Origin of the sequence: Paenibacillus gallinarum (assembly GCF_014836635.1) — a bacterium.
Taxonomy (GTDB): Bacteria; Bacillota; Bacilli; order Paenibacillales; family Paenibacillaceae; genus Paenibacillus; species Paenibacillus gallinarum.
Window position 1 is genome coordinate 57,672 of the sequence record NZ_JACSQL010000010.1, and the last position, 57,671, is coordinate 115,342.

Here is a 57,671-nt window from a genome sequence, read left to right on the forward strand (position 1 = left end):
GTGATCAGCCCGAATATTATCCGACCATTCCCGGCAAAAGAAATCCGCGAAGCACTGACAGGTGTCAAAGCGATGCTTGTGGGTGAACGTGCCGATTCTTATGGTGCGAACGGCGCCAATCTGACGCATGAGGTCAAATCGGCCTTACAGGATCTACGCGGACCACAGCCGATTGTGCTTTCCCGCATATTTGGCCTTGGTGGGAAAGATTATTACGCGGATGATGCGGAAGCTTTCTTTGCCTTGACGATCGAGGCAATGGAGATGGACTGTGCAAAGGTTCCGTTTGATTATTACGGCCAAACACCGGGAGATGAGGCGAAAAAGCTGCAGCCGGTTATTGCGCCGATGAACGGGGACAGCTTTAAATCCGGTCTGATCACCGTAAAGGTGGATGAGGCGACAAATAAGCTGGCTGTTAGAGTACCGCCGATGCGGGCGCTTGCCGCCAAACCGAAACGCTTTGCTTCGGGTCACGGAGCCTGCCCGGGCTGCGGTATTTTCCCGGCACTGGAGCTCTTTTTCAAAGGGATTGAAGGCAATGTCGTTACTTTATTCCATACCGGCTGCGCTTATATCACCACAACGGGTTATCCGTATAACTCGCATAAACAGAGCTTTATTCATAACTTATTCCAGAACGGACCGGCTACTTTATCCGGTACAGTAGAGGCGTTCCTGGAGAAGAAACGCCGGGGAGAAATCGAAGTTCCCGAGGATTTCACGTTTGTCATGGTAACCGGAGACGGCGGCATGGATATTGGAATGGGTTCAGCAATCGGTACGGCACTTCGGGGCCATAACCTGATTATTTTGGAATACGATAATGAAGGTTACATGAATACGGGAGCACAGCTTTCATATTCCACTCCTTTAGGACACATGACCAGTACGTCCGGTGTAGGCAAACAGCAGCAGGGTAAACCATTCCATCACAAAGATACGGTGCAAATGATGGCAGCTGCGCATATTCCGTATGTATTTACAGGGACGGAAGCATTCCCTCAGGATCTTGTGAAAAAGGCGGCAAAAGCACAGTGGTATGCCCAGAATGTAGGAACCGTCTACGGAAAGCTGCTAATCACATGCCCGCTGAACTGGAAATCGAGCGACAAGGATGGGGAAAACATCGTTCGTGCGGCCGTGAATTCATGCTTCTTCCCGCTGTATGAAGTGGAGCAGGGAGAAACGAATATCACGTATGATCCTGATGCGAAGAAGAAACGGATTCCGCTCGCCGACTGGCTGAAATATATGGGCAAATCAAAACACCTGCTTAAGGATGAAAATAAAGAAATGCTTGGCCAATTTGAGAAAGAAGTGGAGCGGCGCTGGTCGATTCTGAAAGCGAAACACGAGAACCCGCTGCTTTAATGGCGGAAGAACATTCGTTGGAGTACCAACGGTGATTGTCTAAAGTACTGGTTAAATCAGAGGCTGAAGCACTGGCAAGGTGCACTAGGGTAAGTAAATTAGCTTTATTACTAATCTGTGCCCTCTTATGAAAAATGAGCCTGTACTAAAATCGCCTCAAGATGGTTAACTATCTTGAGGCGATTTTTTTTATAATATTGGATAGGAGGAATAACGTAAGAGATTTAGAACGACCGGATGTATTTGGAGTAGTATTCTTGAGAGCTTGGATTCATGTTAACATTTTGAATAGTGAATTAAACAGGAGAGGTATGAAGGCATCTATGAAACCAATTACAGAAGTTGCAGCAAGGCTAGGGCTGGAAATGGATCAGCTTGAACTTTACGGAAAGTGGAAAGCAAAATTATCCGAGGATGTATGGGAATCCATCTCACATCGGCCAGACGGAAAGCTTATTCTTGTTACCGCGATGAATCCAACGCCAGCAGGGGAGGGCAAGACGCTCACAACGATTGGACTCACGCAAGGATTGAATCGGATTGGACGGAAAGCTGCCGCCGCACTGCGTGAGCCATCGCTCGGACCATGCATGGGAATGAAAGGCGGAGCGACAGGCAGTGGAAAAGCACAGATTGTGCCTGCTGAGGACATTAATCTCCACTTTACGGGCGATATCCATGCGATAACATCAGCACATAATCTGCTCGCGGCACTCATAGATAACCACATTTTCCAAGGAAACGATTTGCGTCTTGACCCGGCTCGCATTGTATGGAAACGGGCGCTTGATATGAATGATCGACCGTTGCGTCAGATCGTCATTGGTATTGGTGATAACAACGGCACTGTGCGCGAAGATGGCTTCCTTATTTCGACGGCTTCGGAAGTAATGGCGGTGCTATGTTTAGCTGAAAATATGGATGATCTAAGGGAGCGACTCAGCCGAATCGTCGTGGCATACGACATGGACAAGCGGCCAGTGACGGCGGGTGAGCTTCGGGCGGTGGACGCAATGTGTGCCCTGCTTAAAGATGCAATTCATCCGAACCTGGTACAGACGATTGAAGGCGACCCGGTGTTCGTTCACGGCGGGCCGTTTGCGAATATCGCCCACGGATGCAGCAGCATACGGGCCACCCGTCATGCTCTCAAGCTGGCGGATTACGTCGTGACAGAAGCAGGATTCGGTGCAGATCTGGGCGCGGAAAAATTCATGGATATTAAGTGTCGTATGGGGAATCTGCATCCCGCAGCTGCAGTCATTGTCGCGACCGTACGTGCGTTAAAATACAATGGCGGCGTACCGAAGCAGGAACTCCTGACGGAGAATGCCGAAGCGATACATACCGGATTCAGTAACTTACGTCGTCATGTGGAGAACATGCGTACCTTCGGTGTACCGGTAATCGTTGCGATTAACCGCTTTGCGGCAGATACAGAGGCAGAGCTGGCGCAGGTTATGGGTCTCTGTGCAGAGCTTGGTGTGAAGGCGATTGTCTCCGATGCCTGGGAGCTTGGCGGCGAAGGCTGCCGCGAGTTGGCGCAGGAAGTGGCGGAGCTGGCTGACGGATCAGCAGAGGATACGTTCCAGCTGCTTTACCCTGATGACATGCCAATTACGGAGAAGATTGAGACGATCGTTACGCGAATTTACCGCGGAGCGGGTGTGAAATATCGTCCCGCTGCAAGGCGGGCACTGCAGGAATTAGAGCGGCTAGGCGTGCGTGACCTTCCTGTCTGCATGGCGAAGACACCATACTCGTTTACAGATCGTCCTGCTGAACTTGGAGCGCCAGAACAGTTCACAATTGAGGTGCAGGATGTCCGATGGTCTGCAGGTGCGGGGTTTGTTGTTGTCCTGACCGGTAAGGTGGTTACAATGCCAGGGTTGCCTGAAGAGCCGGCGGCATGGCGCATAAAGCTGAATGAGGCGGGACATATCGAAGGCTTGAGCTGATATACCGGAGAAGGACAGATGACCTTCGCAAGTAATGATTTTAAATAAACGATTCTGGTAAGACACTTTAAAAATGTTCTGCACGCATTGTATATAAAATTAGTGTTGCATAGCAAAATGGGGAAGGATGAATGGAAATGGGATAAGCCCAGATGCATTCATTTCTTCCCCTATTTTTATATCAATATATGACTTCAGCACACCCTCGTTTATCTATTTGCCGCGAATAAATTATTCCGTTAGCTGCTTGGCTTTTGGCTATTCTTCTAGCTACTTTAGGTTTATTTCCCCATTATCTAAAAAAATCAACAATATTTATTGATGTGTTGAGTAATCAACGAATTGCGCTAAATTAACCATTGAACGCTATTTTAATCCATTTATAATTTTAGACAGATGTTGATTAATCAATGAGTATTGATTAGTTAGGTGAATTTAGCTTAGCACCTTCGATAAGAAAGGGGAAAAAGTATGTTTAACGAAACTTACAAATTATCAAATGGTATAGAAATTCCAAAATTAGGACTTGGCACATGGCTGCTTGACGATGCACAGACAGCACAGGCAGTTCGTGATGCGGTATCGATCGGATATCGTCATATTGATACTGCTCAGGCTTATATGAATGAAACTGGTGTAGGCGAAGGAATTCGTTCCTGTGGTGTCGCAAGAGAAGAACTTTTTATTACGACAAAGGTTGCTGCAGAAGCAAAGACCTATGATGCAGTTACACAGTCCATTGATGAGTCTTTAGCAAAGATGGGACTGGATTACATTGACCTTCTGATTATCCACAGTCCACAGCCTTGGAAGGAGTTCCGTGAGGAAAACCGTTACTTCGAGGAAAACAAAGAAGTATGGACAGCAATGGAGGATGCTTATAAGGCAGGCAAGGCAAAGGCAATTGGTCTTTCTAACTTCCTTCAAGATGATATAGAAAATATTCTTTCAAGTTGTGAAATCAAGCCCATGGTAAATCAAATATTGGCACATGTGAGCAATACTCCTTTCGAGTTAATTGAATTCTGCCAGAAGAATGACATTCTGGTAGAAGCCTATTCACCAATTGCTCACGGTGCAGTCCTTGATCATGCTGAGGCGAAAGTAATAGCTGATAAGTATGGGGTATCTGTTGCCCAGCTTTGCCTGCGTTATGACATTCAGCTTGGTCTTGTAGTCATTCCTAAGACGGCAAACCCGGATCACATGAGAAACAATGCAGAGCTTGATTTTGTGATCAGCGATGCAGATATGGAGACTTTGAAAAATGTGGAGCACATCGAGAATTATGGTGAGCATAGCTTCTTCCCGGTATTTGGCGGGAAAATAAAATAAACAGGGTGTTTACGAGGAGGCATTTTTATGACAACAATGAAAGATAAAGTGGTAATTGTAACGGGAGCAAAAGGCGGTATGGGGCTGGCAACAGCCCAATTATTTGCTAAAGAAGGTGCAAGTGTAGCTTTAGTTGATAGGAATGAACCTAAACAAGAAGCACAAGACTTGGTAGACGCGGGCTATCAAGCGATATCCATCCAATGTGATGTTTCAGATGAGGAAGCTGTTAAAGCTATGGTAGAGAAAACAGTGGATGCATTTGGAAAATTAGATTATGCATATAATAATGCCGGTATTCAAAACGCCATGACAGATACGGTTGATTTAAAGGAAGAAGTTTACGATGAAGTGATGAATGTGAATACGAAGGGTATTTGGCTTTGTATGAAGTATGAGCTGCTTCAATTAAGAAAGCAAGGGACAGAAGGGGCAATCGTTAATTGTTCTTCAATGGGAGGATTAATGGGTGGTCCCGGACGTTCTGTATACCATGCTTCTAAACATGGTGTACTCGGATTAACGAAAAGCGTTGCTTTAGAGTATGCTTCAAAAGGAATTCGTATTAATGCAGTATGTCCAGGAATCGTCGAAACGCCAATGGTTGAAAATATGTTAGCTACAGAAAGTGATGCAATGGACGAATTAATAAAACAAGTCCCAATTGGCCGTCTAGCTAAAGCAGAGGAAGTTGCTTCTGTTGTACTTTGGTTATGCTCTCCTTCCGCAAGCTATATAGTTGGTCAAGCGATATCCGTAGATGGTGGATTCACGGCCTAATCATATGACGCAGTAAATGGAGGTGAAAGCTATGCAAACCCATTGGAGCCAAGAACAAATGGATGCTTTTTCAAAGGCGGATGATATGTATATATCACCCTTTTACAGTGACGGTAAAACTCCGGGAACACCAACTTGGATTTGGTCTGTTGTTGTAGATAATAATCTATATGTCAGAGCCTATAACGGTCAGAATTCAAGATGGTATAAATCTGCTGTAAGGCAAAAAGCGGGAAAGATAAAGTTAAATGGTGAAGAGTATAAGGTAACATTCCAGCCTGTGGATACGGATGCTGCATTAACTGAAAAAATTGATAAAGCTTACAAAGATAAATACGGTAACAGTATGTATCTTTCACCTATGTTAAGCAAAGGACCTGTAAGTGCAACCGTAAAAATCTTACCTCGTGAGGAATAATATTATTTATCCTGAATTATTCAAAAGAGGTTCTCTATTTTCCTGAAGGAAAACAGAGGACCTCTTTTTTTGATAAGAACGATTGATAGCTTGTGGTTAAATGCATTCCCCATGTTCGGATACTTATAGATTTCTGTCTATCAAAATCCCTAGTTGTACTGCTATCACACGAGGCGGATAAGGCATCCCTTCTTTGATCCACCATTCTACAATGCCTACAAAAGATGTAACTATAAATTGAAGTATAACCTCTTCATTCAATTCTCGATTGATCGCTTTTGTTGTGTCAATATCGTTTTTCATTTCTTCGATAAGAAGCGCTTGGAACCGAGTACGAAAAGAAGATGCTTTAGTACTTGCTAATAACGTTGAAAAGAAAGTATAGTTGCTCTCAAAGTATTCGAACCAGCCTACATTCGATTCTACAAAGTCTAATTCCATTTCAGCTGCTGATTCGCACATTACCCTTAGTTTATTAATATGTTCTTCAATGATTTTATCCAGCAGATCATACTTGTCCGAGTAATGAAGATAAATGGTTCCTCGGTTCACATTTGCCCGGTCAGCAATATCCTGAATAGTAATATCATCAAAATTTTTATCAGACATCAGTTCGATCACAGCTTTTTTGATCGCTTCTTGGCTTTTGCTTATTCTTCTATCCACTTTAGTCATTGTTAGGTCACCAATCTTTTCTAAAGATAATCAGCAGTTTTGTCTTTTTATAATTATAAACAGGTGTTGATTAATCAATCAATATTCATTTTTTAAGTTCTATCATTTTTGAAAAGTTTTAACCATTCTTTTTTAAGTAGGGCATACTGGAAGGTATTTTCGTATTTAGGTGTTCCATCTTCGTATTTGGTGAACGAAATGAATTCTAAGAAACAGCCCTCTTTTCGCATACCTAATCTCTCACATAACTTCTGGGATTTAAAGTTGTCGTCTTCCACGTAAGCATACACTCTTCTCGCTCCTTGTTGTTCGAAGAGATATTGCAATAAGGCTTTCGCACTTTCACTTGCATACCCTTTACCCTCATATTTATGATTAAAATTCCATCCTACATTATAGGTGTCTGGTTCTTCTTTCATAGTGAATAACTCCCCGATCAGATTACTGGTATCCTTCAGGCAGACAGCAATATAGGAGTCGTCTTTACTCTTTTTACTAGCATTAGAGATGGCTTCTTCCAATGTTGAAATTTTATCATCAAGGAAACAGTTCACTCTGGGATTTGATAAATACTCCAACATGCTCTCAGCATCTTTCTCAGAAAAACTTCTTAATAACAGTCGGTCGGTTTCTATATTTTGCATAAGTAATGCTCCTTTTCATGTTAAATATATAAAATATAATACTACTATTGGCCGAATTCCGATGCCCGTACTATTTACTCCTGTGAGTGTGTTTTTATATGATTTTCGATATGGATAAATAACATGCGGTCTTTAACATAAATAATTAATTTTGAATCCCTTGGACTTATCGGCATGCTTGGTAATATTGGATGGAAAACCTCCGTTACATACCTGAAGAGAAGTAACATAAACCCCGCTTCTAGCGAAGGGGGGTTATATCGTTTATACTGATAAAACCAATTTAGTTCTTAGGAGATGTTTGACGAACCATGAACAAGAAAGAAGTCGCTCACATACGTAAGCAGTTTAAGATGGATCATGATTTACTGAATATTTACGATATTCTTAACGTGTACATTATGAAGGAAACAAACGAAGTATATCACTGGGAGCGGAATCCTTTTGAATTAGTGGAGCGAGAGAAACAGGAGCTGCACATGGGGAATTTTAAAAAACTGCTCACTGGAGAATTAGATCAAAAGTTGTTCGAACTTAAGTTTCAAGAGGAAGCGGAGGAACCTGCGCAGGTGCTGTTGCACCAAGCTTTAGTAACAGGCGATCCAGAAGAATGGCAGGACCTTATGCTCCTGCTCGTAGATAAAATGTTAGTGGATGCCAAATATGAACGGGATACCGTGATTACGTTCGTGCGTGGACAGTACTACTTGCCGACCAAAGCCAGAAACGAAGAGGCTGAGGAGAGTGGGAAGGATGAAGTGTTCGCACATCCGTTCATTTTATGCAGTGTAAATTCCACGGAGAAGCAAAAGAAAACTCTCTTATTTGATTATGTGGAGAGGGAATATAAGTACAATGTGAATGTAGATCCGATTATCAAGTTGAGCTCGCCGGAGCAAGGGTTCTTTTATCCAAGTGTGACAGACAATTACTCCGATGTGAACCGTATTTTGTACTGTACGGGAAAATCGAACTTTCCAGATCCGCATTTCATCGAACAGGTCTTAACTGCCGAAAGGTCCGTGACGGCACTCGAAGAGAGAGCGATCTTCGAAGATATCGTAAAGGAAGTAGCGGGTGAAGAACTTGATGCTTCCACCATCGCACAGGTGTACGAGGAGATTCAGTATGTAATTGAAACGAACGAAGAGGAGGAAGAACCTCCGAAGCTGGATTATAAAGATTTGGAACGTGTCCTAACCGTAAGCGGAGTAGAGAACGTGACGCCGGAGAAAGTGGAACGGGCTTTTGAAACAATTATTGATGATAGGAACTATGAGCTGAAAGCGAGCAGCGTCATGCCGAAATATACCACAAAATCGATTAAAATCGATACCAAGGTAGCCACGATTTCGGTCAGCCCACAGGATTTAAAGTATGTGAAACAGGTGAATTTCCAAGGGAAACGATGCATCATGATTGAGGTCGACGAAGATGTCGTGATTGAAGGATTCACGCTTAGTACGGAGACGTTATAGAATCAGGTTCACAGTTTTTGATTTAAGATTAACCGAATGAATAATTCCAAAGCTATGCTTTAGATAAATTTATAATAAATTAAACGGAGTGCCCTAACGAGGTGCTCCGTTTTTTCGTACATAATCGAATTAACCAACGTAACTAGTAAGGATCATTTTGAGAGTGATGATATGAAGCTGCTATGATCTGAGCTTGTTCATTCGCTGAAGCATGAATTGGAGAAGGGAATATTAGGAAGTAGACTATGTTAGAATAAAATCATCAAAATGCAATTATTGGAGGTAATCTTTCTTGATCATTCAACTAGGTAATTTCGAAGTGAATTCTGGGCAACTGGTTGTCGCTGACCCTTGTTATGAACTGGATACCGATACCGTTATCATGGGTGTGTTAGAGCTTGTTGCGAATGGTACTTGGAACACGGAAGTGGAGAAGGTGGAAATTCCAGATAGGGGTGAAGCTAACGCTAAACTGACGGCTTATCATCAATCGGTTGCTGAACAGGGAACATTTTTGGAGTGGATTAAGTGTCCATTTGTGGTTGGGGTGGATAGTGGACAGGCTGGAATTTTTGATAGTAACCATTACCGGATTCCTGATGCGGCTAATCACAGCGGTAATAATGATACGGACAGCGAATGGTATCTTGTTTGCTGTGATATCACCGACAATGGGGAAGAAGCGGGTGTCCTTACTGGTGGCGTTGTATCTCGTACCGGTATGGGTGATGGTGCTTACGGTGTGTATAAAGCAGTAAATGGGCAGAGTCAGGTTGTTGGTGTGAAGATTGTGTTTATTAAGAATTAACTTTCTACTAATAAGACTAAATAAAAAACAAGCGCAAACGGCCATGGAAGGGTATCCTTGTATGGCCGTTTTATTAGGCAGCACCCTTCTAAGAAACTGTAGCTATAACTAAAGAGGTATAGGGCTATTAGCTCTTCAGAACTATTATTTGAATAAAAAGCGTGAATCTTTCAGCATCTCCTCTCCAATTCCATCAATATGAAGGACTCCTGAATCTTTTATCAGTTCCATATTATGGTTAAAATATAGAATTAATGAAATGTTGGAGAGGATGCGAATGTCTAGAATACTTGTTCTGCCTGAGGTGCTGATCCGAGTTTCGGATGAAGCTGCAAGGGCTGCGGAAGAACTAGAAACGATCAAAAGCTTTTTGGACCAACAGATTAGGGGATTGATGGCATCCTGGGATGGGACGGCAAGTGCCCGGTTTTTCGTGGATTTTCAGCGAATCAATTTCGAAATGAATAAAACAATTGAACAACTTAGAATCATTAGCCAGGAATTGAAAACTATTTCCTTACGATTTATTGAGGCAGATGAGCGCATAGAAAACTGGAATATAGCATCTGCTACAAGCAACAACACCGAAGTCAAAACGTTTCAGGATCAAGCAGAGGATTTTTGGCATGGGTTTCAGTCTGAAGCGAAGTCTATCGGGAGTTCGTTGATAGATACAGCTACATCTTTGGTTGAAGACCCACTTAGCACAGTGGGAGATATGGCTTATAATGCAACCATTGGAACCGCGGAAGAAATCATCGACACGGCGGTTTGGGGAGGCAAAATGATCTTCGATGCCGATACGCGGCAGAAGTTTGCCGAAGATGTTGAAGATTCGGGCGGTACATCCAACTACTTGGGACAGCAGGCTGCCGTTTTCCTGGCTGGTTTGACCACGCGGCGGATTGGCCTCAAGGCTCATCCTAATTTCAAGCAGGATTCGGGCGGGGATGGAGGGAAGAGTGCTGAGGGTACCGGTAATAATTTTCAATGGAAGGGAAAAAAACTTTAGCAAAATGAGTGAAGGCGTATCCTCCACCGAGATGATAAACAATCTAGAAAAATCGGGATGGACCAAGACCATTGAGCCAGGAGGAAAGAAAAGTGGACCAGCAACTATTCTTATTGACCCAAGCACAGGTACAAAAGTGAGAATACACGCAGAGCCCGGAGAAGGAACTCCTTATTTTAGGGTTCAAAATGAGGGTGGCAACTATCTCGATGATAATGGAGTATTCCCTAGCAACGCAACAAGGCAAGAATTTAGAGATGCGACACATTTTTATTTTGAAAAGTAGGTGAGCGGAAGTGTTGGCTACTAATTTGAATGATGTTCTAGAAAATTATGATTTCACAGACAGTATAGTTACGGAAGTTCAATGGGCTGATAACTTAATCGACCTGACAGTAGTTGTTGATTATTATTGGGATATTCAAGATGGTCATGACACGACAAGGCTATTAAAGATTATTTTCAAAAATTGCATAAAAGCGGATTTTCAAACTAGCACAGAACTACTCTTAACTCCAGATGAGGTAAACAAAGAAAGTCTCTTTACAATTGTTCTTTTTAAAGAGCTGACAGAGAATTTGGATAAGCAAAAACATGTTGGAATTTTTACAACAGACTACTCAAAACCCTGGTTGTCGGTAGTATGTTCTGATGTGATGTTGAAGGAATAAACCCATCACTAACGTTGATTGGCTTGGCCTCATTTTTTACGAATACCATTATTATCTTGCAGACATAAATAAGTAAGGTGGTAAAGAAACAAGAAACTAGTCCTTTCATGTTGTGTAGTAAACTACACTTTTATAAGGACTGGTTTCTTTTTGTCAACTAAAAATGGGAATGAACTTATCTATTTTCCATGATCATGAATTTTTAGGGAATATTTATTTAAATGTTTATTATATGTTTTTTTAAAGTTATAATGGAAGTTGGTCTGCTGAAAAATGTACATAGGAGGGAGATGAAGTTGTATGGACCATATGATTTTCGAAGTTGGAACCGCTTTATTACTTATTGCAATCTTTTCACTGATTGCAGGTAAATTCAAGTTTTCAATCATACCCTTTTTAATTGTGTTGGGGATGTTAGTTGGGCCGCACGCCCCGACGCTGGGTTTGATTGATTTGACCTTCATTGAGAGCAATGAAGTGATCACATTTTTAGGACGGATCGGGGTTCTGTTTTTATTATTTTATATAGGACTCGAGTTTTCCGTATCTAAATTAATTAAATCAGGCCGCAATATTGTGTTTGGTGGAACGGTATATGTTCTGATCAATTTTATTATTGGTTTAGCCTATGGTTTCATGGTCGATTTCCCGTTATATGAAACGTTAATTATTGCAGGGATGTTATCTGTATCCTCTACGGCCATTGTGGCAAAAGTACTCGTCGATTTCAGACGGACAGGTAACTCTGAAACAGAGCTCATCCTGGGTATGATTTTGTTTGATGATTTGTTCCTCGCTGTTTTCCTATCCGTGATGTCTGGTTTACTCCTAGGGGGAGCAACGTCTATTGGTGGTATTCTGCTATCTGTAGCACTCTCAATGGGGTATATGTTACTGTTCTTCGTCATCGCAAGAAAAGGAACGCCTTTGCTGAATAAGCTGCTTAATATCACATCCAATGAAATATTCATTATCGTTGTATTCTCACTCTTGTTCTTTATCTCCGGTTTTTCCGAGACTCTGCACGTAGCAGAAGCGATCGGGGCTTTATTATTTGGGCTAGCTTTATCGGAAACAACCCACAGTAAGAGAATCGAACAGCTTGTGATTCCGTTCCGAGATTTCTTCGGTGCTATTTTCTTCTTTAGTTTCGGTCTTAGTATTGATCCATTAACACTGGGTGATGCTGCATGGATTGCCGTTGGGGCTGTTGTGTTAACGATGATAGGGAATATTCTAGCAGGAATGATTGCTGGACGAAAAGCGGGACTATCTCATAAAGCTTCGACCAATATTGGTCTTACGGTTATGGCTCGCGGAGAGTTTACGATCATTGTAGCTAATTTAGGTATATCTGCAGGACTGTTACCGATTTTAAAACCATTTTCGGCGCTATATGTGTTAATATTGGCCATTCTTGGGCCGTTACTGGCGAAAGAATCGAAACATATCTATAATGGCTTAAATAAACTGTTTAGATGGAACCAAGTAAAGGAGAAGCCGAAAGAGGAGAAATTAAACGAAACCATCTGATATCGTTTAAATAATGGAGGTATACGTATATGGGAACTATAAGAGAATCTGATCTTCCTGGAATAGGTAAAAAATATCAATTGGAAGCGAATTCAGGCAGTAAGATCGTGATTGTCATCCATAATGATGGACGAAGAGAGCTTTATCATTTTTTAGATGAGGATCCAGATGAATGCATCTCTCAAGTAAGCTTGGATGATGAAGAGTCCAGACAGATTGCTTCTATTATTGGAGGCATGCAATATAAACCTAAGGCACTTGATACGGTTCAAGTAACGCTTGATGAACTCGTCATTGAATGGTGCAAAATAGAACCACACTTTAAAAGCATTAATAAAACGATTGAGGAATTACATGTTAGAGCTCGCACTGGTGCAACGATCCTTGCAATTGTGGAGAAGGGGAAACAGAAGATTAATCCTGGGCCGCAAGATAAACTAATGTTAGGGATGACGCTTGTTGTAGCGGGAGAGAGAAAACAAATTAAGCAGTTGAATGATCTGTTGTTAGAAGGGTAACAAGGGCTCGGTATCGCTGATACGAAAAGTCGGTATACACCAGCTAATATCGTCATAAAAGAACGACAAAAGACGCTTAGGAATCAATCCCTAGAAGCGTCTTTATTTTGTTTATTCTACTTCTTACGGTTTGACTATACCCACCCCGTAAACTCCAATATAGACGCATTCGCAGATTGTGTTTCGGATTGAGCCCCTTTACGCCACTGCTTCGGTGACTCGCCTATAAGCTTGGAGAAGCATCGATTGAAGCTGGATATGGATTGAAATCCGACTTGCTCAGATATAGAAAGAATGGAATCATCCGTACGTTTTAACTGCTTGCAGGCTTCTTCAATCCGGGTGTTATTTAGAAAATCGAGAGGAGACGTTCCCATCATTTCATGGAACTTTCTTCGGAAATGAGTGGGGCTTAAGTGGCATAAATCGGCTAGAAAATCGATTGTGATCGGTTTCATATAGTTTTTCGTGATATATTCCAGAACCGGAGAAATGACAAAATCACCTTTTAGGTTTTGCTCGGTTTCTTGATCTGACAAGGGGATACTCATGGAGTGAATTCTAAGGAGTTCTATATATAAGGATAACAATAGGCCGTAGGCACTTTCCTGATAATGAGTATTCTGCTGTTTCAGTTCTTCTACGACCGATGTCGCAAGTGTGTAAACCTTCGGATAGTTCTCTTTGTTTAATATACAGTTCATTCCCTTTATCATCTGCAGGTTGGGTTCGAAGTGATGGTATGCACCTTTAAATGAATACCTAAAGAGGTCTTCCGGCGAAAAAAAGAGATAGGACCAGCGGCTGGCTGTATTTGGTGAACTATATGTTGTATGAGGAAGATACCTCGGAATAAAGGTTACATCGCCGGCTTGAAAAGGGACAGACTCTCCTTTGATCTCCATAAAGCCGCTATCTGAATGGCAAATACCAATCTCCAAATGGTTATGAAAATGGAGATGGTCGCTTTTGATGTCGGAAATCTTCCAGCGTTCACCGCTTAACAGCAAGATCGGGAAGTTGAGAGGCAAGCTGTAGTGACGGTATTCAATGACCGGTTTCTTTTTTCTGGGCATTCTCCATACTCCCATTCCGTTGATTTGTGCCTAGTATAGGCTAACAATATTCCAATTTCAACCTTATATATGATATAAATGGTTGGAATTGCGTAGTTTTTCTTTGAATATGCTTAGATATAGCCCAACAAAGCGGTTTACAATAGAAATATTAAAGCGCTTCCATTAGTATCGGATCGCTCTCAATCACCACTAAGAATGTGTACGAACGAGAGGAGAATACAGATGCTTCAATTAAACTATGACAGGGAAGAGATCGTAAGTATTATCGACAAAGTCGTCAAAAAAACAATGGCGATGGACTTAACTTGGGACTGGCCTTGCGGTGTGGCTTACTATGGTGTATCCAGAGCCTACCAAACAACAGGGAATAAAGAGTATCTGAATATGCTGATTGAGTGGGCAGATGAATATATAGAGCTGGGCCTACCACATTGGACGGTAAACACATGCGCTATGGGTCATATGCTGATCACATTGTATGAAGAAACAGGGGATCAGAAATATTGGGATATTGTGATGAGCAAGGTAGATTATCTCCAGAATCATGCGCTTAGATTCGGGGACAATGTTCTGCAGCATACGGTATCGGCTAATAATGATTTTCCGGAACAGGCTTGGGCGGATACTTTATTTATGGCGGCATTTTTCCTGCTCCGTGTAGGAACCAAACTAAAAGATGAGGCAATGATCCAGGATGCCCTAAATCAATATTACTGGCATATCAAATACCTGCAAGATCCTATCACCGGTTTTTGGTACCACGGCTATAACAATGTCAATCAGGATCATATGTCTGGATTTTACTGGGGAAGAGCGAATGCTTGGGGAGCTTATACGATGTCACAAGTGAAGATACTTTTGAAAGACTGGTATTTGTATCCTCAGTGCATGGATGTGGAGTGTTCGCTTCGGGATCAACTTGCGGGGTTAAAGCTTGTCCAGACAGAGAACGGCTTGTGGCGAACAATACTTGATGATATGGAATCTTATGAGGAAGTGTCTGCCTCTTGCGGTATTGCGGCTGCGATGATCAATAACGGCAATCCGCTGCATACCAAATATGTACAAAAGGCCTTGGATGGCATCGTGAACCATATTACCGATGATGGACGAGTACTTGGTGTATCAGGGGGTACGGCGGTGATGAAAGACCGGGAAGGATATCGAAATATTCCAAAAGACTGGATTCAGGGCTGGGGCCAAGGCCTCGCACTCTCTTTTCTATCCGATATGCTTAAATAGGAGGAATTAACCTTGTCTAAAAAAACAACGGGATCCTTTACTCTGCCAGGTGAATCTGGTTATGAGGCACTGACGCTGCAGTTAGCAGAGCGGTGGGGTGCGGATGTAATCCGTGATAGTGACGGTACGAAATTATCCGATGAGATTATTAACGCAGGATACGGTATTTATTCGACGATTTGTATCATCAGAGATCATAACGAATGGGCAAGCGAGAATCTGGATAAGCTGCAGCAGTGTTTTTTAATTACGAATCCGAAGGTCGCTGTACAAGATTATATCTCGATCTATCTGATGGAAGATTTCTTTGACGAACAGTTCCGAGTAAATGACTCCAAAGAGGCGCTGAAGTATTGGCAGGTGTATGACCGAACAACCGGGGAAGAAGTTCCTAGAGAACAATGGAATTATGAAAGAGAATCGGGAAACGTGGTCATTACTGGACTTGTTCCTTGGCATAAATACACAGTAAGCTTCATGGTCTACCGGATCTGGGAAGAGATCTCCATGTACAATCACACAACGAATCATTGGGACAAAGAACATTTGATGCAGATCGATCCTATGTATGCGGATACGCAAAAGTATCTGCTGGAGTGGATGGAAGATTGGTGCGAGCAGCATAAGGAGACAACCGTTGTTCGGTTTACCTCTTTATTTTATAATTTCGCCTGGATCTGGGGCAGTAATGAGCGCAATCGCCATTTGTTCACCGACTGGGGATCATATGATTTTACAGTAAGTTCAAGAGCACTGGATCTGTTTGAAAAGAAATATGGATATTCGCTCACGGCCGAAGATTTTGTGAATGGCGGAAAATATCGCGTCAGTCATATCCCAGCCGAGCAGCGGAAGCTGGACTATATGGCATTTATCAATGATTTTGTCATCGATTTTGGGAAGCAATTAATTGATATTGTGCATAAGCATGATAAGCTCGCGTATGTCTTTTATGATGATAGCTGGGTTGGCATGGAGCCGTACAATGACCGCTTTCAGGAATTTGGATTTGACGGGATGATTAAATGTGTATTCTCTGGTTATGAAGCAAGGCTTTGTTCCGGTGTGAAAGTAGATACGCATGAGATACGGCTGCATCCTTATCTTTTCCCGGTTGGTTTAGGCGGGCTTCCTACCTTTATGGAGGGCGGTGACCCTACGCTTGATGCCAAAAAGTATTGGATTAATATCCGGCGTGCTTTGCTGCGTGAGCCGATTGACCGGATTGGACTGGGTGGATATTTACATCTGGTAGAGCCATATCCCGATTTTTGCGAATACATCGAAAAGATTGCGAATGAATTCAGAGAGATTAAAGAGCTGCACGATAAAGGAAAACCGTATCATATCAAGACAAAGGTAGCCGTTTTGCATAGCTGGGGCAAGCTGAGAGCCTGGACATTGTCTGGACATTTCCACGAAACGTATATGCATGATTTGATTCATATTAATGAAGCTTTATCGGGACTGCCGATTGAAGTTCAGTTCATTGATTTTGAAGATATCCGTCAGGGCGTATTGCAAAATTGTGATGTAGTCATTAATGCGGGATCTGCCGGTTCAGCTTGGAGCGGCGGAGAGCATTGGAATGACCACAAGTGTGTGGACTTACTGACGAAGTGGGTGTATGAGGGCGGTACCTTTATTGGAGTTAATCAGCCATCGGCAGTAGAAGGGCACGATACCTTTTTCAGAATGTCACACGTTCTCGGTCTGGATGAGGATACCGGCGCAAGGGTGGCTCATGGAAGATGGGCTTTTGAAGCTTCGGACGAGCATGGTTTAGTACCTGAAGGAGCGAGTATAACGCCAAAGAATAACATTTATCTTACGGATGGATCAGCTACAGTCGTGGATGAAGCGAATGGAATGGTAACTCTGTCTACTCATGCCTTTGGAAAAGGGAAAGGGATTTACCTTCCTTCTTTTGAATTCAGCTTGGAAAACACAAGATTACTGCTGAACATCATTCGTTATGCCGGCGATGAGTTACATGAAACCAAATATATTGCGGATAACTTATATACAGAATGTGCTTATTATCCAGAAAGTAAGATATTAGTTGTGATTAATAACAGTGATGAGGTTCAAAGAACAACGATTGATACGGAGTATGGAAAACAAACCATGGAGTTAGAGCCGTATGACACGATTATAAAAACGATTGGTGAATTGGTGATTAATTAAACTGATGAAAGGCGATCGGATAGGAACACCCGTTGATTAATCCAAAGTCTACCTATAAGGGATGTGCTTCAATATGAAGTGCATCCTTTATTATTAGACTGTTTTTATTCTAGCGCTTTACTCTTGCTATTAAACGATAAGGGCATGATGGTACGAATTAGGTACTGTCATGTCCTTTTATCGTTATGATGAAACACTACGAATGATGCTCTCTCATTTACTGGAAGACTACTTCATTTGGAATAAAGAGTGATATTTTTTCATCAGAGGGAATATCTATAACTATTAATAAATTTAATAGTGAGGTGCTATATGAATTCTGTCTATATTACAAGTTTAGGTAAGTTCCTTCCAGGCTCTCCCGTTAGTAATGATGAAATTGAAGATTATCTTGGAAAAATAGGAGGCAAGACATCCAAGACCAAACGAATTATTTTGGGGAAAAATCAAATTCGTTATCGCTACTATGCGATGAATAAGGAACAAAAGAGTTTATATTCCAACACAGAAATGGCCTCCTTAGCTATTCGCGATGCACTAAATCGGAATGGGAATGTAGATGAACATCAGATTGGATTTCTTGCGGCAGGAACAACAAGAGCCGACTTACTCCTCCCTGGATTTGCAAGTATGGTACATGCAGAGACTGAATTACCTGTTATGGAAATTTCATCGCATACGGGGTTATGTGCCAGTGGAATGCACGCCTTGAAGAATGCTTATTTACATATAAAATCGGGTGAGAATACAGTAGCAATCTCATGTGCCAGTGAGTTTCTGAGCCGTGAGTTTAAACATACAAAGTTTGAAGCACAAAAGAATTATGCGAACGGTCGAGTACCATTCGATACGGATTTCTTAAGATTTATGCTGTCAGATGGTGCAGGTGCAGCGGTACTGCAAAATACTCCTTCTCAGGAAGGTCAATCGCTGCGAATTGAATGGATAGACAACAAGTCCTATGCGAATCAATACGATGTTTGTATGTATTCAGGTATGGATAAAGAGAGCGGCATCTCTTCCTGGCTTGATTATCCATCCATTCATGAAGCAGCAGATCAAGGAGCCCTTAATCTGAAGCAAGATGTGAGGCTTGTTAATGAAATTACAAAGGTGGGTACGAATCGAATCCTAGAGCTCGTCGAAGAAGGCAAGATTAATCCTGAGACGATTGGCTGGATGGTCTGCCATTATTCATCTCATTTTTTCAAAGAGGAAATATTTCGGTTGTTTGAGCTTGGTGGAGTGAACATCCCTGAAGAGAAATGGTTCACGAATTTATATACGAAAGGTAATACGGGATCGGCTTCCATATATATTATGCTTGAGGAATTGCTGAATTCGGGTCGTCTAACAGAGGGGGAGCAGGTGCTGTGCGTCGTTCCCGAAAGTGGGAGATTTCAAAGCTGTATTATGATGCTGACCGTCCTGGGATCTTCATCGGAAATGAGCGATTACAGTAACTAAACGATGGCATGAAGTAAGGGGATAGAATTTCTTCAAAAGAAAAGAAGGTAAAAGAAAAGGATAGATGAACAGGAGGAAAACCTGTATTCATCTATCCTTTTTTGCACAGCGAATAACCTCGTTTATCACAATATTATTAATTGATCTAATACTAAGCGGTGGGCTCCTGAGAGTCATTCTCCATTGCTCTCATCGACTCTGCAACCTTCACCATCATAGAGCACTCCACCCGCTTGCGGAAGACGTCGCAACTAAAGTCATAGGTGCCGTTGATCGAACCTGTTGCATGCAGAGCATTGGCAGGACAGCCGCCGCTGCAATAAAGTTTCGCCCAGCAATCTTTGCATTCCGGCTTCGAATAGCAGTTGCTCTCCTTGAACTGACATTGCAGATCCGTCCGTGTGATGCCATCCCACAGATTGCCCATGCTGTAATCTTTATCCCCGACGAACTGATGACAAGGGAAAAGCTCGCCCCATGGCGTTACCGCAAGATATTCCGTTCCCGATCCGCATCCGGTAATTCTCTTCTGAATGCACGGTCCTTCGGAGAGGTCCAGCATGTAATGATAGAAGGTGAAGCCTTCGCCTTGTTCATCACGCTCCATCATTTCTTTAGCAAGAATTTCATACTGGTTATAAATTTCGGGGAGATCTTTTTCGGTTAGTGCGTAAGGCTCCCGGGGATCACAGATAACCGGCTCCATCGAGATTTTATCAAAACCAAGGTCTGCGATATGAAAAATATCGTTTGTGAAATCAACATTATTCCCCGTGTAGGTTCCCCGCACATAGTATTCTTGTTGTCCGCGTTTTCGAACGAATTCCTGAAACTTCGGTACGATATGGTCATAACTGCCTTTTCCATTAACTGTTGTACGTAGCCGGTCATGAACTTCTTTTCTTCCGTCCAAACTGAGTACAACGTTGTACATTTCCTGATTTAAAAATTCGGTAACTTCATCGTTCAGCAGCATGCCATTTGTCGTAAAGGTGAAACGGAACTTTTTCTTATATTCTTTCTCTTTACTTCTGGCATAAGCGACAATCTGTTTAACGACTTTCCAGGCCATGAGCGGTTCGCCGCCGAAGAAGTCAATGTCTAGGTTCCGATGATGACCTGAATTCTCTAGAAGGAAATCGATCGCTTTTTGCCCAACCTCATAGCTCATGATTGCCCGGTTGCCGTTGTATTTCCCTTGACTAGCGAAGCAATAATCGCATGATAGGTTGCAGGTATGTGCAACATTGAGGCACAGCGCTTTCACATATGTTTTACGATTTCTTAAATCCATAGAAAGTTTCTCATACGGATCGCTTGTAAAGAGTTGGCCTGTTTCTTTGAGTTCCTCAACAGCTGCGATGGTATCGCGAATGTCTTTCTCCGTAATGTCCGCGTCTTGCTTATATTCTTCAAGCATCAACTTTAGAATTTCTTCTGGAGGTGTCTGCTCATAAAGTTCAATAATTTTATATGCCAGATCATCAACAACATGCACCGAACCACTGTAGGTGTCGAGCACGATATTGTATCCGTTCAGTTGATATTGATGAATCATTCTTAGTAATCAAGCTCCTTACTTGTTCATTGGGTTTTCACAACGCTGGTTAGCAACCCCGCAAGAAGTCTTGCAAGCGGATTGGCAAGAGGTTTGGCATGCGCCGCATCCGCCGTATTTTTCAGTATCCATTAGTCTGCGAGTACTTAGTGTTACGATTCTTTTCATCATGATAACTCCCTTGTCTTAGATTCATTCAAAAGTAACAAAATGATATGTACTTCAATGAGTTATGGTATCTATAACCAAGGAGGTATCTCAATCAAATAGATCACACCTAGAAATAATTAGTATGGAAGCTTCCTGAGAAGGTGAGTCGGTCCGTGAGGATCGGTTTTTTGGCATGTGATGTACCCCCGGAAGTAAGGGTTCTCACTCGTCTTGCACACCGGTATGTAAGGAGTCTTACCTGGTTAACTATCTGAGAGAGGTTTAATTAGATAGAAGAATTGATGAGGCAATGGCCCTCTTTTTAAACATTATGATTACGAATCTAAGAACGTAGGGAGGGGTGAACGTCATAGACACAGAACCGAAAAATCTAAATTACGATGACATTCAAGGAATCGTTTTACAAGAACGGCCAACCCCTTATGTAGGAACTTATGTACTGTTATCCATCGACCATTTGCAGGACGGGAAAGCGATGCTCCAGCGGCTTCTCGATGAAGTAACATCGGCCGGACAATGGAGTAAACCACACGAAGGTGCTTGGGTCAACGTTGGTTTTACTTATCGAGGGCTAGAGAAGCTGGGGGTTCCTCAGGATTCGTTAAACAGCTTCGACATAGAGTTTCGGGAGGGCATGGCTGCCCGGGCCGCAAAGTTAGGCGACGTGAACGAAAGCAGCACAGAACACTGGGAAGACCCACTCGGTACTGACAAAGTTGATGTGGCGCTTGCTCTTTTTGCATCCACTGAAGAAGCACTGCATCAAGCGGAAGAAGCAGCCCGCCGAATTCACAGCGACCTGCGTGGTATATCTGTCATCTACCGGCTTGAGGTCGGTATGAATCCAGACGGACGTACGCACCTTGGCTTCATGGATGGAATTAGCAACCCGAGAATTGAAGGAAATCATATACCAGGCGCAGTGGGGCAGGAAGGGGAGGTTAAAGCTGGTGAATTCCTGTTCGGCTATTTGAACGAATCCGGTACCATAACCAAGGGTCCGGAACCGGTAGAACTGGGTCATAACGGTAGTTACCTCAGTTTCCGTAAGCTCCATATGAGAGTTGCGGCTTTTCGTCGTTATTTGCGGGAGCATGCCGATCATCGGGACGATGAAGAACTTTTGGCTGCAAAAATGGTGGGAAGATGGCCAAGTGGTGCTCCTTTAAGTCTGGCCCCGGAAACGGATGATCCAGCACTCGGGGAAGATGTCCACCGCCGAAATGCATTTACGTACGCGGATGACCCGAAAGGTTTCAAATGTCCGGTAAGCTCGCATATCCGGCGTGCTTTTCCACGGGACAGCTTGCAAGATTCTGTAGTTAATGTGAACATTCATCGGTTGCTTCGGCGTTCGACGATGTATGGTCCTGTACTCCCTGAAGGGGTGATGGAGGATGACGGACAGGATCGAGGGATTATTTTTGCAGGGATATGCAGTTCATTGTCTCGGCAGTTCGAATTTATCAAGACGGATTGGTTAAATGGAGGCAATTTCGCCGGCATATCAACCGAAAAAGACCCGATTACCGGTAAAAATGAAGGGGAAGGGATATTTACGATTCCAGACAAGCCTATCCGCCACCGAGTAAAGGAACTTCCCAGTTTCTCAATTACTAAGGGCGGCGAGTACTTTTTCATTCCCAGCATGACGGCATTACGGTGGATGGCAGAGCTGGATTAACATCATATCTAAGGAGGAATTAACATGAAAGAAGGACAAAATCAGACGAATCCCATTACTAGCGCTGGACGAGCAGGTTTGCGGGAAGGTGAGATATCCGAACTTACGATCATTGCGCCGCTTAAAGAAGGGGGTGCAGATCGTCTTCGTGAGAAGTTGAAAAAAAGCGCTTCGAGACAAGCGGAGACAATGGCGCGGATCGCGACCGTTCACGATATGCGTTTTGTGATTTTTGATAACGACACACGCTTGCTATTTGCGACAGCATATGATGGCGATTGGGACAGTTATATCAATGATTTTGGAACCGAAATTCCGGATTTGTTAAATAACATGTTTAATGAACTGGTGGATTTTCCCGGAATTGAATCTGCGGAAGCAAAAGACTACATCGCCAAGTATCAGGTAACTGCGTCCGGTTGGTATAGTGCCTATCCTGATGCTACGGTCAGAGATATTTGGCGCGGTCAGCGTATTGTGAAGTCCTGGAATGATCTATTAGACGCTTCGCAAAGCTAGAAGAAGGGGGATGAATATATCCCCTTTTTTGTTTTTGATAAATTACAAAGAGGTGAACGAAAATGGATAATAAAAATGTTGAATCATCTGGACTTGCAGTTGAAGCCGTGGACTCTATTGAGGAAGTCGCAGGTAAATATCCAAGTTACCGACGTGCACACGCTAAAGGAGTCGTATATCATGCAGTATTCACTCCTAATGGACAAGCGGCGTCCTTAACAACAGCACCCCATCTGCAAAATCATGAGGTGCAAGCTCTCGTACGTTTCTCCAACAGCTCAACGAATCCATCCATACCGGATGTTTTTTCACCTGCGAAAGGGATGGCTGTTCAGTTTGAATTGCCTGATGGGGGTGTGACAAGTTTGGTTACTATTACATTGCCGATCTTTTTTGCCAAAACACCTCAATCCTTTATTGATATCTTAGGCACGATTAAAGAAAATTCAGTTGAGGGAGCGACAACGGCAGACAAATTTAAAGCGGTCATGGAGAAATATGAGGAAAGCCGAGCCGGGCTTCAAGCTGTGAAAATGCTGCAGCCTCCGCTCAGTTTTGCTACCAACCGCTATCATTCCATTCATGCTTACTATTTTATCAATAGCAATGGCGAACGGCAGGCTGTTAAATATGAGTGGGAACCAGAAGCGGGTCTGCATTATTTGACGAATGAAGAAGTCAAAGCGCAATCGCCCAATTATTTGGAGGATGAACTAGCCGAGAGGCTATCAAAAGGGCCTGTAGCGTTTCAATTATCTGTAGTTCTAGGGCAGGAGGGAGATCCAACGGACGATCCAACCTCTGCTTGGCCGGAGGACCGAGAACGGATTGTGGTGGGTGAGTTATCAATCACCGGTATAGCAGACGAGAAAGCTCAGGATCGTGTTTTTGATCCAACGGACGTACCAACAGGTATCGAATGCTCGAAAGATCCTATTTTAAACTTCCGCCACGATGCTTATGCGGTGTCACATGACCGCCGAAGTCAGGGCCAATAATTGTTATAAGCGAATCATTACATGAGGAATGTGCTAGAACAGACTATTTCTAACGATAGGGATGACCTTCCATTGAAGTGCGTCCTTTATCGTTAGACTGTTTTTATTTTAGCGATTTACTCATCGTAGGTACTTTCACTCTATTCGCAACTCAGAAGATATTCAGAAAGAGTTGTAATGATCCTGCTATTCAAGATAAGCTTTACCAGAGTACATATTCAACAAGAAAGGTGTGATCATATGAATATATATGAAGAAATGCATTCAGGCCAGATTTATAGCTGCACCGATGAAGAGCTGATGAAAGAACAAATGAAATGTTTAGAGAAGCTGTATGATTTTAATGCAACCCGTCCATCTGAAGGAGAAAAGCGCCAAGCGCTTTTGAAAGAGATGTTTGCTGAAATTGGAGACGACTGCTATATTGAGCCTCCATTTCATGCGAATTGGGGTGGAAAGCATGTGCACTTTGGAAGCAATGTGTATGCTAACTTTAATCTGACGATGGTAGATGATACGCATATCTATGTCGGGGATTATACAATGTTTGGCCCAAATGTGACGGTTGCTACGGGAGGCCATCCGGTTCTGCCTGAGCTGCGTGAGCCTGTAACACAGTTCAACTTACCCGTTCATATCGGTAGGAATGTATGGATTGGTGCGGGCGCTGTGATTCTTCCAGGCGTGAAGATTGGTGATAACACAGTGATCGGTGCAGGCAGTGTGGTAACTAAGGATATTCCAGCTAATGTGGTTGCCGTTGGGAATCCATGCCGTGTGCTTCGCGAAATCAATGAGCATGACAAGGAATACTATTATAAAGACAGAAAAATTAATATAAAAATGGATACCGTTTAGTAAAAACGAATAAGAAATTACCAACAAGAGAAGTCGCCAATAGGGCGGCTTTTTGTTGTCTTAAGATTAGAATTCCTTGGCTCAAACCACATTTTAGAAAAGCTCACATACTCGTATTTCCTCCTCATAATCACATATTTCATGCTTAGAACCCATCGAAAACAAAGTAGTTGATCAAAAATTAAATTCAGCCTAATAAAAATGTTTATATTGTTCATGGAAAAACCGTTTGATATAATCAATCCCATATTAAGTAAGAAAAAGTAACATATACTAAATATTGGGGAGATGAATTATGAAAAAACGTAATATGTGCAAAGTTTTCGTTGCTTTATCCTTGTTACTTTTGGTGAATCCGAATTATGGAGTTAGTAATGCTAACGCAGATAAGGTGAGTAGCATGCCGAAAACCCATTATCTCGCAGCAAATGCAGATAATATTCGCTGGGGGAACATCGGAGTAGGCAAGCCTGTCCTTACCGTAAACTCAGGAGATATTGTTACCGTCGAGGCGGTGACCCATCATTCCGGGGATGATTATGAACGAATGATTCAAGGGGATGAAGGAGTAGAGGATATTTACCACTGGAACGAAACGGAACAGAACGTGGCAGATCGTGGACCGGGCGTACATATTATGACAGGGCCGATTGCAGTCGAAGGAGCGGAGCCCGGAGATGTTCTTGAAGTGAAAATACTCGATATGAAGCTGCGTCCGAACGGGAATGAGCAGTATGCAGGTAAAACCTATGGTGCCAATGTTGCTTCGAGATGGGGGTACCTATACGGTGAGATGATCGAAGAACCAATCAAGCGCGAAGTGATAACGATCTATGAGATGGATTCCGCTGGGGGAACAGACTATGCAAAGGCATTGTACAGTTATAAATGGACACCTCAAACAGATCCGAATGGAAAGATACATCCAACGATGGATTATCCCGGCCTTATCGTTGATCCTGATACAATTGAAAGAAACAATAACGTTTTAAAAGATGTTCAGATTCCGGTAAGACTTCATTTTGGAACGATGAGTGTAGCACCGAAAGAAGCGGATATTGTGAATTCGGTTCCTCCATCCTATTACGGCGGTAATATTGATGATTGGCGTGTTACAGAAGGAGCTACTATGTATTATCCCGTTTCTGTTCCTGGAGCACTCTTGTCTATCGGTGATCCGCATGCAGGGCAAGGAGATTCAGAACTGAATGGAACTGCGATTGAAACTTCATTAACAGGCGATATTCAAATCATTTTACATAAAAAAGCATCGCTGAATAACAAGTTAAGCGGCCTTAACTTCCCACTGCTCGAGAATGAGAACGAGTGGGTGATCCATGGATTCAGCTATGCGAACTACTTAGAAGAGCTGGGAGAAAATGCTCAGCAGGATATTTATAATAAATCATCCATCGACAAAGCGATGAAAGATGCGGCCCTGAAGACGAAGGCTTTTCTGATGAAAGGAATGAACTTAACAGAAGATGAAGCATACTCTTTTATGTCCGTGTCCACCGATTTCGGTATAACACAAGTCGTGGATGCCAACTGGGGCATTCATGCGGTAATTCAGAAAAAAGTGTTTGGAGAATCAGAGCGTAAACTCGTACAGCTGAGAACAAGTTTTGAGCAATTTGGTTCAGTTGTGGAATGGAATCCAGCAACAAAAAGGGTTATGATCCGCTTTAATGGGAACTCACTTACTGCAACAATCGGAGAAAAGACAGCCGATTTTAATGGAGAGAGGATAAAGTTGATTGCCCCTATTGAGATGATTGATAATCAGGCTCAAGTTAGCGAGTACTTTGTTAGTTTTTATAAAGCCAAATTATCAAAGACTGAATAAAAAAATGCCCCCAAAGGATCAATTATATCCTTTGGGGGCAACTTCGGGTTTTAAATTACTTTGCACTTGGCAATATTTTATTGAGCACAATCGCGGCAACCGAGGCAACGAGAATTGGAGAGCCCAAGATATATTGCACGAAAGTAGGCATGGAAGATAAGAATTCATCAGGAATGAGCACTAAAGCGAGTGTGAAAATCATTGGAATCGCAATAATATACATTTCTTTTTCGCCCATAGTTTGATTCTTGATTACCTGCAGTCCGTTAATAGCGATGATTCCGCAGATGATAGCGAATACGCCGCCGATGACTGCAGATGGAATCGAAGAGATCAGCACAGCAAGTTTACTAAGACAACCGAAGAGGACAAACCATCCTCCTACCGCGAGAAAGACACGGCGGCTGGCAATACCGGTGATCGAAATAATTCCCGCATTTGTGGAATAACCAGTAACCGGAGTCGAACCGAGCAGGGAAGCAACCAGGCAGCTGATTCCTTCGCCAATTACACCTTGGTTAATGCTTTTATCCGTTAAGGGCCGATCAATTACGTTGCTGATGGCAAACCAAGTACCTGTTGTTTCTGCCATGAGTACGAGATAAACAATGACCATCGTAATAATCGCTGAAAGATTGAAAGAAAATCCGAAATCTTTAAAAGGAATCTGCGGCATGCTGAACCATTTCGCATTTGCTACCGCTGAAAAATCCAGGACGCCCATAAAGCTTGCTGCAATACATCCAGCGATTAACGCCATAAGTACGGATGTGATTCGGAAGAAAGATCCCTTTTTACCTAAAAGAGAACCAAGAATAACGAAAAACATAAGTACAGCACCGGTAATCAGCGCTAGCAGAACATTTTGCTGAATGGTAGCACCGGAAGCTTCATAGATATTATCTTGCAGTGCAACAGGCAGTAATGAAAGTCCTACGTTAAAGATAATCGTACCGCCTACGACAGGCGGAATGAAGTTTTTGACAATCGTATTATATACACCGGTAAATCCTAGTCCGATCACAAGTAGCGAACCGACCAAACTCGCACCGAGCACTGAACTCCAACCTAATTCCCCGCCGCCGCTAGCAGCATAAATACTGATGATCGCACCCAGCGGAACATACGAAGGTCCCTGGGCCATAGGCAGTTTCATACAAAAGTAGGATTGTACGATCGTTCCGATCCCCGCAGCAATAAAAGTAGATTGAATCAAAGCACTCGACTGATTGGATTGTAAACCAAGTAATATTGCGATCAGAAAAGGGACCACGTAGATATCCATAGCGAGTACGTGTTGTAAACCTAGGAAGGTAGATTTGAAGAACGGTACTTTCTCATCCGGTAAGACAGTTAGATGTTGTGATCTTATTTCCGCATTATCTTGATGCTCTACTTGTGTTTTCACTCTGATGTACACCCCGGTTTTTCTCTATTTTTTCAATTCTTAACGTGTATGAACTTTCTCGCCTTGTACCCAGACTTCACGGATATGTTCAGGCCTTACAAGGTACATCATTTTTTGGAAAACATCATGCAAGTCTTCATTTTCATTGAAAATAGGCAATTTAGCAGTGGGTAACTTCGTGTCAATTACTTGTACATCCCATACATAGTTTTCTTTAATACGGCCGATCGGTAAGCTTAAGCTCTCGCCGCCGCCTGCTGTAGCAAGATAGAACGCCTCATCAACGGTAATGCGGGAATTAGGCATACCGCGATCTTCGGCAGGAATGTTAGGGTTCACACCATCTTCAAGCATCCGGGAAGAGATAACGGCTTGTCTGATGTTATCGAATAGACTAGGTGAGAAACCGCCCGATATATCCGATCCGAGTCCGATCTCAACACCCTTGGAATGAAAATCTTTAACAGGAATTACGCTATTTGCAAAATAAGCATTAGATACTGGACAATGGGCAATCGCCGTTCCGGTCTCAGCGAATAATTTGACATCATCGTTATCCAGGAAATTGCAGTGAGCCATTACCGATTTATCACGAAGCAAGCCAAAATCATTTAGAGCAAAAGCATCGTTTTTATTAAAACGATCTTGTACATATCCATGCGCCCAATCACTTTCACTGCAGTGGGACTGAACATAAGTATCGTATTTCGCTGCGAGTTCTCCGAGTCCTTGTAAACCTTCATCTGTACAGCTTGGAATGAATCTTGGTGTCACAACAGGATAAACGCCTTGTTTGGTAGTTTTGGCTAGTTCCTGTACAGCGATAATAAACTCTTCCGTATCTGCTAAGGCTGTCTGAGTATCCGCGTCCCGATAGGTTTCTGGATTGCCCTCTGGGTCGTCCATCACTACTTTTCCGACGAGACCACGCTGACCTTTACTCGCACAAATCTCAGCTAACAATATACTTGCTTCTTTATGCACGGTTGCAAAATAAAGAGCGGTTGTGGTTCCATTGGCAAGTAAGGTGCTTACCACATCATTATAGACTTCCTTGGCAAAATCGAGATCTGAGAATTTAGACTCTAGTGGAAAGGTATAGGTATGTAACCAATCATAAAGTGGAATATCGAGTGCAGTTCCAGACTGAGCCCACTGAGGCGCATGTACATGCAGATCGACGAAACCGGGCAAGAAATATTGCCCTTCATCTACTGAATGGAAGTTAGGTTTTCCTTGATATGCATCTAGTAATGTTTGATATACTGGATCATTGGGTGCAACAATCTTTTCAATGATTCCATCTGTATTAATACAGAAAAGGTGATTTTTTAAAATTTCAATTTCTTTAGGAGACTTACTCGTAAACGCAGTGCCGTGAAATATTTGCATATAATTCTTCATTTTTACCGCCTTAATGTTCGTTTTTATGATGTATTTTGTTATTATAATCTGTGAAAAATGATTAGTCCATAATAAATAGGCGGATAGGTGTAAGCTTTAGTCTTATGAGCTGTAATTGATACAATGGTCGAGGTGAGTGCTAATTCTCGGATTTAGTGAACATTTAATAGAAAGCATTGTTTCATCTGAATCTTAATTGGGTAATAATGAACAAAAGTTTGTCCGGACCATAGTAATAGATATGCGAGTTTCGAATGAACACGCTATAAGGATACGTTATGAGAATAATAGAAACTTTTGTGAATACTTGCTGCATGCAGCAAGTATTTATTTGATTATACTGTCCACTTCAATCAACCAAACATTGGAAAATGTCTTCATATAAAGGAGTATGTATTGTTGAAAAGCATCCAGAATCGCTTACTAATCTTGTTGCTTGTTTTTATCATTCTTCCTTATTTCCTCTCCGTACTGCTCATCTATCGGCAGACGAAGGAAAATGTGGAACGGCATGAACTGGAGAACAGCACAGAGCAGATGCAGCAGGCATCTACGGATATAGCACAATATTTTGATAATATTCTGAATCTCCCTTATCTTTTATATCGAAATCCCGATTTGTTTCGCTTCTTTGAAGCGGGATTTGAAGACTCACCTTATCATAAACTGCGTGATATCAGAAAAGATATGATACATTTTTACCTGATGAGAAGTGAGTTTCGTCAGATTGGATTTTATATCGAAGCAGAACAGACCTCTTATTCCGTCTATAACGCTATGCTTAGTACGGGTAAACGGGATCAGGAACTATTGAAACAAGCTTCGATCCAGAAACTCATGAATTCAGAGATGAACTATGTTATTGAACCGCCTCATCCAATTGTGAACTATAACAATACTTCCATTTTGCCAGAATCTGATCAATCGGTGGTTCTTACCATTCACCATAAGATCATGGATACCCTGACGAATGAATTTCTTGGGATCATTACAATAGATATGGATCTGGATCAGATCGCGAGCCTGGCAAATCATGTGCTTGCAAAAAATGAAACGGTGCTCCTGACAGATGCAGAGGGGCACGTTATATACACAAGTAATGACAACTGGACAGGCAGGGCAGTTCCGGCGGAATTAGCGGATATCATCTATTCTTCTTCAGCGGGGGCAACCTTTTCTGATGGGAATATTATTTTTACTAACTCATTGCAAGGGCCAATTAAAGATTGGCATTTTACAAAAATCACCTCAAGCCAATTATTATTTGAGAGCGTGAGATCAACAGCCTACACAAACATCATCGTTGGTGTCATTGTGGGAGGTCTCGGTATGATTATGGTAGCCGTTATTTCCTACTATGTTACACGTCCGATCAAACTGCTTAGTCAAAAGGTACAGAGCATAGAGGCAGGGAATATGAATGCTCCGTTTAACGATAAACGAGAGGATGAAATTGGGATCCTGGAGCGAAATATCAAAGATATGATGAACCGAATTAATCGGCATATTGACCGGGAATACAAACTTGAGATAGAAAATAGGAAGAACCAGCATCGGGCGTTAAAGTCGCAGGTTAATCCGCACTTTTTGTTTAATGCATTGCAATCCATTGCTACGGTTGCTATTCTATCTGATTCACCTAAGGTCTACCAGCTCATCAACTCTCTATCTAAAATGATGCGTTACTCTATACGAATCGATCAAAAAGCAACGATTCAGAGTGAAGTAGAGTATGTCAAAGCCTATCTGCACCTTCAAGAGGAGCGTTTTCAGAATGACTTTAGTTACTCACTTGAGATTCCTGAAGAAATTCTTGATGTTCCCGTTCCGAGTATGATTTTGCAGCCACTCGTTGAAAACTTTTTTAAACATTGCTATGACAAGGGATATGAACAAGCCTGCTTACATATATACGGCGAAATTCAGGGCGAGAATATCCATCTAGTCGTTGAAAATAACGGAAACAGTATGACGGCGGAGGAACTGGAATTATTACAAAACAATATTTATGCAACCGCGAATGAAGAGAATTACTCACTAAAACATATCGGTTTAAAAAACATTCATGATCGCTTGGTTCTTCATTTCGATCAGTTAGCAGGAATCACAGTAGACAACTTGCAGGGAGAAGGATTCTCCGTACGGCTGGTGATTCCACTTAAGTACGAAGGAGGAGTAAGACATGAAGGCTCTAATCGTAGATGATGAAAACAATGTAAGAAAAATTATTCGTTTCTTGGGACAGTGGGAGAAACATGGAATCACAGACATATTTGAAGCCAAAAATGGGATCGAGGCGAAACAGATTATTGATCTGGAATGTCCAGAGATTATTCTGACCGACGTTAAAATGCCTAAAAATAACGGAATTGAATTAATCGAATGGCTAGGAGCCATTTCCTACCCGGGAAAAGTAATTATGATTTCGGGATTTGATGACTATTCTTATATGCGAAAAGCGCTTCAGCATGGATGCGTCGATTATTTAATGAAGCCGATCGAAGATCAGTTGTTGAATGAAGCTTTAACAAGAGCGGTAAATGCCTGGAAGCTGGAAGAGGAAGAACGCCGCAATGTAGAGTCGGGTTTTTATGAAGAGGTAAAATCGTTTCGTTTGAACAGAGAGATCACCTCCGCTTGTAACGGAGAAAGTTTCGATTTGGATGCAATAGCTTCCTCTCTTCCGCAAGCGGATGCGTACGATCTTACGTTAATGTATTTTTATCAAACGCATCACTCGGGACCTTACATACAGCATCTGAGCCGTGAACTAGATGCTCGAAGACTGGGGAATGCATATACCCTTCAGACTGATCCGCATGTGAGTGTGATTCTATCGGCGGTGGGTCAGTTCTTTGAGGTGGAAGAATGGATTACACAGCAGTTTGATATTCCCGTACGTTTGGTCAGTGGGTATTCCATCCGTTCATTACAAGAGATTGCATCCTCCTATCAATCTGCACAGAGGTCTATGGCAGAACAGAATTACAGAGCAATTCACCGTTTAGCAGATCTTGATGATGCAAGACGTATGCAAGATATTGTTACTTTTGTAGAAGAACACTATATGGAAGAATTAAGTTTAGATAAGCTATCAACTCGGTTTTTTCTAAGCCGTGAGCATATCTCGCGGCGATTCAAACAAAAGGTAGGGATGACGCTCTCGAGTTACGTAATCCAGTTACGAATTAATCAAGCGAAACAGTGGTTAATTGAAACGGACGAGAAGATGTACTCGATTGCTTTGAAGCTCGGATACCAAGATGAAATTTATTTTTCTAAATTGTTCAAAAAGCACGTAGGTAAGACACCGATTGAATATCGAAATATAGAGCGGCAAAATAGGATAACCGGCGAGATCAGAATGGCAAATGTATAAGTATATACAACGGAAGTAATGGAGGAAACATGAAACGAATAGGAATTCTGATTATGGCAGGGTTTATTACCCTGTCTCTTTCTTCATGTGGAAGGGACGTCGTTTCACAGAAGGAAGCAAAACCTCTTGTAGCAGAAAAGACAATTACTCTGGAAATCCTGAATCCCAAAGTAGAAATTGCGACCGAGTTCGAGAAGATGGCAGAAGTATACGAAGAGGAAAATCCAAATGTGAAAATTGAGGTTTTAACTTACGGCGGGGGTGCAAGCTACCTTAGTGAATTGAGAGCGAGATTTGCTGCTGATGCAGGTCCAGATATTTTTCCGAACGGTGGCTACGAAGAAGCTAAGGCATGGAAAAGGTATCTAGAGGATTTATCTGATCAGCCATGGGTGGATCAAGCCTATGATCAGGCACTTGAGCCGATGACAATAGATGGAAAAATATATGGAATGCCGATTAATTTTGAAGGCTACGGCTTCATCTACAATAAGGACCTTTTCGCTAAGGCCAAGATTGATACACTTCCTACTACATTTACCGAATTAAAAAAGGCGGCTGAAAAATTACAGGCCGAAGGGATAACGCCTTTTACCGTGGGTTACGGAGATAATTGGTTTTTTATCCTCATGCTCAATATCGCTTTTGCTCAGCAGGACAACCCAAACGCTTTTATTCAAGCTTTAAATGAAGGAACACAAACCATCCGTGGGAATAAAGAGATCAAGGATGTTATTCGAATGCTGGACCTCACCATGGAGTATGGTAACTCGGATTATGAGACGATTGATTATAATACCGAGGTAGAGCGGTTTGCAACAGGTAAATCAGCGATGTTGAAACAGGGCAACTGGGTGGAGTCTAAAATCAGGGAAATATCACCCAATATAAATATTGGATTTATCCCTATGTCGATTAATGATCATGCGAAAAATGATGCTCTGCCAATCGGAGTTTCGAATAACTGGGCTGTGAATAAGCTGTCTTCACCCGAAGAGAAAAAAGAAGCAAAGAAGTTTTTGAACTGGATGGTATCTTCGGAACAGGGAAAAAAGTTCATGAAAGAGCAATTCCATTTTATTTCTGCATTTAAAAATATAGAAACGGATTACTCAGAATCGCTCGTGAAGGATCTAATGCGTTATGTAGAGGATAAGAAAACCTTGTCCTGGAATTGGTTTAAGTTTCCGGAACAGACAAGGGATGAGTTCGGATACGCGATGCAAGCTTATGTTCGGAAGCAGATAAGCGGAGATCAGCTGCTCGATGAGCTCCAATCTTCATGGGAAAAGTATGCGAATAAATAGACAAATCAATATAAGCCGCAAAAAGCATCAATGTAAGACATGTTTAATATGACCCGCTTTTATTACAATGAGTTTAAAGTTAATTATAAAAGAGGAGTCAGTTATGAATTTTAAAAAGATGATGAAACAAACGGTAGTATTATCCTTGTCCGCTTCTTTGTTGGTTAGCGGAGGGGCTTCGGCATTAGCCAAAGGAAACAATCATAAGGATGCAGGAGAAACGTACGGATTTTCCCATATCACTCGTGCGGATATGCTGAAAATACCTGCGCAACAAAATAGTGAACAATTTAAGGTTCCTGAATTTGATGCGTCTACGATTCAGAACATTCCTTCAGCAGTGAAATATGATGAGAATGGCAATAAAATTGAAATGGATGTTTGGGACTCTTGGCCGCTGCAAAATGCGGATGGGACTGTAGCCAACTACAAAGGTTATGAAATTGTTTTTGCCTTAGCTGGTGACCCAAAACGTGGATCAGATACATTCATTTACTTGTTCTATAAAAAAGCAGGCGAAACTTCGCTTTCCAGCTGGAAGAATGCTGGCCGCGTATTTAAAGATAGCGATAAACTTGTACCTGGCGACACCCTTCTAAACGACCAAGCGGAAGAATGGTCCGGTTCTGCAACGTTAACTTCAGATGGGAAAATTCGCTTGTTCTATACGAATCGTCAAGCATGGGATCCTGCTAATGATTTTTACGGAAAACAAATTTTGACTACAGCTCAAGTCAATGTATCAGCGCCAAATAAAAACACGCTGAAGATTGATGGTGTAGAAGATCTAAAATCGATCTATGACGGAAAAGATGGCGAAATCTATCAAAACGTTGAATCAACTGGTTTCAGTCAAGGTGACTACAACGATAACCATACCTTAAGAGATCCTCACTACGTAGAGGACAAAGGACGTAAATATCTTGTGTTTGAAGCAAATACAGGTAAAAAGACAGGATATCAAGGGGCAGAATCCCTTAATAACCCAGCTTATTACGGTGGAACTAAAGCTTTCTTCGAAGCTGAAAGAAAAAAATTGCTCGAAAGCCCAGTAAGAACATTTGCGGAAATCGCGAATGGAGCACTTGGTATTATTGAACTTAATGATGATTATACATTCAAAAAAGAATTGAAACCTCTGATTGCTTCCAATACAGTTACAGATGAAATTGAGCGTCCGAATGTATTTAAATTGAAAGGTAAATGGTACCTGTTCACAAGTTCAAGAGGATCTAAAATGTACATTGATGGAATCGATGATGAAGATATCTACCTGCTTGGATATGTATCTAATTCATTAACTGGTCCTTATAAACCACTGAACGGTACGGGACTTGTACTGCATCAAGATCTTGATCCTACGGATATTACTTGGACATACGCTCACTTTGCGATTCCACAAGTGAAAGGTGATAATGTAGTTATTACAAGCTACATGACGAATAGAGGAATGTTTGATGATCAACACTCTACTTTTGCGCCAAGTTTCTTAATGAATATTAAAAATTCTACGACTTCGGTTGTGAAGGACAGCATTCTAGAGCAAGGTCAAATCACCATCTCTACGAAGAATTCGAATAAACCGAACAAACCAAACAATTCGAATAAACCGAACCACTCAAATAACTCAAACAATTCAAACAAACCAAATAAAAAAGAGATCTAAGAACTGAAAGTAAATGCTGATTATATATAGCATTTACTTTCTTTTTATCTGTAAGTTTTAACAGCAATATGATCAGAGCAAAAGTGGGGGATGCATTTGAATATAGTTGAGAAATTGAGGAGAAGTAAAACCGTTATGTTCATCTTTTTCGCTTGTTGTTTAATCGCATTAGCACTTATCACTTATACCGCAGTTAAAAACGATAAGGAAGCTACTATTCATCCGATTCCAGAGGTAAGTGTTCGTCCCGGATATCACTTTACTGTTCCTGATAAATGGAAAAACGACCCTCAAAAACCGATCTACTTCGATGGAGAATATCATTATTATTATCTTTATAATAGCGATTATCCTGAAGGCAACGGTACCGAATGGCGGCATGCGACTTCTGTAGATTTAGTGGAGTGGGAAGATGAAGGCGTTGCGATTCCCAAATACACGAATCAAAATGGAGATCCATGGTCGGGTTCGGTTGTTGTAGATGATACAAATACAGCAGGATTTGGTGAAGGTGCAATTGTAGCAATCCTGACACAGCCCTCAGCAGATGGAGGGAAGCAGGAACAATTTTTGTGGTACAGTACAGATCGCGGCCAAACGTTCCAGCCTTATGGAGATACGCCTGTTCTAGCGAATCCGGGAGTGGAAGACTTTAGAGATCCAAAAGTGATATGGGATCATGAGTCGCATAAATGGGTGATGACGGTGGCGGAAGGGTCAAAAATTGGATTTTACGAGTCCGATAATTTAAAAGATTGGCAGTATACTAGCAGTTTCCATGCTGAAAATATCGGAGTACTAGAATGTCCTGATCTTTATCAGTTAAGAGCGGATGACGGTACACTAAAGTGGGTCCTCGGTGTCAGTGCCAACGGCAAATCTACAGGTCAACCAAATACGTATGCATATTGGATCGGAGATTTTGATGGAGAACAGTTTATTCCGAATCAGACCGAGCCTCAGTGGTTGGATTATGGATTTGACTGGTATGGTGCGGTAACGTTTGAAGACGGAGTGGAAAGTGATAAATATAATCATCGGTATGCGTTAGCTTGGATGAATAATTGGGATTACGCACATGTTACCCCTACCCTCGAAGAAGGTTTTAACGGTACAGACTCCATTGTCCGTCAGATCGAGTTACAGGCAGAAGGAGATAACAGGTACTATTTAGTATCCCAACCCATTGAAGCATTAGATGAGTTAACAAGTTCAACGGGTACGTTTGAACATATCGAAGTGGATGGCTCCACAACCCTTGATGTAACAGGAGACATGTATCAGCTGGAGGCGGATATTTCTTGGTCAGAGATAAAGAATGTAGGACTCAGACTTCGAGAATCCGATGATAAGACTCGCCATGTAGATGTCGGTGTTTTTGTAGAAGGTGAGTATACTTATGTGAACCGTGCTTCAACAGGACATCCTGATGAGAGTAATAGATATGTAGAAAGTACCGCGCCATTTGATGGGAAAAACAAGAAGGTGCATTTAAAAATTCTCGTTGATAAAACAAGTATTGAAGTTTTTATTGATGATGGTAGAGTCGCCTTTACGAATGAAATTTTCCCGGAATCGGACGACAAATCAATCACTCTGTTTGCTGAAGGCGGAACGGCAATATTTGATAATGTAGTCATTAAGCATTTTCATACGGTTAAATAACAAAAGGGATACTCGCCTATGAGTATCCCTTTTTGGTATGGTTTTTGTTACGTAGGTTGTTACTTTCGAGCTATAATCATAAATCGTGATGAATTGGTCATTATTCCTTTGTCCGTCTGATTGTCCCTAATCAATTGCTCGAGGATTTGAAAATCATCTTCGGTTTCTCCAAAGTTAGGAACAATCGGAGTATGCTTCAAGAGAAACAGTAAGTCTTCCGGTGTCTGATAATATTCGGTTACGTTCCCTTCAAAGGCCTTAATATCCGTAAAGCCAGCTTCCCTTAGTTCCGTAATATACCCATTTTTTAATGTCCCGTTTTTCTTACCGAATGCCTGACCTCTCCCAAATGCCTCTTTTATATTTCCTTTGTCGTTTTCGCTTACTTGTTGAGTCAGAAATATACCGCCCGGAGCTAGCACTTTGGCTATTTCATTTGGATAGAAGCATGAGTGTCTAGAAGAGACGACCTGAAAGAAATGTTTAGGAAAATAAAGATGTTCTGCGTCCATCTGCAGAAAACGGACATTAGGTATGCCGGAACTTACCGCATTTTTAGTTGCGGTTTCCATCATTCCTGTGGAATGGTCAATCCCGACGAGAAGCAGTGCAGAATCCGCGATGGAGAGGATTGCTTCGCCGCCACCCGTTCCGATATCAAGCAGGAGATCTGACTTCTTCGTTACTTTTGTTACTTCATTATAAAAGTCCCATGGTAATCCATCGGAGACACATTTCATCTTACTAAAATCCCAGCCAATGCGTTTTCCTACTTTATCATAGAAATCTTTGTATTCGAGTGTATTCATTTTTTTCTTCCACCTTCCAAATTGAGGTTCATAACAAGCTAGAGAAAGAACTGAGCCCATATCGTTCAAATACTTAGTTACTGTGGACAAAAGGACAGACGTGTCCCTTGACAGCTGGTACGCGTTTTCATCCAGCCCGGCAACTACATACTTCGAACCATACGGAAGTTCATCCCATTCACCTCATTCAAAAGATTTCTTCCATTATATATCACTTTAGTATTTTTAACCTAGTAGTTGATTTCTCATTGTTTGGTTTTATCCAGGTTTTCGTGAAATTAGGTCCTGCTCTTCGGGTATACTTTTAGGGTACTATGAAGAGTAGAGAGATTGTCCCCAAAAAGGAGATATGGAAATATGCATATGATCATTAGAAAAGAAGAAGCGAAGGATTATGAAGCCGTAGAGAAGGTAGTACAATGTGCGTTTGAATCTATGGAATTCAGTGATAAAAAAGAGCATGAACTTGTTGCCAGGATCCGTACATCGGAAGCGTTCATCCCTGAATTGTCTTTAGTAGCGATAAATAAAGAGAATGATGAAATCATCGGGCATATTCTTTTTTCGAAAATTAAAATCGTGGGTGAAGGAAAGACGGCTGAATCTCTTGCCTTGGCTCCTGTTTCTGTATTACCTGCATATCAGAATAAAGGTATCGGCAGAAGGCTCATTGAAGAAGGAATACAAGCAGCGAGAGAGTTAGGGTACGGTTCGGTTATTGTTTTGGGCCATCCGGAATATTATCCGAAGTTTGGATTTAAAAAAGCATCGGTATGGGGAATTAAAGCGCCGTTTGAAGTCCCGGATGATGCATTTATGGCACTAGAACTCAGTGAAAATAGTCTTGAAGATCAATCCGGCGTAGTAGAATACTCGGCAGCCTTTTTTGAATCATAAGAATAACGGCTATAAGGTGGGACGTTATAAGTAACTAGTTTAAGATCGGAGTGATGTCTATCATGGACGAAAAGAAAACGAAGGTTGAGTCGGTTGATGAATATATTTCCCAGTTTCCAGCTGAGATCCAAGAAATCCTTCAGAAGCTCAGAAAGGTAATAAAAGAAGCTGCCCCTGATGCAGTGGAAAAGATAAGTTATCAAATGCCTACCTTTGCGCTGAGTGGGAATCTAGTTCATTATGCTGCTTTTAAAAATCACATTGGCTTTTATCCGGCTCCAAGTGGAATCGAGGCATTTAAAGAGGAATTATCCGGATATAAGGGGGCAAAAGGTTCTGTCCAATTTCCGCTGAATCAGGAACTTCCATATGAATTAATAAGCAGGATTGTACAGTTTCGAGCCGCTGAGAATAAAGAAAAAGCAGCAGCGAAAAAGAAGGGTAAGGAAAAGTAAGATTACGGCTGTATGGACAGCTAATCTATTGTCATATTTTACCTTTATGTAAAAAGTTACACAAGTATTGAAATCTCTTTTGTGTGAGGTTACGATGGCTTATGATGGGCTCATTTCATTATTTTGGAATGAGAGGAGAGGGTTCTCTTTCCCTGAAAAACTTACAACTTAGAGGAGAAGACTGCATGATGAGAAAGAAATTAGGGCTTCTTATGTTATCTCTGCTGATGGTATGTACCGTCCTTAGTAACGTGGCCCCTGCCAGCGCGGCAACCAAAAAGATCCAGGTATACCTAGATGGGAAAGTAATGAGTTTTTCTATTTCCCCTGAAATTAAAAATGGAGTCACTTTCGTACAATTCCGTCCATTATTTGAGGCATTTGATTACACAGTTGCTTATAATAATGCAGCTAAACGAATTAATGCCAATAACGGTTCGACAAAAATTCAGCTGACGGTCGGACAGAAATCAGCCTATATTGATGGAATGAAGACAAGCCTTTCCGCCGCACCTTACATAACCAAAGGAAGCACGCTTGTTCCGCTTCGATTCGTAGCAGAAGCAACGGGTTATGATGTGAAATGGAATCAGCAGAACAAAACGATTCACATCTCCACTGGAATTGCGGATAGCAAGGTAAAAGCACAAGTCGCTGAATTTTTCAAAAAACAGCAAACGGCGGAAAATGAACGAAGTTTGGCGAAAGCCATGCAGCTCATTCACCCTGATGCTCCTTACTATGAGGAGATTAAAGAAGAATACCGCGATCAATTTCTTTCCAAAGCAAAAGTGGTCTACAGCAATGTAAATAACATTGAGGCGTATGGTGATGATATCTACGCGACCGTTACTCGAACACGCAGTTATATTAGTGGTCCTTTCTTCTGGGATTCGGTAGAAACCTATGAAGTGAATTTGATAAAAATGCCAAATGGTACGTTAAGACAGTATGATTTGTACTACGAGGACTACTATTATGCAGCTGAGGATCTGATTGGGACCCAAGTTCAAGTACCAGCAGATACGGAAAAAGCAATCATGCAGACCGTAAACAACCAATACAAAGGATTTAACGAAAAAAATACAGCGTTACTTCTCTCCTCGATGGACCCTTCATCTCTATTGTATGAAATGATGCAAGCGATGACGGATGAGGGCTTACTAAACGCAATTAATTTTGATATGTCTGCGAAATTCATGAGTGTCATTAAGTACACCGGAAATACCGCAATTCTGTATGCAGAAGAGACAGACAAAATTTTGAAATTTGATATGGAGAGCCTGTACTATCTAGTGAAAAATAAAGAAGGAAACTGGCTCATTTATGATACTGTTGATATTTCAAGCGTTGAAGATGAATTCAAATACGACGTACTTTCGTAATTATTGAAATATGAATCATGGAGAAAGCCCTGCAGATCTGCAGGGCTTTTTATAAGTGGTCAGGATAGTTAAACATGAACCTATTAACTTTTTAAATCCTTTTTTAAGTAATAGTGAGTATGCCCGCCTGCATTATGAATTGTTCCATATACTTCATAGCCGTATTTCAAATAGAAATCCAGCGCTTGAAAGCTAAGTGTATCGAGTTTAATGAAATCACAAGATTTCTGCCTGGCTATTCCTTCAATCTCCAATAACAGCTTTGACCCATATCCAAGTCCGCGAACTTGTTCATCCAGAATAAGGTAGTGGATCTCTAGCCAGTTCCAGCATATGTCCCCCACAATTCCTCCCAGCGTTTCCCCTTCTGCATTTTTTAACAAAAGATTTAATTCTTCGTACCGATTACTCAGTTCTTTAGGAAAATGAGCATGATTAAAGGCAATCAGTTTGTTCCGTACACGGGTTCTATCTTCATTGCTGTGTTCAGTGGAAATATGCAGTTCCATGGTATATTAACCCCTCTTCAAAATGATCTCATTTGAACTTACCTTATTTCGATCTTAACTGGAAAGTAAAAAATGTTTTATATCCAATTATACCTGAATTACAAAGGTTTCCTTGGCTCTCTAAGCGAATGTAACAGGGATACTGCACTTAGGCTATAACCTTTAGGAAAAAGGAGCTGATATTTCTGTTACGTGACATGGATTGGATAGAGAAAGACCCTTTACTGGACGAGCTGTTAGCACAAAATCCACCGATCATCGTACAGCCCATGACTCAAGGAATGGAAGCAGAAGTAACCAAACTATGTATACAGGATAATCGTTTTATTCTGAAAGTGTGGAACAAAGTTTCTAAGCCGAATATTGATTATCAGTACCGATTGTTATCAGGATTATATGAGCAAGGTTTACCTGTGTCGAAGCCTCTTGGGTGGGGAAGAAAGTGTTCAGAACATAGTGAGCAAGTACTGCTCACCTATGATGATGGCGGAGAACTACAAGATTATAGTGAGCAAAAGATGAAGGAGATCGCAGCCCTGCTGTATCAGATTCATCAGGTAAATGTGGAGAAATTACTTCCGCTGACACTTCCTAAATACGATTTTTTTGCTTATTATTTTCCCGATCTTGATCAGCATCCGGATCTATTATCTGTGGTAACTGAAGTAGCATCCGTAACTTCTATCGAACACTATCATTTAATCCATGGTGATTTTCACTTAAACAACCTGGTAGAGAAGGATGAACGCATGACGATCATTGACTGGACGAATGGACAGCTTGGTGATCCGAGGTTTGATTTTTCTTGGTCTCTTTTTCTGAAGCGTATTTATATGCCTTCTTTCCTTGCTGAAACTTTCTCCACTGCCTATCTATCCTTACATCCTATTCAAGAGGAAGACAGAACTAAATTTGAAGCTATCGCTTACTTGCGCTGGATACTGCTTAACCGGTTTGCAGAAGGGCCGGAAGGAATAGACCTCATGAAAAAAGCAAACGCCATTGCTGCCCGTAATCCATTCTTGAAAGATCTAGCCTTACAGGGATAGGTCGGAACTTAAGAAGAATATGGTGAATAACAAGGAGGAGAACATGGACCCCATTTTTGACTCGTTTCCTATTCTGAAATCAGACATGCTTGTACTTAAGAAAGTAGAAGAGGAACATGTGGATGAATTGTTCGAAATATACAGCAACGACGTGATATTTAAATACTGCGGTATCCTTCCGAAACATAACAAAGATACGGTGAGAAAAATGATCGGACATTTTGAGCGAGACTTTAATAAACAGACTCGTGTAAAGTGGGGGATTTTTGCCGCGGATCAGCAGGATCGATTGATTGGGATCATGGAAATGTTTGATCTGAATCAGAAGGTGAATATGGTGACAATTGGTTACTTTTTAGCTGAAGCCTACTGGGGAAGGGGCTACGCAACGGAAGCGGTTCGTTTGGTGCTTGAATTCTTGTTCCTCCATGCAGGTATCAACCGGGTTCAGGCAGATGTGATGCCGCAGAATGAAGTCTCCAAAAAGGTGCTCCTGAAAAACGGTTTTATGAAAGAAGGTACTCTCAGACAAGCAGCACTTTGGTCCGGCAAAGGGGTAGTGGATCGGGAAGTATTCGGTATATTAAAAGAGGAGTATTGCCTCTCAAAATAAAACAAAGAAGCAGAGCCTATGATAGGCACCTGCTTCTTTTAACAACTATATAACATTACTGGTGAAACGTGGACTTCTCATTTGAAGCTGTGTTCTTTCTCTTGCTGAATGCGTTAGGTAACATAATTAAAGCAGGTACCAGCATCGGAAGTAAGATGAAGCAGAGTACAAGAAGACCCGCAATGACGGCAGAAGCTAGTTCAATCAGCAGAACAAGTCCTGATGGGATGAGTGTGGCAAAGGTACCACCGAGTATAATCATGGCGGAGATGATGACGCCGCCGATATTTTTGGCTGATTCCACGAGTGCTTTTGCAGGATCCAGTTCCCCGTATTCTTTATAGCGCATCATGAAGAAAATACTGTAATCGACGCCGACCGCCACAATAATGATGAAGGAGAAGAAGGGAACAAAGGATGATACGCCGTCAGCACCGAGTATCTGATAAGTAACCAGGTTCGTTGCAGCCATGGCAACAAAGTAAGAGACAATCAGAGATAATACAATATAGATGGATGGCAGAATTGAACGAATCACAAACAGCAGTACAAGGAATACACCGATAATCACGATCACTGCTGTTCCGTTAAATGACTCAAGCTGTACTTTATTGGTGTCATAGGTTGTCGAGCTTGGTCCTGCTGCTCCAAATACCGCTCCGTCTAGTACAGTTCCTTTAAGTCCCGAAGCAACGGTATCGTTAATCTCTTCAATGGTGTCCATCGCTTTCTTGGAATAAGGATCATCATTTAAAATAACCATCAATTTCGTAATTTTACGATCTTCGGACATGAAATTATCGAGTACCTGGGCAAAATCTTCTCCTTCGAGCGCTTCTCTAGGAATGAAGAATGTTTTAGAAGATTCGAATTGCGTCAGGAATTCGTTGGTTTTTCCAAGTCCCTCCGAAATATCTTCAAGTCCATTTCCACTTTGATGAAGTCCATCTTTTAATGAAGTTAGACCGCCCGAAAACTGAGATAAACCGTTACTCAGTTCTTCTTGCCCCTGATTCACTTTAGCTAAAGCATCATTTAATTTATTCATATTAGCAGCAATTTCATCCGCGCCGCTAGCGCCTTGATTCAGTCCAGAGCTCAGCTGTTTTGCTCCATTTTCTAATTCCTTGAGCCCGCTGAGAATCTTCCCCTGAGCGCTGTTAATCTGATCTAGACCACCAGTAGCTTGTGTAAAGGCGCTATTTAACTTTTCATAATTCGTGTTGAGCTGTGTTAACCCTCCAGCCCACTGGGCAATGCCGCCTTCGAGTGCTGCACCCTGTGTCTTCAGCTGTACATAAGTATCATCTGACGCAAGTTCACTGTGGGAAGCGCCGAGGGCAGTGATCAGTCCGTTAATCCCTGTCATCCCTTGCTGAATGCCGGGCAGCTGCTTCGCTAGTGATTCATATCCACTGCCAAGCGCCGTATATTGTTTCTGGATCTCACGGAGTCCACTTGAGACTTCTACAGAGCTCTTTTGTATGGATGAAAGGCCGCTACGAATCTCGGTAATTCCGGAAGAAAGTCCGGTAGCTCCGGTAGCACCATCACTAATACCGCCTCCAAGTTCTTTCACCGCATCTGTCAGTTGCTGATAGCCAGATGTAATCTCACCCGAACTGGAGACCAGCTGATCTACTTCGGAGAAGTCAGGCGCCGTAAGTCCTGCTTCCATCTGTGAAAGTCCATCTTGAATCTGATCGACCCCATCCTTTGAAGCAGAGATACCATCCGTTATAGCTGAGGTCTGGCTATCCGTATACAAATCCGGAATTTCCTCGAATTGTGGCTGCGTTACACTGGATACGCTGTCTACACCTTCAAGCTGATTAAGGGAGTGGGTAACCGCATCAATTACAGCCAGGGCATTATTGTTATCCATCGGCTCATCATTTTGTATGACTACATTGGTAGGCAGAGCCTGACCTTCACTAAAGTTTTCTGCGACGAGGCTGAATCCCTTGGTCGAAGGGTAGCCGTTCCCGAGTTCTTTTAGCTGGTCGAAGGACAACGTCTGTTTGCTGAACATGAGAACGGGAATCATGATGACGATAATAAGTGCGGTGGTAATCACCGGATATTTTACTGAAATCGTAGCAAGCTTGGTCCAGAACTTGCTGTCTTTATGGCCGTTATTTTGTTTGGCAGGCCAGAATAATTTTTCCCCAAGTGTCTTCATAAAGAAGGGGGTCAAGGTATAAATCTGCACAATTAATACGATCGCACCAATGGCAACCACGTTCGCAGATTTGTAAATTCCAAAGTTTGAGAAACTTAGTGCAGCAAACGCAATAAATACGGTTAATGTACTGTAGAGAATGGTTTTGCCTGCGGTTCGGAACGTAGTGAAGATAGCTTCATCAATCGTTGCACCGTGAGCAAGTTCCTCTTTAAATCGATTAAATAGAAGAATGTTGTAGTCGGTACCGATCCCAAACAGAATGAGGACAAGGAGCATCTGCGTTACACTGGTGACCGGGAAATTCAGCTTTTCAATAATTTGTGCTGCAATGCCCATGGATACGAGATATGTAATCCCTACCGTTAGCAGCGAGATAAACGGAATGAGCAGTGAACGGAACATAATAATAAGTACAGCTAGAATGAAAATAACGGTCAGCAAAGCACTTTTTTCTACACCTGCCGTCGTAGCTTCCAAATAATCGTTCTGAATAAAATCTTCACCGCTTAGATAAAAATCAGTATCTACGTCAGCTAGTTCTTGCTCAAGCTGTTCCTTAATGACGGCAACTTCACGATCTCCTTTATCGAGACTGAAGCTGACCATAAGGGTCGTCCCATTCTCCGAGAGAAGAGAGGATTTCGCCTCTGGGGTAGAGAAAGGGTCGATCATATCATGCACACCGAGTTCAGCACTATGATCTCGTATGTTTTCTATACCTGTTTCAATCTGAGTCAGATCCGTATCAGACAGTTTATTTTCATTATGAAAAACAATAATATCGCTGGTGCCTTGATCTCCTGTCATTTCCTTTAATAGCTCACTTGCTACTTTGGAGGGACTATCTTTGGTGAGCGGATCTTGGCCTCTTTCATGTAGGATCGCGTTGACATCTGGCTGAAATACGGTGAGTAAGATTGCGCTAACCAGCCAAATGGCTAGAATAAGCCAGCGCCACTTTAGTATCTTTTGCATTCGAACATTATCTCCCTTGATCATGGAATAGTGGCATTGCTTGAGGTACAAAACATTAGTAAACAGGCGTTCATTATAATGCTAAAAAAAGAGATGTACTTTCAATTGATTATTTACTCAGCTGAGGTGAGCCAAAGGATTGGGATTTCTCCCAATCCTTCATTCACTCTGTAGAGGCGTACCAAAAGATTGGGATTTCTCCCAATCCATTAGTCACTCTGTAGAGGCGGACCAAAAGATTGGGATTTCTCCCAATCTATTAGTCACTCTGTAGAGGTGAATCCAAAAGATTGGACTCCAACCCAATTATCCGCTCGGCAGAGGAGGACCCATTGGATTGGAGATAATCCTAAACAATAATTCACTCAGCAGAGATGAACTATCGTTTAGGAGTACCGCAATTCTTTTTATCACTAAGTAAGATGATCAAAAGAATTGCGATTACCACAACTAATTTTCTCCGCAATCCCCACGGAGAACACTTGCAGCAGCTCATCAACAAGATATTTAATAGTTTCTCCATCCCGGTGATCGCGGAGAATCAGGCATATCCCTTCAATGATGGTGACGGCTAGCATCTGAATAGACAATCGATCCTTGGGATCTAAATCCGTTGTTTCCCGGGTGACGGTGAATACCTTCTCCAGAATCTGAATGACAATTGCAATAAGATCCTGTTTTGCCGATGCATAAGCTGAACCTTCACTTAAAGTTAATAAGATTTTGATCTCCGTACTTGAGTCTTTCAGCAGTTCTACAATGGTCTCATCCACCATCTTGATATACTCAAATACTTCGTCACTATGGATGGTAAAGGTTTTGTCTATTTCTTCTTTAACTGCGATGGTGTACGAAATAAACTGCTCATGTGCGCTTCCCATCAGTGCCTGGAATAGATCATCCTTGTTTTTAAAATAGCGATAAATGTTACCTGTTGTTATTCCCGCTGCGGTCGCAATTCGTCTCATTGAGGACTGTGCATACCCGTATTGTTCGAATTCAGATAGGGCTGCGCTCAAAATATTATTTCGGATTTCTTCTTTTAAAATTTGCATTAATGAACACCTGTTTACTTTTATTGGAATAATGAAATTATAGTCGAAAACTGGACCTTCTGCAATCATTATCATAAAAAAGAAATACTTCACAACCCATACTCACAAAATCATGCTATACTATTGGGCGATGTTGTAAATACAATGAAAAAGAGATGATTATCCTTTGAGTAATCCACTTCCTATGTATAAAGAAAAATCTAATACCTTCTTGAATAAATATTTTACTGGAAAGACGCTTGATTTCAGGCAAATTATCGCGATTATTATCCCGATATTTGTGGATCAGGCTTTTATTATTTTAATGGCCCTGTTAAATACAGCGATGATTGCATCATCCGGCGTTGCTGCGGTAAGTGCCGTAAGTATGGTCGATTCGATCAATATTTTCCTCGTTAACGTATTTGTTGCGGTAGCCACAGGGGGAACAGTCATTGTTGCTCAGTATAAGGGGAGCGGTAATGACGAGATGGTATCGAAATCAGCTACACAAGCCATTACGGCAGTAGCAATCCTTTCCGTAGTCATATGCGGGCTGGTTATTACTTTTCATACCCCTATTCTTAATTTGTTATTTGGTAAGGCGGAAGCAGAAGTATTCGAGAATGCTCGAGTCTTTCTTATAGGCAGCTGTATTTCTTATCCGTTTATTGCGATATTTCAGGCCGTAACCGGTGTCCTTCGCGGGGTAGCGGAGACAAAGGCTTGCCTAGGATTGTCACTCATCATGAACCTTACGTATCTTGGACTGAATATTTTGCTCATTACTGTATTTGATATGGGGATTATGGGTCTCGTTATTTCCATGATCACAGCACGGGTGCTGGGCATGTGTATCTCGATGTATTATTTGATCAAAATAAATCAGACTTTAAAATACAAGATCAAAGAAGCGCTAAAACTGGATTTTTCGATCCTCAAAAGGATTATGGCGGTTGGAATTCCATTTGCCGCTGAGCAGATGTTCTTTAATGGGGGGAAACTGCTCACTCAGACGTTTATTGTTCAGCTTGGGACTTTAGCGATTACTGTGAATGCAATCAGCGGTTCCATATCGCTACTGTTCCAAATTGGGGGCAGCGCGCTTAGTATCGCCGTTGTCACGGTTGTTGGGCAGTGTATTGGTAATGGGGGTATCCCGGACGCAAGGAAATTTATTAAGTCATTTATTGGTTTGTCGACTGCGTTCTTTATTTTGGTAGCTGCTATTATCATTCCGCTGTTTCCATTCATCGTCGGCTTATTCTCGCCGCCGGCTGAGATTGTACCCGATATCTTTGCACTCACACTGCTGATTGCGATTATTCAGCCGATTTTCTGGTCAATTAGTTTTATCCTTCCTTCTGCACTGCGTGCGGCTGGGGATTCAAACTTTACCTCCTTAACATCTTTACTGTCGATGTGGGTTCTCCGTGTATTCTTAGGATATTTTCTCGGAATTACGCTTGGACTTGGCATCATGGGGGTATGGATTGCCATGGTCACTGAATGGAGTGTCCGTGGAGTAATATTCTGGTATCGGTTCCGTGGAGATAAATGGTATCGCCGCAAATTGATTTAATTCATAGTTTCCACCCGAGAGGGCTGAGCAATCAGCTCTCTTTTTGTATGCAATAACATCTGTCACATCCAGATCTGAAATATTAAATATTTTCCTTGTCCTGTACTAAAATTATCATAAAATGTCTAAACTTGAATTATTCATTTCGATTCGTGAGTATGATAAATTAAAAAAGGTTTGGACGACCAATAACTGAGGGAGGCTTTCATATATTGGATTGGCAAGAGATATTGTTTAAGTTTGTCGGGGGACTCGGCATCTTTCTGTTTGGTATCAAATTTATGTCAGACGGACTACAAAAATCGGCCGGAGACAAAATGCGCGGGATTTTGGAAAAGTACACCACAAATCCTATATTGGGCGTTCTAGTCGGAGTTATCGTTACCTGTTTAATTCAGTCCTCTTCAGGGACGACGGTAATGGCAATTGGACTTGTAAACGCTGGACTTATGACACTTAGACAAGCAATTGGGGTTGTACTTGGTGCCAATATCGGTACAACCATGACTGCTTTTATTGTCGGGATCAAAATTGAAGAGTATGCGTTGCCTATTATTGCAGTAGGTGCCTTCTTTTTATTTTTCCTGAATAAAAAGAGATTTCAATACATTGGTCAAGTCATCTTTGGATTTGGGATGTTGTTTCTCGGATTATCTACGATGAGCGGTGGGGTAAAACCGCTTAGGGAATTGCCGGCTTTTACTGATTTTATGATTCAAATGGCAGACCAGCCTGTGTTGGGTCTTGTCGTGGGTACCATCTTTACGATGATTGTACAGAGCTCTAGTGCCACGATTGGGATTCTTCAGACTATCGCAGATGAAGGGATGATTAGTCTCGGTGGATCTTTGCCGATTCTTTTCGGTGACAATATCGGCACAACAATTACGGCAGTACTCGCATCGATTGGTGCTTCCATCGCAGCAAAACGTACTGCTTTAGTGCATGTTATTTTTAACGTTTGCGGAGCGATTATCTTCATGCTCCTACTGCCTGTCGTACTCTGGGTCGTGCTATGGCTAGGAGAAGGCGTGAATATTCGGATGCAGATTGCGTATGCCCATGGATTATTTAACGTGACGAATACCCTCATCTTCCTGCCGCTGATTCCTGTATTGGCATGGATTGCTACGAAGTTCATTCCAGGCAAGATGGAAGAAATTCAGTTTAAACCGATCTATCTTGATGATCGTCTGCTTGCAACACCAGCTGTGGCGCTAGGACAAGCTCAGCATGAGATTGTGCGCATGGGCCAGTATGCCAGAGAGTCTTTGCAGGATGCGACGAAGTATTTCTTTGATCGGGATACGAAGTATGCCGACCTTGCCTTGCAAAAGGAAGAGCTTATTAATGAACTGAATCGCAAAATCACGGAATATATTATTCGCATTCACCAAAAGAACGGACTGCCAGCAGGTGAGTCGGAAAAAGCTTCTGGCTGGTTCCAAACGGTTAGTGATATTGAGCGAATCGGCGACCATGCAGAGAATGTAGTAGAGCTTGCGGAGTTTAGCATTAACCACAAGATTTTGTTCTCGGAAGCGGCTACGAAAGAGCTGCAAGAAATGATGGAAGTAGCAGATCAGACGGTAGAGAAGGCACTTGTAGCACTAGAAGGACAGGATACCGATGCAGCTAACACCGTTTTGGAACTGGAAAGAAAATTAGATGACCTTGAAGTTGTATTCCGAAAAAATCACATCATTCGTCTAAACCAAAACATATGCTCAAGCAGTGCAGGAACCATTTATTTGGACTTGCTAACGAACCTTGAACGTATCGGAGATCATTGTAAAAATATTGCTCAGTTCGTGCTTCACGAACAGCACTAGAGAAAAGAAACCATCCTTTCGGCTATAGCTGAAGGATGGTTTTTTTGTGTTGATCATTCTGTGCTCTAGGGCAAATAATGACGGTCTAGAACATCGACATAAGAAGGGAAATAGAGGCTGGCACCGGTACTATGAAGGTCCTAAGCGAGGACCTTTTAATAAGCAATTCCATTTTATTCATGGTGAATATGACCAAGTTTCGGTTAGAATGTTAGCGCAGCATGAATAATCACCAGGGGGAATTAGGATATTGGTTATCAAGTGGATTGTAATTGTAGTTTGTGTGTACATATTAATAGGTATTATTTACGCTTATCGCTTTATGTCAAAAGAACTTTCTGAGTTACTGAGGAATGAGATGGATGAAGAGGATGAGTATTTTACAGTAATGAATAAGGCCCGGAATGAAACGCATGTTTATATGGAAGAAATGAATCAAATGGTTGGCAAAAAGGGGAGTAAGGTTGTTCATTTTCTAATAGGTACGTTTCTCTGGCTTCCACTAGTGATTGATACAGAAATATCTTCTAGAAGAGAGGCAGCGAAGTGGATGGAGGATGAGGAGTTCGATGACCATGATGAAGAGGAAATAGAGCCGAAGAGATTCCCTTGTCCATGTTGTGGTTATCCTACACTGGAAATCCAAGATTATGGATACGAGGTTTGTATACTGTGCGGCTGGGAAGACGATGGCCAGCGAGATGACCAGGCTGACAAGGTATGGGGCGGGGCTAATCAGGAGTATTCGCTTACCGCAGCGAGAGGGATTTTTAAGCAACATTTCCTTGGTTACCATGATAATAAAATCTTGAAATCACAGAAGAGAGAAGCTGTTATTCATGCTAACAAGCGGCTTATGGAAGCCTATGATCAGCTTGAGAAGCCAAAAGATTGGGCTACTGAAGGAGTTTCAATAGGAACCGATAAGAAATGGGAAGAAGTATTTAATCGTGAAGCAGCTCTCAGCATAATTAAGTATAAAAAATAGGTGAAATAAACGACAAAAAACTTCTAACGAATCTATCGTTAGAAGTTTTTTGTGCTGATGATGCTATGGTTTTACTAAAAATCTTTAGTTCAATGTTCAACGGAACAAAGGATTCATCTAGATTTGAATTATTCAGAAACTTTAATGACAATTTTACCAAAGGCACCACGGCCTAGATGCTCATAAGCTTGGATCGCCTCGTCGAAGGAGTATACTGTGTCGATTACTGGATGAATATTGAGTTCATTAAAGGCTTTATTCATCTCATCAAATGCTTTACGGTGACCAACATAGATACCTTGAATACGTGCTTGCTTCGCTAATAATGCGAATAAATTCACTTCCGCCATCATGCTCTTTAGGAAACCAACAATATAAATATGCCCCTGTAGTGCAAGTGCTTCGATCGAACGGTTAATGCTATCTCCGCCAACAACTTCTAAAATATGCTCAGCACCTTTACCGTTCGTAAGTTTTAATACTTCTTTTTCCCAATCCGGTGTTTTTACATAGTTGATGACTTCTTTGGCGCCTAACTCTTTTACTCGTTCGCCTTTTGCATCACTGCTCGTTGTAACAATTACTCTTGCACCTAATGCAGAGGCGATTTGAGTCGCATAGACGGATACACCACCTGTTCCTAGAACAAGTACAGTATCACCGGCTTTAATTTTACCGTATTCCACTAAAGAAAACCACACGGTTAGTGCTGCAATTGGGAGTGTAGAAGCCTCTTCATCAGTTAAATTAGCTGGTGCCATTACTGCTGCATACTCTTCTAACAACATATATTCCGCAAGTCCACCATCATTCGGTCCACCGACAGCTGTTGGCGCATAGTCTTCGCTTGGTGCTCCATCAACCCATTTTGTATACAGGTGCGAAACAACGCGGTCCCCCACTTTAAACTGGGTTACTTCTGAACCAACACTTACAACAATACCTACCGCATCTGATACAGGTATGAAAGGCTTGCTCATTAAGTCTGGTAAATAATCGCCATCCATGATGGATTTGTCACGGAAATTAAGGGATACAGCTTTCACTTGAATCAATATTTGATTAGGACCTGGTTTAGGGGTCTCTACCTCTACTAGTTTAAGGTTTTCTAATCCTATGCCTTGTTTTTGCCATGCTTTCATCATCAGTTCCTCTTTTCGTATATTAAATAATCAATATGTAACAAGAAATATTACTTAAATCCGCATCTAACAAATTTACAAATTAAGAATTATCGATATGTAAGCTATAATAACAACCAAACTCCGTTATAGAATTTGGTTGGTTATTATAGTTCTGTTTGAATGAATATACCGAGATTTTTAATAACTTCTTCATCTCTTTTGTAATATGTCCACTTACCTATTCGTGTTGATTTAATTAAACCAGCTTTTTGTAGGGTTGAAAGGTATTGAGAAGCAGTAGATTGAGTCATGTTTAACTTATTCGTTATTTGACTAACACACACACCAACTTCGACTAAATCAATCCCTTCTTGTGGATCAAAGTGAGCAAAAGGATCTTTCAGCCAATCTAAAATTTGCAATCGAGCCTCATTTGAAAGTGATTTAAAAATAGTTAACTTGTCCATTTTCATATTATAAATCGATAAAGTTCGATTTGTCAATTCAAAGTGTTTTAAAGAGATGGATGAGCAAATAGGTTTACCCATTGTATTGCTCTGACTCTGTCACAAAAAAATCCATGGGCAGCCGGAAAAAGTCCATTGATAACCATTATCAACCAACATATAATGATAATCATTATCAATTACTCGTCTACATAGAGAGATAACAATAAATCAGGGGGCATGAAGGTATGAAGAAGGTTTCGTCGTTGAAGTTAGGAATTATCGCTTTAACCATGGTTGTTATGGTGGCGTGTGGGAATCAGGAAGGGGCCGGCAGTGAAACCAGTTCGGATGCTCAGCAGCAAGCAGCCGCAGATACAACAGTAACAACGGGATCGGAAGATACTACTCCAGCAGCAGATGAAGCTGCTGCAACGGTTGCGGTAGACGAAGCGCTAGTAGACGAAATTTTGTCTCAATTCGATAATAAAACACCGAGTACGACCGTAACTTTGTCAGTAGCCATCACAGAATTATTTAATGACTTAGGATTGTCGCTAGAAGGTGTACCGACCACACAAAGTGAACTGCCAGCAGCTTACCAAGATGTACAGAAAGTCGGGTCTTCTCATCAGCCGGATCTCGAAGTGATCGCAAGCCTTACGCCGGATGCAATCCTGTCACCTGAATCAATTAAAGACAGCATTGAAAAAATGCTGAAGCCATCCGGATTGAAGGGAGCATACCTCCCCGTTGATTCATTAGATGGTCTCAAAGCTTCACTGGTTGCCATAGGACGTCTCTATGATAAAGAAGCCGAGGCAGAGAAGGTGCTGAGTTCTTTTGCTGAACAGGAATCGGAAATTGTGAAATCAGTAGAAGGAAAAGATGCACCCACTGTTATGTTCTTATTCGGTTCCACAGATTATCTCATGCTGATGAATGAAGATACATTTGCTGGCAGTCTCGCTAGAAATCTAGGAGCAACGAATGTACTTACGGATACAATGCAGTCCACCGAGACGTATGTTCCTTTTAATATGGAAAGTGTAGTAGAAGCGAATCCGGACGTGATTTTACTTGTGGCTCACGGAGATGCTGAAGCGGTAGCGAAGAAGTTTGAAGAAGATGTGAAGAAGAACGGCGCATGGGAGAAAATGAGTGCCTTCAAGAATGGAAAAATGAAAACACTGGATTACAACTTGTTTGGTGTTGCTTCCCTATCCAAAACGCCTGACGCTTATAAAGCACTTTCCTCCGTTTTGTACGGGGAATAGGAGGATTATGAGCTTGTGAATACAATAGGGCAGCAGAGAAGCCGGAAGTTTCTTCTTGCAATTACGTATCTCATCTTACTGATCATTATTATTCTTGCGATAGGTATCGGAAGCGTGAGGTTGTCTCCTGCAGAGGTCCTTCAGACTTTAACCGGATCGGGAAGTGAACAGTGGAACACCATCCTATGGAATATACGTATTCCCCGCGTGATCCTCGCACTCATCATCGGGGCTAATCTAGCAGTATCGGGTGCGCTGCTTCAAGCCGTAATGCATAATCCGCTGGCAGACCCTGGACTGACTGGGGTTTCCAGCGGTGCTGCTGTTACTGTACTTTTTATCATGCTGGTGAAACCGGAGTTATCCTCGCTTATTCCCATTGCAGCTATTGTCGGCGGAGGGATTGCTGCGGCAATGGTTTATGGATGGGCTTGGACCAAGACACAGGGGATAACGCCTATTCGCATTATTTTATCAGGGGTAGCAGTCAATGCCGTCTTTGGCGGGGTTATTGGACTACTATCTATTCTCTACAGTGACAAGTTACCCGCTGCGCTCTCCTGGATGAACGGGAGTTTATCCGGAAAAGGAATGGATGCGGTGCTGACAATTCTACCTTATTCTGCAGCGGGATGGATCATGGCACTTCTATGCATACGGCAGGCGAATATTTTAAGGCTTGGAGAACAAGCAGCGCATAACCTTGGTCAAAATATAAATCGGGTGCGGATTACGCTTTCTTTTGTTGCTGTCTTTCTTGCTTCTGTCTCCGTCTCCATGGTTGGACTTGTCGGCTTTGTTGGTCTCATCGTTCCACATATGGCACGTATGATGATCGGTTCGGATTATAAATACAGCCTGCCTTTTAGCTTAGCGCTGGGAGCTGTCGTATTGATTGTAGCCGATACCATCGGCAGATCGATGTTTAGTCCGCTTGAAATTCCGGCGGGCATTGTAATGGCGATGGTAGGAGGGCCTTATTTTCTCTATCTGATGCGTAAAGGAGGGGCATAGCATTGCTGCAAGTAGAATCGGTACATGTACATTACGGAGAACGGCCAATTGTTCAGAACCTGTCGCTTACCGTTCAAAAAGGAGAAGTTGTCTCCATCATCGGACCGAATGGGTCAGGGAAATCAACACTGCTCAAAAGTATATCCGGCCTTATTCCTTACGCAAGCGGCGGAGTGACCATTGAGGGTAAGGAACTCCAGAAAATGAATGTCCGAGAAGTGGCGAAGCAGCTATGTATGCTGTCTCAATCGAATGTAAGCCCTGCGGATATGACAGTTGGAGATTTGGTCGGTTTTGGACGGATGCCGCATAAAAAGTGGTACGAACAACTCACTCAGGAGGATCGTGAGATTATTCAGTGGGCACTTGAACAGACGAATATGACAAGGTATGAGCACCGATTGGTTCATTCCTTATCAGGCGGGGAGTCAAGAAAAGCTTGGCTCGCCATGGCTCTCGCCCAGCGTCCCAAATTGCTATTACTTGATGAACCGACCACCTATCTAGATATTGCGCATCAATTGGATGTTCTGGAACTTGTGAAGACACTGAATAAGGAACTCGGGATTACAGTAGTAATGGTGCTTCACGATCTGAACCATGCGAGCTTATACAGCGACAAAGTATGTGTCATTCAGAACGGAGAGCGAAAAGCATACGGAACTCCGAAGGATGTACTAAACCTAGAATTAATCCGAAGTGTATACGGCGTCGAGGTCGATGTAGAGCTAACGAAAGATAGAAAACCTAGAATACATGTACTTCATAAAATTTAGGATGGAGCAGGTGGAATAAAGATGATGAATATGAATCGGATCAATATGGAAGAAGTGAAAAATAAGTACTTGGAATTTACAGGTGAGCTGAGATCACTCATGTTAAGTACGTTAGATGAGGAAGGGAATCCCTTCATTTCTTATGCTCCTTTTGTAGCGCACGACAATAAAATGTACATCTATATCAGCCGCATCGCAAATCACTATCATCATCTGGATAAACGTCCGCAAGTGGATGTATTGTTAATTGAGGATGAGGCAGTTTCGAACAATCTATTTGCAAGACAGCGGGCTCGTTTCCCTTGTACAGCGAAAAATGTGGGAAATGAGGGATATCCAGAAGTATTCGCACTGTTTGAAGAGAAGTTTCCAGCGAAACTTGTAACGATGCTGCGCGGACTCGATTTCTCCTTGTTCGAGCTTACTACGCAGACAGGAAGATACGTGGCAGGCTTCGGTCTTGCTTTTGATCTAGACCTTGCCGGAGACCAGATTGAGCATGTAGCCCGTGATGGTCACGCCAGCAGCACAGCTGCGAAATAAAGAACGAATCATATAGCGTGAGATGAAATAGAAAAGGGAGGAAAGCTGAAAATGTCTACATTTGCTACGATTATGCCAGTCTGGAATGCAATTCAAAGCCGTTTTCTAAATACGGTAAAGCAGCTGACTAACGATGAACTTGCACTTCAAATGGACGATACTTCGATCGGGTATATGCTCAGGCATAATGCCGAGGTAGAGTATATGTTTGCAACTTGGTTTTTTAATAAGCCGATGCCGGAAGATCTTGTTATTCATACGCACCGGGGGGCTACACGCAGTAAAGAAACATTTACAAAGCTTGAAGAGCTTGTATCGTTTTTAGAGGCGTCTCAAGCCTGGCTTATTGAGGGAATGTCGGAGCTGCCTGAATCTGAGTGGAATGAGATGAAAAAATGTCCTATTGGCGACTCTACACCGCTTGAAGCCGTAGGACGTCTTATGTATCATACAGGAATTCATGCAGGACAAATCTCGTATATAAAGAAGCAACATGCAGCAAAGCAGGTATAAAAACATATAGTAGTTATGAATTA

At 42.0% G+C, this 57,671-nt stretch carries 51 protein-coding genes (1 of these 51 only partly in view); 38 read left to right on the plus strand and 13 right to left on the minus strand.

Annotation, left to right across the window (positions count from 1 at the left end):
• The 5 genes from H9647_RS18690 to H9647_RS18710 form a co-directional block, all read left to right on the plus strand.
• Positions 1 to 1,374, plus strand: the 3' portion of a protein-coding gene (locus H9647_RS18690) for a thiamine pyrophosphate-dependent enzyme (RefSeq protein ID WP_191802806.1). The gene continues 924 nt to the left of window position 1, outside the view; only the last 1,374 of its 2,298 coding nucleotides appear in the window; the start codon falls outside the window, past its left edge; it ends in the stop codon at positions 1,372 to 1,374.
• 323 nt (positions 1,375 to 1,697) lie between these two features.
• Complete coding sequence (locus H9647_RS18695) at positions 1,698 to 3,332, plus strand: formate--tetrahydrofolate ligase (RefSeq protein ID WP_191803084.1); 1,635 nt, start codon at positions 1,698 to 1,700, stop codon at positions 3,330 to 3,332.
• Positions 3,333 to 3,803: 471 nt separating this feature from the next.
• Positions 3,804 to 4,667 (plus strand): aldo/keto reductase, encoded by an 864-nt coding sequence (locus H9647_RS18700; protein ID WP_191802808.1) that lies wholly within the window; start codon positions 3,804 to 3,806, stop codon positions 4,665 to 4,667.
• A gap of 27 nt (positions 4,668 to 4,694) precedes the next feature.
• Entirely contained in the window at positions 4,695 to 5,447 is a 753-nt protein-coding gene (locus H9647_RS18705) for an SDR family NAD(P)-dependent oxidoreductase (RefSeq protein WP_191802810.1), read from the plus strand.
• A gap of 31 nt (positions 5,448 to 5,478) precedes the next feature.
• Entirely contained in the window at positions 5,479 to 5,865 is a 387-nt protein-coding gene (locus H9647_RS18710) for a DUF2255 family protein (RefSeq protein ID WP_191802812.1), read from the plus strand.
• Between the two features lie 123 nt (positions 5,866 to 5,988).
• On the opposite strand, the gene H9647_RS18715 is transcribed toward H9647_RS18710, so the two are convergent.
• Both H9647_RS18715 and H9647_RS18720 read right to left on the minus strand, forming a co-directional pair.
• Positions 5,989 to 6,540, minus strand: coding sequence for a TetR/AcrR family transcriptional regulator (locus H9647_RS18715; protein WP_191802814.1), 552 nt, complete (start codon positions 6,538 to 6,540; stop codon positions 5,989 to 5,991).
• Between the two features lie 92 nt (positions 6,541 to 6,632).
• Complete coding sequence (locus H9647_RS18720; RefSeq protein ID WP_191802816.1) at positions 6,633 to 7,184, minus strand: GNAT family N-acetyltransferase; 552 nt, start codon at positions 7,182 to 7,184, stop codon at positions 6,633 to 6,635.
• A gap of 311 nt (positions 7,185 to 7,495) precedes the next feature.
• Here H9647_RS18720 and H9647_RS18725 point away from each other — a divergent pair, with 311 nt between their 5' ends.
• From H9647_RS18725 to H9647_RS18755, 7 genes are all read left to right on the plus strand, one after another.
• Positions 7,496 to 8,662 carry a DUF4317 domain-containing protein gene (locus H9647_RS18725; protein ID WP_160033793.1) on the plus strand — a complete coding sequence of 389 codons (1,167 nt, stop codon included), beginning with the start codon at positions 7,496 to 7,498 and terminating at the stop codon, positions 8,660 to 8,662.
• A gap of 292 nt (positions 8,663 to 8,954) precedes the next feature.
• Positions 8,955 to 9,470, plus strand: coding sequence for a DUF4241 domain-containing protein (locus tag H9647_RS18730; protein WP_191802818.1), 516 nt, complete (start codon positions 8,955 to 8,957; stop codon positions 9,468 to 9,470).
• Between the two features lie 277 nt (positions 9,471 to 9,747).
• Positions 9,748 to 10,482, plus strand: a complete 735-nt coding sequence (locus tag H9647_RS18735) for a WXG100 family type VII secretion target (RefSeq protein ID WP_191802820.1) — start codon at positions 9,748 to 9,750, stop codon at positions 10,480 to 10,482.
• 31 nt (positions 10,483 to 10,513) lie between these two features.
• A complete protein-coding gene (locus tag H9647_RS18740; RefSeq protein WP_191802822.1) occupies positions 10,514 to 10,768 on the plus strand; it encodes a hypothetical protein in 255 nt (84 codons plus the stop codon).
• A gap of 13 nt (positions 10,769 to 10,781) precedes the next feature.
• Entirely contained in the window at positions 10,782 to 11,153 is a 372-nt protein-coding gene (locus tag H9647_RS18745) for a hypothetical protein (protein WP_225229407.1), read from the plus strand.
• 300 nt (positions 11,154 to 11,453) lie between these two features.
• The gene (locus H9647_RS18750; RefSeq protein WP_191802826.1) at positions 11,454 to 12,686 is read left to right on the plus strand and encodes a cation:proton antiporter; all 1,233 of its coding nucleotides are present in this window, start codon (positions 11,454 to 11,456) and stop codon (positions 12,684 to 12,686) included.
• 29 nt (positions 12,687 to 12,715) lie between these two features.
• Positions 12,716 to 13,204 carry a cation:proton antiporter regulatory subunit gene (locus H9647_RS18755; RefSeq protein WP_191802828.1) on the plus strand — a complete coding sequence of 163 codons (489 nt, stop codon included), beginning with the start codon at positions 12,716 to 12,718 and terminating at the stop codon, positions 13,202 to 13,204.
• A gap of 134 nt (positions 13,205 to 13,338) precedes the next feature.
• Here the strand turns inward: H9647_RS18755 and H9647_RS18760 are convergent, their stop codons facing one another.
• The gene (locus H9647_RS18760) at positions 13,339 to 14,280 is read right to left on the minus strand and encodes a helix-turn-helix domain-containing protein (RefSeq protein ID WP_191802829.1); all 942 of its coding nucleotides are present in this window, start codon (positions 14,278 to 14,280) and stop codon (positions 13,339 to 13,341) included.
• 225 nt (positions 14,281 to 14,505) lie between these two features.
• Here H9647_RS18760 and H9647_RS18765 point away from each other — a divergent pair, with 225 nt between their 5' ends.
• The 3 genes from H9647_RS18765 to H9647_RS18775 all read left to right on the plus strand — a co-directional run bounded on the left by H9647_RS18765 (position 14,506) and on the right by H9647_RS18775 (position 19,179).
• Complete coding sequence (locus tag H9647_RS18765; RefSeq protein WP_191802831.1) at positions 14,506 to 15,525, plus strand: glycoside hydrolase family 88/105 protein; 1,020 nt, start codon at positions 14,506 to 14,508, stop codon at positions 15,523 to 15,525.
• A gap of 12 nt (positions 15,526 to 15,537) precedes the next feature.
• Entirely contained in the window at positions 15,538 to 17,712 is a 2,175-nt protein-coding gene (gene gnpA / locus H9647_RS18770) for a 1,3-beta-galactosyl-N-acetylhexosamine phosphorylase (protein WP_191802833.1), read from the plus strand.
• A gap of 312 nt (positions 17,713 to 18,024) precedes the next feature.
• A complete protein-coding gene (locus H9647_RS18775; RefSeq protein ID WP_191802835.1) occupies positions 18,025 to 19,179 on the plus strand; it encodes a beta-ketoacyl-ACP synthase III in 1,155 nt (384 codons plus the stop codon).
• Between the two features lie 151 nt (positions 19,180 to 19,330).
• Here H9647_RS18775 and scfB read toward each other — a convergent pair whose 3' ends face one another.
• Entirely contained in the window at positions 19,331 to 20,737 is a 1,407-nt protein-coding gene (gene scfB / locus H9647_RS18780; RefSeq protein ID WP_191802837.1) for a thioether cross-link-forming SCIFF peptide maturase, read from the minus strand.
• Between the two features lie 18 nt (positions 20,738 to 20,755).
• Positions 20,756 to 20,905 carry a six-cysteine ranthipeptide SCIFF gene (scfA, locus tag H9647_RS18785; RefSeq protein WP_160033811.1) on the minus strand — a complete coding sequence of 50 codons (150 nt, stop codon included), beginning with the start codon at positions 20,903 to 20,905 and terminating at the stop codon, positions 20,756 to 20,758.
• 343 nt (positions 20,906 to 21,248) lie between these two features.
• Between scfA and H9647_RS18790 the strand changes: the two genes are divergently transcribed.
• The 5 genes from H9647_RS18790 (at position 21,249) to H9647_RS18810 (ending at position 26,813) form a co-directional block, all read left to right on the plus strand.
• The gene (locus H9647_RS18790) at positions 21,249 to 22,592 is read left to right on the plus strand and encodes a Dyp-type peroxidase (RefSeq protein ID WP_318245338.1); all 1,344 of its coding nucleotides are present in this window, start codon (positions 21,249 to 21,251) and stop codon (positions 22,590 to 22,592) included.
• Positions 22,593 to 22,616: 24 nt separating this feature from the next.
• Complete coding sequence (locus tag H9647_RS18795) at positions 22,617 to 23,111, plus strand: hypothetical protein (RefSeq protein WP_191802839.1); 495 nt, start codon at positions 22,617 to 22,619, stop codon at positions 23,109 to 23,111.
• A 62-nt stretch (positions 23,112 to 23,173) separates the two neighbouring features.
• A complete protein-coding gene (locus H9647_RS18800) occupies positions 23,174 to 24,109 on the plus strand; it encodes a catalase family peroxidase (protein ID WP_191802842.1) in 936 nt (311 codons plus the stop codon).
• Between the two features lie 240 nt (positions 24,110 to 24,349).
• The gene (locus H9647_RS18805) at positions 24,350 to 24,967 is read left to right on the plus strand and encodes a sugar O-acetyltransferase (RefSeq protein WP_191802844.1); all 618 of its coding nucleotides are present in this window, start codon (positions 24,350 to 24,352) and stop codon (positions 24,965 to 24,967) included.
• Positions 24,968 to 25,262: 295 nt separating this feature from the next.
• Positions 25,263 to 26,813: an acetamidase/formamidase family protein gene (locus H9647_RS18810; protein ID WP_191802846.1), complete on the plus strand. Its 1,551-nt coding sequence runs from the start codon at positions 25,263 to 25,265 to the stop codon at positions 26,811 to 26,813.
• 55 nt (positions 26,814 to 26,868) lie between these two features.
• Here the strand turns inward: H9647_RS18810 and H9647_RS18815 are convergent, their stop codons facing one another.
• The gene (locus H9647_RS18815) at positions 26,869 to 28,221 is read right to left on the minus strand and encodes a uracil-xanthine permease family protein (protein ID WP_191802848.1); all 1,353 of its coding nucleotides are present in this window, start codon (positions 28,219 to 28,221) and stop codon (positions 26,869 to 26,871) included.
• Positions 28,222 to 28,260: 39 nt separating this feature from the next.
• Positions 28,261 to 29,625, minus strand: coding sequence for a guanine deaminase (guaD, locus tag H9647_RS18820; RefSeq protein WP_191802850.1), 1,365 nt, complete (start codon positions 29,623 to 29,625; stop codon positions 28,261 to 28,263).
• 399 nt (positions 29,626 to 30,024) lie between these two features.
• Here guaD and H9647_RS18825 point away from each other — a divergent pair, with 399 nt between their 5' ends.
• From H9647_RS18825 to H9647_RS18845, 5 genes are all read left to right on the plus strand, one after another.
• Complete coding sequence (locus H9647_RS18825) at positions 30,025 to 31,830, plus strand: cache domain-containing sensor histidine kinase (protein ID WP_191802853.1); 1,806 nt, start codon at positions 30,025 to 30,027, stop codon at positions 31,828 to 31,830.
• A complete protein-coding gene (locus H9647_RS18830) occupies positions 31,808 to 33,004 on the plus strand; it encodes a response regulator transcription factor (protein ID WP_191802855.1) in 1,197 nt (398 codons plus the stop codon). The genes H9647_RS18825 and H9647_RS18830 overlap by 23 nt, the downstream gene beginning before the upstream one ends.
• Before the next feature lie 29 nt (positions 33,005 to 33,033).
• On the plus strand, positions 33,034 to 34,311 hold the full coding sequence (locus H9647_RS18835; RefSeq protein ID WP_191802857.1) for an ABC transporter substrate-binding protein: 1,278 nt from the start codon (positions 33,034 to 33,036) through the stop codon (positions 34,309 to 34,311).
• A 103-nt stretch (positions 34,312 to 34,414) separates the two neighbouring features.
• Positions 34,415 to 35,977, plus strand: coding sequence for a glycoside hydrolase family 68 protein (locus tag H9647_RS18840; RefSeq protein WP_191802859.1), 1,563 nt, complete (start codon positions 34,415 to 34,417; stop codon positions 35,975 to 35,977).
• 135 nt (positions 35,978 to 36,112) lie between these two features.
• On the plus strand, positions 36,113 to 37,642 hold the full coding sequence (locus H9647_RS18845; protein ID WP_318245340.1) for a glycoside hydrolase family 32 protein: 1,530 nt from the start codon (positions 36,113 to 36,115) through the stop codon (positions 37,640 to 37,642).
• A 59-nt stretch (positions 37,643 to 37,701) separates the two neighbouring features.
• Here the strand turns inward: H9647_RS18845 and H9647_RS18850 are convergent, their stop codons facing one another.
• Entirely contained in the window at positions 37,702 to 38,451 is a 750-nt protein-coding gene (locus H9647_RS18850) for a class I SAM-dependent methyltransferase (RefSeq protein ID WP_191802863.1), read from the minus strand.
• A gap of 357 nt (positions 38,452 to 38,808) precedes the next feature.
• On the opposite strand from H9647_RS18850, the gene H9647_RS18855 reads away from it, so the two are divergent.
• The 3 genes from H9647_RS18855 (at position 38,809) to H9647_RS18865 (ending at position 41,188) form a co-directional block, all read left to right on the plus strand.
• Entirely contained in the window at positions 38,809 to 39,348 is a 540-nt protein-coding gene (locus H9647_RS18855; protein WP_191802865.1) for a GNAT family N-acetyltransferase, read from the plus strand.
• 62 nt (positions 39,349 to 39,410) lie between these two features.
• Positions 39,411 to 39,803 carry an iron chaperone gene (locus H9647_RS18860; RefSeq protein WP_191802867.1) on the plus strand — a complete coding sequence of 131 codons (393 nt, stop codon included), beginning with the start codon at positions 39,411 to 39,413 and terminating at the stop codon, positions 39,801 to 39,803.
• 185 nt (positions 39,804 to 39,988) lie between these two features.
• Complete coding sequence (locus H9647_RS18865; RefSeq protein WP_191802871.1) at positions 39,989 to 41,188, plus strand: copper amine oxidase N-terminal domain-containing protein; 1,200 nt, start codon at positions 39,989 to 39,991, stop codon at positions 41,186 to 41,188.
• 83 nt (positions 41,189 to 41,271) lie between these two features.
• Here H9647_RS18865 and H9647_RS18870 read toward each other — a convergent pair whose 3' ends face one another.
• A complete protein-coding gene (locus tag H9647_RS18870) occupies positions 41,272 to 41,697 on the minus strand; it encodes a GNAT family N-acetyltransferase (protein ID WP_191802873.1) in 426 nt (141 codons plus the stop codon).
• Positions 41,698 to 41,894: 197 nt separating this feature from the next.
• Here H9647_RS18870 and H9647_RS18875 point away from each other — a divergent pair, with 197 nt between their 5' ends.
• Both H9647_RS18875 and H9647_RS18880 read left to right on the plus strand, forming a co-directional pair.
• Positions 41,895 to 42,746: a phosphotransferase gene (locus tag H9647_RS18875; protein WP_191802875.1), complete on the plus strand. Its 852-nt coding sequence runs from the start codon at positions 41,895 to 41,897 to the stop codon at positions 42,744 to 42,746.
• A 43-nt stretch (positions 42,747 to 42,789) separates the two neighbouring features.
• Positions 42,790 to 43,359 (plus strand): GNAT family N-acetyltransferase, encoded by a 570-nt coding sequence (locus tag H9647_RS18880; protein WP_225229408.1) that lies wholly within the window; start codon positions 42,790 to 42,792, stop codon positions 43,357 to 43,359.
• 55 nt (positions 43,360 to 43,414) lie between these two features.
• Here the strand turns inward: H9647_RS18880 and H9647_RS18885 are convergent, their stop codons facing one another.
• Together H9647_RS18885 and H9647_RS18890 are read right to left on the minus strand one after the other, a co-directional pair.
• Positions 43,415 to 46,519: an MMPL family transporter gene (locus H9647_RS18885; RefSeq protein WP_191802879.1), complete on the minus strand. Its 3,105-nt coding sequence runs from the start codon at positions 46,517 to 46,519 to the stop codon at positions 43,415 to 43,417.
• Between the two features lie 413 nt (positions 46,520 to 46,932).
• Complete coding sequence (locus tag H9647_RS18890; RefSeq protein WP_191802881.1) at positions 46,933 to 47,574, minus strand: TetR/AcrR family transcriptional regulator; 642 nt, start codon at positions 47,572 to 47,574, stop codon at positions 46,933 to 46,935.
• Positions 47,575 to 47,758: 184 nt separating this feature from the next.
• On the opposite strand from H9647_RS18890, the gene H9647_RS18895 reads away from it, so the two are divergent.
• The 3 genes from H9647_RS18895 to H9647_RS25845 all read left to right on the plus strand — a co-directional run bounded on the left by H9647_RS18895 (position 47,759) and on the right by H9647_RS25845 (position 51,955).
• A complete protein-coding gene (locus H9647_RS18895; protein ID WP_191802883.1) occupies positions 47,759 to 49,135 on the plus strand; it encodes an MATE family efflux transporter in 1,377 nt (458 codons plus the stop codon).
• Between the two features lie 212 nt (positions 49,136 to 49,347).
• Positions 49,348 to 50,967, plus strand: a complete 1,620-nt coding sequence (locus H9647_RS18900) for a Na/Pi cotransporter family protein (RefSeq protein WP_191802885.1) — start codon at positions 49,348 to 49,350, stop codon at positions 50,965 to 50,967.
• A gap of 250 nt (positions 50,968 to 51,217) precedes the next feature.
• Positions 51,218 to 51,955 (plus strand): CPCC family cysteine-rich protein, encoded by a 738-nt coding sequence (locus H9647_RS25845; RefSeq protein WP_225229409.1) that lies wholly within the window; start codon positions 51,218 to 51,220, stop codon positions 51,953 to 51,955.
• Between the two features lie 128 nt (positions 51,956 to 52,083).
• On the opposite strand, the gene H9647_RS18910 is transcribed toward H9647_RS25845, so the two are convergent.
• Together H9647_RS18910 and H9647_RS18915 are read right to left on the minus strand one after the other, a co-directional pair.
• A complete protein-coding gene (locus H9647_RS18910; protein ID WP_225229410.1) occupies positions 52,084 to 53,100 on the minus strand; it encodes a zinc-dependent alcohol dehydrogenase family protein in 1,017 nt (338 codons plus the stop codon).
• Between the two features lie 143 nt (positions 53,101 to 53,243).
• Positions 53,244 to 53,546, minus strand: coding sequence for an ArsR/SmtB family transcription factor (locus H9647_RS18915; RefSeq protein ID WP_191803092.1), 303 nt, complete (start codon positions 53,544 to 53,546; stop codon positions 53,244 to 53,246).
• A 227-nt stretch (positions 53,547 to 53,773) separates the two neighbouring features.
• On the opposite strand from H9647_RS18915, the gene H9647_RS18920 reads away from it, so the two are divergent.
• Genes H9647_RS18920 through H9647_RS18940 form a run of 5 tightly spaced genes read left to right on the plus strand, consistent with a single transcriptional unit; the run spans position 53,774 to position 57,648 of the window.
• Entirely contained in the window at positions 53,774 to 54,802 is a 1,029-nt protein-coding gene (locus H9647_RS18920) for a helical backbone metal receptor (RefSeq protein WP_191802887.1), read from the plus strand.
• A 24-nt stretch (positions 54,803 to 54,826) separates the two neighbouring features.
• On the plus strand, positions 54,827 to 55,816 hold the full coding sequence (locus tag H9647_RS18925; protein ID WP_191803094.1) for an iron ABC transporter permease: 990 nt from the start codon (positions 54,827 to 54,829) through the stop codon (positions 55,814 to 55,816).
• A gap of 2 nt (positions 55,817 to 55,818) precedes the next feature.
• Positions 55,819 to 56,592 carry an ABC transporter ATP-binding protein gene (locus H9647_RS18930; RefSeq protein WP_191802889.1) on the plus strand — a complete coding sequence of 258 codons (774 nt, stop codon included), beginning with the start codon at positions 55,819 to 55,821 and terminating at the stop codon, positions 56,590 to 56,592.
• A 21-nt stretch (positions 56,593 to 56,613) separates the two neighbouring features.
• Entirely contained in the window at positions 56,614 to 57,135 is a 522-nt protein-coding gene (locus H9647_RS18935) for a HugZ family pyridoxamine 5'-phosphate oxidase (RefSeq protein ID WP_318245342.1), read from the plus strand.
• Positions 57,136 to 57,186: 51 nt separating this feature from the next.
• Positions 57,187 to 57,648, plus strand: coding sequence for a DinB family protein (locus tag H9647_RS18940; protein ID WP_225229411.1), 462 nt, complete (start codon positions 57,187 to 57,189; stop codon positions 57,646 to 57,648).
• Positions 57,649 to 57,671 lie beyond the last annotated feature (23 nt).

What these genes read in the sequence shown, in the direction of transcription:
- H9647_RS18695 (WP_191803084.1), top strand. Translation starts at nt 1,698, where the DNA reads ATGAAACCAATTACAGAAGTTGCAGCAAGGCTAGGGCTGGAAATGGAT.
- H9647_RS18700 (WP_191802808.1), top strand. Translation starts at nt 3,804, where the DNA reads ATGTTTAACGAAACTTACAAATTATCAAATGGTATAGAAATTCCAAAA.
- H9647_RS18705 (WP_191802810.1), top strand. Translation starts at nt 4,695, where the DNA reads ATGACAACAATGAAAGATAAAGTGGTAATTGTAACGGGAGCAAAAGGC.
- H9647_RS18710 (WP_191802812.1), top strand. Translation starts at nt 5,479, where the DNA reads ATGCAAACCCATTGGAGCCAAGAACAAATGGATGCTTTTTCAAAGGCG.
- H9647_RS18715 (WP_191802814.1), bottom strand. Translation starts at nt 6,540, where the DNA reads ATGACTAAAGTGGATAGAAGAATAAGCAAAAGCCAAGAAGCGATCAAA.
- H9647_RS18720 (WP_191802816.1), bottom strand. Translation starts at nt 7,184, where the DNA reads ATGCAAAATATAGAAACCGACCGACTGTTATTAAGAAGTTTTTCTGAG.
- H9647_RS18725 (WP_160033793.1), top strand. Translation starts at nt 7,496, where the DNA reads ATGAACAAGAAAGAAGTCGCTCACATACGTAAGCAGTTTAAGATGGAT.
- H9647_RS18735 (WP_191802820.1), top strand. Translation starts at nt 9,748, where the DNA reads ATGTCTAGAATACTTGTTCTGCCTGAGGTGCTGATCCGAGTTTCGGAT.
- H9647_RS18740 (WP_191802822.1), top strand. Translation starts at nt 10,514, where the DNA reads ATGATAAACAATCTAGAAAAATCGGGATGGACCAAGACCATTGAGCCA.
- H9647_RS18750 (WP_191802826.1), top strand. Translation starts at nt 11,454, where the DNA reads ATGGACCATATGATTTTCGAAGTTGGAACCGCTTTATTACTTATTGCA.
- H9647_RS18755 (WP_191802828.1), top strand. Translation starts at nt 12,716, where the DNA reads ATGGGAACTATAAGAGAATCTGATCTTCCTGGAATAGGTAAAAAATAT.
- H9647_RS18760 (WP_191802829.1), bottom strand. Translation starts at nt 14,280, where the DNA reads ATGCCCAGAAAAAAGAAACCGGTCATTGAATACCGTCACTACAGCTTG.
- H9647_RS18765 (WP_191802831.1), top strand. Translation starts at nt 14,506, where the DNA reads ATGCTTCAATTAAACTATGACAGGGAAGAGATCGTAAGTATTATCGAC.
- H9647_RS18775 (WP_191802835.1), top strand. Translation starts at nt 18,025, where the DNA reads ATGAATTCTGTCTATATTACAAGTTTAGGTAAGTTCCTTCCAGGCTCT.
- scfB (WP_191802837.1), bottom strand. Translation starts at nt 20,737, where the DNA reads ATGATTCATCAATATCAACTGAACGGATACAATATCGTGCTCGACACC.
- scfA (WP_160033811.1), bottom strand. Translation starts at nt 20,905, where the DNA reads ATGAAAAGAATCGTAACACTAAGTACTCGCAGACTAATGGATACTGAA.
- H9647_RS18795 (WP_191802839.1), top strand. Translation starts at nt 22,617, where the DNA reads ATGAAAGAAGGACAAAATCAGACGAATCCCATTACTAGCGCTGGACGA.
- H9647_RS18800 (WP_191802842.1), top strand. Translation starts at nt 23,174, where the DNA reads ATGGATAATAAAAATGTTGAATCATCTGGACTTGCAGTTGAAGCCGTG.
- H9647_RS18805 (WP_191802844.1), top strand. Translation starts at nt 24,350, where the DNA reads ATGAATATATATGAAGAAATGCATTCAGGCCAGATTTATAGCTGCACC.
- H9647_RS18810 (WP_191802846.1), top strand. Translation starts at nt 25,263, where the DNA reads ATGAAAAAACGTAATATGTGCAAAGTTTTCGTTGCTTTATCCTTGTTA.
- guaD (WP_191802850.1), bottom strand. Translation starts at nt 29,625, where the DNA reads ATGAAGAATTATATGCAAATATTTCACGGCACTGCGTTTACGAGTAAG.
- H9647_RS18830 (WP_191802855.1), top strand. Translation starts at nt 31,808, where the DNA reads ATGAAGGCTCTAATCGTAGATGATGAAAACAATGTAAGAAAAATTATT.
- H9647_RS18835 (WP_191802857.1), top strand. Translation starts at nt 33,034, where the DNA reads ATGAAACGAATAGGAATTCTGATTATGGCAGGGTTTATTACCCTGTCT.
- H9647_RS18840 (WP_191802859.1), top strand. Translation starts at nt 34,415, where the DNA reads ATGAATTTTAAAAAGATGATGAAACAAACGGTAGTATTATCCTTGTCC.
- H9647_RS18845 (WP_318245340.1), top strand. Translation starts at nt 36,113, where the DNA reads ATGTTCATCTTTTTCGCTTGTTGTTTAATCGCATTAGCACTTATCACT.
- H9647_RS18850 (WP_191802863.1), bottom strand. Translation starts at nt 38,451, where the DNA reads ATGAATACACTCGAATACAAAGATTTCTATGATAAAGTAGGAAAACGC.
- H9647_RS18855 (WP_191802865.1), top strand. Translation starts at nt 38,809, where the DNA reads ATGCATATGATCATTAGAAAAGAAGAAGCGAAGGATTATGAAGCCGTA.
- H9647_RS18860 (WP_191802867.1), top strand. Translation starts at nt 39,411, where the DNA reads ATGGACGAAAAGAAAACGAAGGTTGAGTCGGTTGATGAATATATTTCC.
- H9647_RS18865 (WP_191802871.1), top strand. Translation starts at nt 39,989, where the DNA reads ATGATGAGAAAGAAATTAGGGCTTCTTATGTTATCTCTGCTGATGGTA.
- H9647_RS18870 (WP_191802873.1), bottom strand. Translation starts at nt 41,697, where the DNA reads ATGGAACTGCATATTTCCACTGAACACAGCAATGAAGATAGAACCCGT.
- H9647_RS18875 (WP_191802875.1), top strand. Translation starts at nt 41,895, where the DNA reads ATGGATTGGATAGAGAAAGACCCTTTACTGGACGAGCTGTTAGCACAA.
- H9647_RS18880 (WP_225229408.1), top strand. Translation starts at nt 42,790, where the DNA reads ATGGACCCCATTTTTGACTCGTTTCCTATTCTGAAATCAGACATGCTT.
- H9647_RS18885 (WP_191802879.1), bottom strand. Translation starts at nt 46,519, where the DNA reads ATGCAAAAGATACTAAAGTGGCGCTGGCTTATTCTAGCCATTTGGCTG.
- H9647_RS18890 (WP_191802881.1), bottom strand. Translation starts at nt 47,574, where the DNA reads ATGCAAATTTTAAAAGAAGAAATCCGAAATAATATTTTGAGCGCAGCC.
- H9647_RS18895 (WP_191802883.1), top strand. Translation starts at nt 47,759, where the DNA reads ATGTATAAAGAAAAATCTAATACCTTCTTGAATAAATATTTTACTGGA.
- H9647_RS18910 (WP_225229410.1), bottom strand. Translation starts at nt 53,100, where the DNA reads ATGATGAAAGCATGGCAAAAACAAGGCATAGGATTAGAAAACCTTAAA.
- H9647_RS18915 (WP_191803092.1), bottom strand. Translation starts at nt 53,546, where the DNA reads ATGGACAAGTTAACTATTTTTAAATCACTTTCAAATGAGGCTCGATTG.
- H9647_RS18920 (WP_191802887.1), top strand. Translation starts at nt 53,774, where the DNA reads ATGAAGAAGGTTTCGTCGTTGAAGTTAGGAATTATCGCTTTAACCATG.
- H9647_RS18935 (WP_318245342.1), top strand. Translation starts at nt 56,614, where the DNA reads ATGATGAATATGAATCGGATCAATATGGAAGAAGTGAAAAATAAGTAC.
- H9647_RS18940 (WP_225229411.1), top strand. Translation starts at nt 57,187, where the DNA reads ATGTCTACATTTGCTACGATTATGCCAGTCTGGAATGCAATTCAAAGC.